This window comes from Yeosuana aromativorans (assembly GCF_014646655.1).
In the GTDB taxonomy this organism is placed as follows: domain Bacteria; phylum Bacteroidota; class Bacteroidia; order Flavobacteriales; family Flavobacteriaceae; genus Yeosuana; species Yeosuana aromativorans.
The window spans coordinates 1-57,671 of sequence record NZ_BMNR01000005.1 but is presented as its reverse complement, the minus strand read 5'-3'; the positions used below and the strand labels follow the sequence as shown (position 1 = coordinate 57,671).

Genomic DNA, 57,671 nt, shown 5'->3' with positions numbered 1-57,671 from the left:
TTTGAAGAACTCAATGGCAGTGCCGCTAAAATGTATTTGCACAAATTTGCCCAACATGTTAAAAACCTTATGGCCAGACAAAAAGGAATAGACACCAAGGCTATTGATTCCTTTTCAAGTAAAATAAATTCTGGAAACATTCCAATTGTATACCGCATCAACGTTCAGGATATTATTGGAAGACAACGAACATCTTAACACCAAGTTTATAATCATTACAATTTGTTTTTATTCTAAAATTATATTTACATTTATTATTAATATGATTTCTATGAATAAAATCACTTTTTCTATTTTACTTGTCATTTTAATTCCATCTATATTTTTTGCACAAAATAACAAGGCTTTCATGCCGGACAATGATAAACCAAAAAAAATCAAAGGTTATGAGTTAGTTTGGCATGATGAATTTAATTATAACGGCAAACCTGATTCCTTAAAATGGAATCATGAAATAGGTTTTGTTAGAAATGAAGAATTACAATGGTATCAATCTGATAATGCTGTTTGCAAAAATGGTGTCTTGCTTATTGAGGGAAAAAGAGAGACCAAATTAAATACAGCATATGATTCCCTAAGTGAAAACTGGCGACTAAACAGGAAATATGCTAATTATACATCGGCTTCCATAAACACAGATAAAAAAGCAAGTTGGAAATTTGGAAGATTTGAAATTAGAGCCCGGATAGACTCCACAAAAGGCTCTTGGCCTGCCATTTGGACTTTAGGCGTTGATAAGCCTTGGCCAGCCAATGGAGAAATTGATATTTTAGAGTTTTACATTAAAAACAATAAACAAAGTATTTTAGCCAATGCTGCTTATTTGAATGATAAAAACGGACCGTTATGGGACAGCACGGTTATTCCTTTAAAATACTTCTTAGACCAAGACCCTAAATGGGTTGAGAAATTCCATGTTTGGCGCATGGATTGGGATAAGGAATCCATTAAGCTATATCTAGATGATTATTTGGTAAACATAATCGCACTAGAAGACACAATAAATCCGGATGGCTTTAACCCCTTTTTACAAAAACATTTTTTATTGCTTAATCTGGCCATCGGCTCTAATGGTGGCAATCCAGAAAACTCAAAATTTCCTATTCAATATGAAGTTGATTATGTTAGGGTTTATCAGAAGAAAGAATAAAAGAAGTGGTTCTCATGAAGTAATTAAAACAAAAAAGCCTCACTAATTAGTAAGGCCTTTTGTGATCGCGACAGGATTCGAACCTGTGACCGTCTGCTTAGAAGGCAGATGCTCTATCCAGCTGAGCTACGCGACCATATCATAAAAATAAAGCTTATTTAAAAACTAAATTCTATTATGATGCTCCAATTACAAATGGATTTTTGTATTTGGAGGTGCAAATATATAAATGTATTGTTAAGTAAAAAACATAAATCACAACATATTTAAGTCTTCTATGATAAAAATCATGTTTTGAAACAAATACATCATTTACTTTTAATATAGTTGATGAAATATGGTCATAAAAATTGTTTGAATTTTAATAATATAGACATTTTTATACAACCATATTTAATCCATACATAAGATATATAAAGCATAAAGAATGATTGCAACATTTCCTTTTTTTGCTGGATTAATAGCATCAATATTACATGTGATAACGGGACCGGATCACTTAGCTGCGGTCATGCCTTTTGCTGTTGAATCTAAAAAAAGAGCTTGGAAGATTGGACTTTCTTGGGGCATTGGCCATATAGTAGGTATGCTAGCTATTGGCATATTATTTACCGTTTTTAAGGGATTTATACCCGTTGAAAAAATATCTAATCACAGTGAGCAGTTGGTCGGCTTGGTACTGATTGGCATTGCGTTTTGGGCATTTTATAGGCTTTTTAAAAAACACAAAGAACATAAGCATCTTCATGTTCATGTGGAAAACAACCCTATAATCCACAAACATGAACACGTTCATACAACACATCAAACCCATAGTCACACGCATAGCAAAGACCTTAAACAAAATAGCTTCTCGTCATTTTCTATTGGATTTTTACACGGCTTAGCCGGAATTGCCCATTTTTTGCTTTTTCTTCCAGTTTTAGGATTCAAAAACCAATGGGATGCTATACTGTATGTGGTCGCCTTTGGCATTGGAATTATTTTGGCTATGACAACATTTGCAGTAATAATTGGAAAGATTTCATCTTTGGCAAAAAGTGGCCATAATGACTTATTTTTTAACGGAATTAGGTTAACCGGAGGCGTATTTGCTTTTGCAATAGGTGTGTTCTGGATTTTTAAACACTAACAAATCCTTGGAAGCTGTTCCCCCATAAGTGGACTCACAATACGTTTGCCACCTATATGGCTGTTCATGACTACTTTTCCTGAATGGTCTTTAGTAATCTCGCCAATACAAACCGCATTTTTCCCTTTATCATCCTTGCGCATCAAGTCAACAACCTCATCTGCAATGGAGGCTTCAACAATCGTTAAAAAAACACCTTCATTGGCTACATATAACGGATCTAATCCTAAGATTTCACAAGCAGCAGCCACTTGTTTTTCAATAGGCAATTTGTTTTCAAAAATTAATATGCCATTGTTTATATCGGTTGCTATTTCAGATAACACACTGGATAACCCACCACGCGTAGGATCTCTAAAAAAATGAATGTCTTTACCAAACCTATCCAACAAATCCTTTATCAAGAAATTTAAATTGGTTGTATCACTGATGATATCTGATTCAAACTCCAAACCTTGCCGTTGTGACATGATGGCCATACCATGTTGGGCTATCTGTCCGTTAAGAATGATTTTATCGCCTACCTTAATATTGTCAGTTGAAATATTGGCTTTTGGATGTACTTCCCCAAATCCCGTGGTATTTATAAAAATCTTATCGCCTTTTCCGCGTTCAACAACTTTGGTATCACCAGTAATAATTTGAACTTGACTTGTATCAGCCGCCTTTTTTATTGAATTTAAAATATCCCTAAACTCATTGATTTTCAATCCTTCCTCGATAATAAAGGCAAGTGATAAATATTTTGGTATGGCTCCGCACATAGCCACATCATTCACCGTACCGTTAACTGCCAATTCACCAATGTTTCCGCCTTTAAAAAAAATGGGGGACACTACAAAACTATCAGTGGAAATAGCTATGGGATTATTAAATTTCACAATGGAACCATCGTGTTTTTGATTCAAAAAAGGATTACTAAAAGTGTTAAATATCATGTTGTCCAATAAATCCCTGGTCATAAGTCCACCACTACCGTGACCTAGATTAATACTATCATACCCTAATTTTTGAATATCCATTATTTTAATGAGATTAAATTATTTGAAAAATGATAGTAAGCTGCACAAGCCCCTTCTGAAGAAACCATGGGTGCTCCTAAAGGATTTCCTGGATGGCATGCTTTTCCAAATTGACTGCATTCATAAGGTTTTTTAATACCTTTTAAAACTAATCCAGCAATACAATCTGAGTTTTCTGGTGCTTGAATTTCTGATACACCAAATTTTGATTCGGCATCAAATGCCTTAAACTCGCTTTTTAATACATAACCACTATTGGGTATCTCACCTATGCCTCGCCAACTTCTGTTTCCTATTTCAAACACCTTAGTTATGACATCAATAGCTGCTGTATTTCCTTCTTTTTTAACAACTCTTGCATATTGGTTTTCCACTTCATATTTACCTTGTTCCAATTGGCATACAGCCATATAAATACCTTGAACCAAATCAAGCGGTTCAAAACCTGTTATAACTATAGGGATTTTATATTTTTTTGAAAGCGGAATATACTCGTTATAGCCCATAATGGCACATACATGACCAGCTCCTAAAAACGCATTGATATTGCAGAATTCATCATCTAAAATGGCTTCCATAGCTGGTGGAACCAAAACGTGGGACACCAAAATGGAATAATTTTTTACCCCTTCTTTTTGGGCTTGTATAACGGACAACGCATTGGCAGGCGCTGTTGTTTCAAAGCCTACTGCAAAAAAAACAACTTCTTTGTCAGGATTGTTTTTAGAAATTGTGACGGCTTCTAAAGGTGAATATAGAATGCGCAGGTCTCCTCCATTGGCTTTGGCTTCCAAAAGGCTTTTTTTACTTCCTGGAACCCGAATCATATCACCAAACGAACATACAATCACTCCCTGTTCCAACAATTCAATGGCTTTATCTATCAAACTGAGTGGCGTCACACAGACTGGGCAGCCCGGACCATGAATCATCTGCACCTTTTCTGGAAGCAAATCCAATATCCCGTTTTTTACCAAGCCATGCGTTTGACCGCCACAAATTTCCATGATTTTCCAGGTTTTGGTAACGGTTTTCTCAATGAGTTTTAAATAGCTTTTGGTAGCTTCAAAATTTCTATATTCACTCAGATATTTCATTTAAGACTGTTTAATATTTAAATAATACATCATTTGCCCATGGGAAATATTCTCGTCATTTGGAGATAAGTTACAATTAAAATACAAGGTATAATCATTTTTAGCTATATTTTTCAACATATCAATAAGCATGGTGTTTTGAAAAACACCTCCACTTAACGCTATATGGTTTAGATTTTGTAAATCAGCTACTTGAAATACCAAATTCGCCAATGTGTATATAAAATTAACTATAACATCGCTTTTTGAGGCACCCCGTTTAAAATCTTCATACAGGTTCATTAATAATGTTTTTGTTGGAATCTGGCTATGTTCCAAAGCACTACAATACAGCTTACAATTTTCTATAGAATAATCTGTTACATAATTTTCCAGCAAAATAGCAGCCTCACCTTCATAGGTATTGTTATGGCAAATGTTCAACAATGAGGCAACCGCATCAAACAAGCGCCCAACTGAAGATGTTTTTAAGGTATTTTTCTTTTTAAGGGTTTTGTAAACTTTCCATTCTTCTTTAGAAAATTGCTTAGAGCAATGGCCTTCAATTTCTTCGTCTGCTAAAGAAAAAAGGGATAATCTGGGTTCCTTTGACATTTTATCGGCTGCTAACCAATCAAAATATTCAAAATGTGCAATCCGTTCCATTTTATTTAACTGGTACCGAAAAAATTCGCCTCCCCAAATCTGGCCATCATCTCCATAACCGGTTCCGTCCCAAACCACTCCCAAAATTGGTGCATCAGATTCAAATAAATTATGCTCCCCTAAAACCGATGCAAAATGAGCTTTATGATGTTGAATGTCATATTGTTTGATCCGCTTGTTTTTTGCGAATTCCTTGCCATATTGAGAACTATGGTAACTTGGATGTGCGTCTGTCAAAATCACAGTTGGATTTTGCTCAAAAAGGTCAATAAACTTAGAAACCGTCTCTGTAAATCGGTTATACACCTCAAAATTATCCAAGTTTCCCAAATACTGGCTGATATATAAATAATCATTTGGCAAAAAAGCAATCGTGCTTTTTAAATGACTGCCCATGGCCAAAATAGTTTCATCACTAATAACACTACCAAAAAAATTAGGTGCTAAGCCGCGAGAACGTCTAAAAATGACTTTATGGTCAAACTCTGGGCTAAACTTTATTACAGAGTCATCTTGGGAATGTGCTATTTCTAAATTATGATGCAAAAAATAATCGGCTATCCTGTTAAGTTCTGTTTTAGCAACTTCTGCCGAAGCGATAATGGGAGATCCATGAACATTTCCACTGGTAGCAACAATAGGTCGTTCCAGCTCATTGGCCAACAATTGTAAAATTCCCGAATAGGGCAACATAACTCCTATTTGGTTTAAATTTGGCGCCAAATCATCTACCATTAAATAGCCTTTATAATTTCCTTTTGGAATGATAACTATCGGGCTTTCACTTGATGTTAAAGCTCGTTCTTGATAGCCTGTGATTTCAAAATGATCCTTTAAAAGATTTAAAGATGGATACAGAATTGCCAATGGTTTATTGGGTCGGTTTTTTTTTAACCTCAAGGTTTTAATGGCTTCTTTGTTACTAGCATCACAACACAACAAATAACCGCCAGTATTTTTAATGGCGATACTATGTCCTTTTTTTATCAATGCAGCAACTTCCTTAAAAATGCTTGCTTTTGGAATGTTAAGCGAAACGCCTTCTGCATCTGTTAGATGGATTTGAATTCCACAGTTTGGACAGGAATTGGTCTGTGAATGAAAGCGTCTGTTACTGATATTTGAATATTCTTCTTGACAGGTCCCACACATGTTAAAATCCAGCATGTTAGTGTGCGCCCGTTCAAAAGGGAAGGTTTTTGTAATGGCCCATCGCGGACCGCAATTTACACAGGTTGTAAATGGATATTGAAAGCGTCTGTTATCTGAATCTGAAATCTCTTGCTTACAATCATCACAAATAGCAAAATCTGGAGTCAATTGAAGGTTTAATTTGCCTTCTTTTTGAGATGGAATAATTTGAAAGTCCAGAAATTCCTTAATTTCTGTTTCTGAAATAGTATGCGTCTGTATTTTTGAAACTTTTGGTGGATTTTCAATTAGATCGTTATAAAAGGAAAATATGTTACTTGTATTTCCTGTAGCATAAACAATAACGCCTTCTTCGTTATTGGAAACCGTTCCGGTTAGGTTGTATGAATTGGCCAACCCGAACACATAAGGACGAAAACCTACGCCTTGAACTTGGCCCGATATTAAAATCTTATAGGTTTTTAACATGCCAATACTGCTTGGTTAATGAATAAATTTAGGGCTTTTCTGGTTTAGTGTATTTGCCAATTGCAATATATTTTCAATAACCTTTGGAATAGCATTTTTAATAACTGTATTAATCTCAATTGTCATTGGATTGATTTCTTTGATAGAAATAGTAAACAAATAAATATCTGGTATGGTATCCATTAAATAGACAGCTTCAATCATATCTTTCAAACCCACATCATGAACACTCAAAGCCGAAGGAAAATCGGATGCAAATTTTGGTCTGATTAGTGAAACGGTACCTTCTGGTTTGCCGTCCATGGTTGCATCTACAAAAATGATGCTAGGATACGACTCAAAGCAATTCAGCAATAAAAACCCACCTGTGCCACCATCTAAAATATCTATGTTTTCTGGCAACGCCATTTTTGACATCTCCTGAATGACATGGACACCAATTCCTTCGTCACCCATTAAATAATTACCAACTCCCAATATCAATACCGAATTTGATTTATCTTTTTCATAAAAAAAGGAATCACTGCTTATGGCAATGGGTGTTCTTTCTAATGTCTTCATTTGCATTTATTTAAAAAGTAAATCCATTCAAATATCAAATAAAAATCTATTTGCTAAATGAATGAACTTACCTTGATTTTTATAAAACTACTTGGCCGCTACTATTTCCTTATCGTCTTTAATTTCTACCTCATCCTCATCATGGGCATGTTTAATACGCTCTTCTGAAACAAATTTATAGCCACCAAACATAGATGATACTTCTCCTCTGCCTTCCAACCAATCATGGTAAAATACCAAATAAATATGAACCATAGCAAAGAATATAAACAACCACATAGCTGTATGATGAATATTCCTGACCATAAAATCACCACCTAATAGAGGCGTAACCCAACTAAATAGTTTTGGCAACCACCAAGATGACATATCAGCATATAAGGCAAAACCCGTACAAACTTGAACCAATGCCAATACAAACATGACAATATATGATAAGGTTGCCACACTATTATGACCAATGCTTATTTTAGTAACATCCTCTTCTTTATCGTTCATGAGCATGATATCAATTTTCATGACGTGCCAGAAATTGTTCCAATTCTTTTTTGTGAAGGGCCAAAAGGCTCTCCAACTGGCAAATCGGTTTCCAACAAAAGCCCAATAAACTCTTAAAATCATGATAAAAAAGAATATATAAGCTGCCGTGAAATGTAAAAATCTAACAATGCCAAAAGAGTGTAAATTTGTTGCTTCTGAACTGGATAATATGGCCGGCGGATTTGCTATTAAAAATCCACTAAGCACCAATATTATAAGCGCAAGAACATTAATCCAATGAAAGATCCTAACGGGAATTTCCCATACGTAAACACGTTTAAAATTTCTAGTTTTTTCCATGATCTTTTAGTGTTCTAAATTTCGCAACTTCCTACATTTTGTACTTTAGAAATATGGTTGCCATGTTCATCATATAGATGTACGGCACATGCTAAACAAGGATCAAAAGAATGTATGGTCCTAATAATTTCCAATGGCAATTCAGGATCGGCAACCGGAGTTCCTAATAACGCAGATTCATAAGCAGAACGTTGTCCTTTAGGATCACGAGGTGACGCATTCCAAGTTGTTGGTACCACTTGTTGGTAATTTTCGGTTTTACCATCTTTAATTTTAATCCAATGTGCCAATGAGCCCCTTGGAGCCTCCATACAACCTACACCTTTAGCTTCAGATGGCCATGTTTTTGGTTCCCAAGATTCTGTATTGGCCATACGTTCATCTCCATTCTTAATGTTATTCATCAAGGTGTTATAGAATTCCATGGTCCAGTTGGCCACCAATTGTGTTTCAATGCCTCTAGCTGCTGTTCTTCCTAAGGTAGAAAACAATGCGTCAACAGGAACATCCAAATGAGCCAAGGCACCGTTTACAGCATCTTGGACTTCTTTATTACCTCTAGCATAAGCTACCAGTAAACGCGCCAATGGTCCAACTTCTACAGGCTGTCCCTGCCATCTAGGCGTTTTAACAAAACTGTATTTTTCTTCTACGTTTAAATGCTCATACGGTGGTTTTGGTCCTGTATAATTGATATTGGTCTCGCCTTCCCATGGATGTTTACCTTTATCATCGCCATCTGAGTAGTTATACCACGAATTATTTACAAATTCTTCTATGTCCCCGTTTCTATGGTCAACATCATAAACTTTGGATAAATCATTGTTTAAAATAACACCTTGTGGGAATTTAAAATTAGAAACATCTCCATAACCATTGACTGGAAAATCTCCATACGACATGTAATTTCCAATGCCTTTACCAATTGCTCCCCAATCCTTATAGAAGGATGCAACAGCTAATAAATCTGGTATATAAACCTGCTCGATAAACTCTTTGCCTTCTTGCAACAGTTGACCAACCATTGCTAATCGTTCAGCAGTTAATCCACCTGGGTTTTCAGTGTTAATTGCGCAAGCCATACCGCCAACTAAATAGTTAGGATGTGGATTTTTTCCGCCAAATATAGTATGGACTCTCACAATTTTCTTTTGCCATTCCAAAGCTTCCAAATAATGCGCAACACCCAATAAATTAACTTCTGCAGGCAATTTCATTTGAGGATGTCCCCAATAGCCATTGGCAAAAATTCCCAATTGGCCACTTTCAACGAATTTTTTAATACGTTTTTGTACATCTGAAAAATAACCTGGTGAACTTTTAGGCCAGCTTGATATACTTTGTGCTATTTCGGATGTTTTTATAGGATCTGCTTTTAGGGCATTTACCACATCCACCCAATCCAATGCGTGTAAATGATAAAAATGTATCGTATGGTCATGCATATATAACGCCCCTGCCATAATATTTCTTACCATTTCTGCATTTGGTGGAATGGTTATTCCTAATGCATCTTCAACAGCTCTTACAGATGCCAATGCGTGCACTGTGGTACATACGCCACAAGTACGCTGTACAAAAGCCCAAACATCTCTAGGATCCCTACCTTTTACAATTTGCTCAATACCTCTTACCATAGTACTAGAGCTGTAGGCATCAACTATTTTGCCGTCTTTTATTTCTGCTTCTATTCTTAAATGACCCTCTATTCTGGTAACAGGATCAACAACTATTCTATCTGCCATGTTTTTAAATTTTAAGAGTCAATATTATGTTCATTAGCTTTACCTCTATCTATTCTACTTTTCAGCTCCTTGCGTTTAGACACGTTTGCAGCTATGGCATGAACAGCAAGACCTCCGGCAATAACACCGGCTGCTACTTTACCAATATCGTCAGCTAGACCTTCTTCGTTAAAGCCGGGAACTTTGGCTATTCTTTTGTAGAACGGACCATTATCCCAGAAATTAGCTTCACTACAGCCAATACAACCATGACCAGACTGAATTGGATAACTTACGCCATTGTTCCATTTAATGGTTCCACAGGCATTATAAGTCATAGGTCCTTTACAGCCTAATTTATAGAGGCAATAACCGTTTTTGGCATTTTGGTCATCAAATGTCTCTGCAAATAAACCAGCATCGTAATAAGGCCGTCTGTAACAACTGTCATGGACACGTTTGGCATAAAAGGCTTTTGGCCTACCTATTCTATCAAGCTCTGGTAACCTTCCAAAGGTTACCATGTGGACAACAACACCTGCCATAACCTCACCAATAGGAGGACAACCAGGGACTTTTATAATGGGCTTGTTTTTAATTATTTTATGAATGGGTGTGGCATTGGTTGGATTTGGGCTAGCGGCTTGCACACATCCGTTGCATGCACAACTTCCCCAAGCTATGATGGCTTTTGCGCCTTCAGCAGCTTCCAATAATATCTCTTTTGCTGATCGTCCTGCTATACAGCAATAATTACCATCATCTCCTAGCGGCACGGATCCTTCAACACAGAGTATATATTCACCTTTGTATTTATCCATAGTAGCCTTTTTGGCAGCTTCAGCTTGATGACCAGATGCAGCCATTAAGGTCATGGTATAATCTAAAGAAACTTTATCCAAAATAATATCTGCGACAATTGGATGGTCTGAACGGATAAATGATTCGCTACAGCAAGTACATTCTTGAAAATGTTCCCAAATTATTGGAACTCTGTGTGTGGTTTCAAGTGCTTTGGCAACTTGACCAACCATGGTGGACTCTAAACCCATATAGGCCGTAATATACGTCGCAAACTTCATGAAATCCCTTCGGCTATACCCTTGCTTAATTATACTGTCATAATAGGTTTCTTTTTTTTCTTCTTTTTTTGTTGTCATGACTGAGTTTTGAATTAAAAAGAACTTAAGTGATTATAATCTAATATGTTGAACCTTTAAATTTATGTAATTAGGCACTTATAAAGCATGACAAAAGTCATGTTTATATCCAGTGTTTATTTTTAACTTTATTAGCTATAGTTATCCGTTTTAGAAACAGAAAACACCATGCATGAATTATCAGTCGCCTTAGGAATTGTCAAGATTGCTGAAAATGAAACCAAAAAAGCAAAAGCTAAATCTGTTGAAGTTATTGAACTTGAAATAGGTTTGCTGGCAGGAATTGAAATGAGTTCACTTGATTATGTATGGCCATCGGCTGTAAAGGACACTGTTTTAGAGCATGCAGAAAAAAAAATAACCTTTATACAAGGAAAGGCAAAATGTATCGATTGTGATACAGTTTTCAATATAAAACACCTTTACGATAATTGTCCAACCTGCCAAGGTAATTTTAAAGGCATTTTGCAAGGAAAAGAATTACGGGTCAAGGCCCTAGAAGTTGTATAACCAATAAATATAAATAGTATGTGCGGAACATGTGGCTGTAGTGATGGTGAAAATAAAGTTACCATTAAAAATCCAAAAGAAATTATAAGTCATAAACATGATCATCACCATCATGATAATGGACATTCACATAACCATGATCACCATCATGATAATGGACATTCACATAACCATGCACATTCCCATAATCATCACCATGAAAGAACAGTCTCTGTTGAACAAGATATTTTGCAGCACAATGATTTGATGGCAGCTAGAAATAAAGGCTATTTTGAAGCAAAGCATATTTTTGCCTTAAACTTGGTAAGCTCGCCAGGTTCTGGAAAAACATCCATACTTGAACGAACCCTAAAAGATCTAAAAGGCGAACTTGATTTCTATGTGATAGAAGGCGACCAACAAACCATGAACGATGCAGATAGAATAGCTGCTCTTAATATTCCTGTCATGCAAATAAATACTGGTAAGGGTTGTCATTTAGAAAGTGACATGGTTTATGATGCCGTAAAAAAATTAGATATAAAAGACCATGCCGTTTTAATGATTGAAAATGTTGGTAATTTGGTTTGTCCATCTATGTTCAATCTTGGCGAAAGCAAACGCGTTGTCATAATCAGTACTACAGAAGGTGTTGACAAACCCATAAAATATCCTGATATGTTTCACACATCAGATATCTGTATCATTAATAAAATTGATTTGTTACCCTATTTGAACATTGACCTATCTAAATTAAAAGAGTATGCCTTAAAAGTGAATCCTAGTTTACAGTTTTTTGAAGTATCTGCCACAACAGGAGAAGGTATGAAAGCATGGTACACTTGGCTTAAAACAAACAGAAAAAAATAAAATAAAAATTATGTGCTTATCCATACCTGGAAAATTGATTAAAATAACAGCCCAATTAGATGAAACTTTTAGAATTGGTAAAGTCTCCTTTGATGGCGTTATAAAAGACGTTAACCTTACCTTAGTGCCAGAAGCCAAAATCAATGACTATGTTATGGTGCATGTTGGAGCTGCCATTAGTATTGTAGATGAAATTGAAGCCAAAAAAACATTTGATATTTTAAAGCAACTGGGAGAATTGGAAGATCTTAATACCTTAGATATCAATTAAGGGCATTTTTAAATATAAAAAAACCTCTATAATTTAAAATTATAGAGGTTTTTTTGTCGGGGTGGCAGAATGAAATTAAATTTCACAAACCACTGTTTTTTAACGATTTAAACACTATTTCTCAAGAATAGCTCACCGAATTGCACACAAAAGTCTATATGAGCTCTTTAAAAACAAAATTTGTTTGTTTTTGGTTATATAAAGATACAAAATTTAACATTAAATATTATTTTGCATTAACCTTTTGTAATATACAATTTTTTAGTCGGAATTCAACTTTTGAAGTTAATCAAAAAAAATATTAATTTCAAAATCCTTTTTGATTTGAAATTATATTTTGCAATTCATTATAGCCCTCCATTTCTTTAGCGCTTTTTTCTTGTCTTTAAGTTTATAAAATGCATTGACTGAATTTAACCGTTATGGAAATGGCAGAGGGAAATGAAAGGAAATGACAATACAGAAGTTGATATTAGGATTAGAATACAGTAGAGCGAAGCATTTAATCTTATGGCATCTGAGTTTAGTTTTCCTGTATGGCATTCCTAAATTCCATTAAAAAATATCATTTTTACCAAATTAAGTTTTTGGTAAATGTAAATCAAAAAAAATTTAAACAGAAACTCATCAACTACTTAAATTGTGCTTTTTGAAATTCCCAGCTCCAACCCTCTAAGTTCGGCCAGACCACGGAGCCTGCCAATCCCTGAATATCCAGGATTTGTCCTTTTACGCAAATCGTCCAGCATCTGGTGGCCATGGTCCGGGCGCATGGGTATTAATTTATCCTCCATCCCTATAGCCTTTCTTCTTCGTTCTTCAACAACAATTTCTTTAACCACACTGTACATATCAACATCGCCTTCCAAATGGTTAGCCTCGTAAAAATTGCCCTTTTCATCGCGCTTGGTACTTCTTAAATGTAAAAAGTGAACCCTGTCCGCAAAGCGCTTGAAAATCTGCACCAGATCATTATCAGCCCTGACCCCCAATGATCCCGTGCAAAACGTAATACCGTTGGCCCTGTCGGGCACTTGCTCAAACAAATGGGCGTAATCGGCTTCTGTACTGACAACCCTTGGCAGGCCCAATATAGGATATGGTGGATCATCCGGATGGATGCACATCAACACCCCATTTTGTGAGGCCACTGGAACAATTTCCTTTAAAAAAGCTACCAGGTTTTCTCTTAGCCTTTTTGCATCTATGTCCTTGTAAGTATCCAAAATGGTCTGGAACTGTTCCAAGGTGTAACCTTCCTCTGCACCTGGCAGGCCGGCGACAATATTGTTTATTAATGTTTGTTTGCCGTCTTCTGAAAGTGGTTCCATATAAGCTTTAGCCTCTGCCTTTTGTACTTCTGAATAGGATGCTTCTGCACCCGGCCTTTTAAGAAGGTACAGTTCAAAGGCGGCAAAAGCGGTCATATCAAACCTTAATGCTCTAGAGCCATCTTCAACTTCAAAGGCCAGATCGGTGCGTGTCCAATCCAATACGGGCATAAAATTGTAGCACACTATTTTGATACCGCAACTGGCCAGATTTTCAATGCTCTTTTTGTAATTCTCTATATACTTCTGAAAGTTCCCCGAACGCGTTTTGATGTTCTCGTGCACCGGGATGCTCTCCACAACGCTCCAGGTGAGCCCTTGGCTTTCTATGGCCTTCTTTCTTTTATTGATCTCGTCAACGCTCCAAACCGTTCCGTTGGGAACATGGTGCAAGGCCGATACGATGCCCGTTGCGCCTGCTTGTTTGATATCCGATAAGTTTACGGGGTCATTGGGACCGTACCATCTCCATGTTTGTTCCATGATCGTAATTTAATTATAGTTAAACGCCACTGTATGCCGAAAAGCCTCCATCAATGGGTATGACCACGCCCGTTACAAAAGAAGAGGCATCGTCACACAGATACAGTGTTGTGCTTATGAGGTCTTCTGGTTTGCCATAACGTCCCATAGGGGTCTGGTCTATGATTTGTTGGCCTCTTTTTGTTAAACTCCCGTCCGGATTGGTCAACAAGGCCCTGTTCTGTTCCGTAAGGAAAAAACCTGGCGCCAGGGCATTGACCCTAATGCCCACTTTTGAAAAATGTACAGCCAGCCATTGCGTGAAATTGGACACGGCCGCCTTGGCTCCACTGTAGGCCGGAATCTTAGTAAGAGGCGTGAAGGCGTTCATGGACGAGATATTGAGTATGCTGCAACCTTTTCTGCCAACCATATCCTTAGCGAATATTTGGGTTGGCAACAGGGTACCCAGAAAATTAAGATTGAACGTGAACTCGATGCCCTTAGGATCGAGGTCAAAGAACGTCTTAAAGCCCTCTGCGGAAGTCTTTAAATCTTCCATTTGAAAAAATGGGTTGGAGGTCGTTCCCAAGGGATGGTTACCGCCAGCACCGTTGACCAAAATATCACATGGTCCTAATTTAGTGTTCACTTCCTCTTTTGCTGATTCCAGTGACGCTTTTTCCAAAACATTGGCCATGACACCTATGGCTTTGCCTCCTTCTCCTTTAATTTCATCGGCCACTTTTTGGGCTGCTTCTTTTTTCAAATCCAGAACAGCTATTTTGTGACCTTCTTTTGCCAACGCTTTTGCCAACGTGCTACATAAAACACCGCCGGCCCCAGTTAATACGATTGTTTTGCTCATGTATTTAATTTTTTTAAGTTTTATCACCAATTATCATCATGGCCTTAGCTCTGTAATTTAAAAATTTACCTTGAAATTTTGGTTGGCTTAGAGTTACTCTTGTTTTCTTTAACATGTAAATCTTTAGCAATGTAATGGTGAGCAAAATTGGGAATATCATTACAATATAGTATTAAACCATCATGCATAATCCAATACTGTTTTACTGTATACCCATTCATATCACCAGCACTTGCTCCTTTTTTGATTTGTTCATTATCAGGATTTACTATTAATTTTAAACCAACGGATTCGTTCATCATCTCCAAATCACCTCTACTATTGCCACAAACCATTAGAGGGCGAGCTTTTATAAAAGTTTGAATGGCTTCGGCTTTGCCTTGGCCTTGAGGAATGGGGTATATTATTTGATTGGTGACCTTTCCATGGCTAATTACTGATTTCACTCCTAAAATTCTGTTTTTTGGAATACCTAAATTTTTATGTACAAATTCCTGGTAAAGCAGTTCTGGAGAAGCACTTAATACCCAAACTTCAAAGCCGTAAGCTTGCAAGTTTGCTAACAATTGCCGCAATTCTGGATATATTTTATTTTGATACTTTTCATGGAAACACTGATTTCCAATATGTTCAATTACTTCTGGAGTTAAACCAGCCAAAAAATCAATTCTTAATTGTAAATAAGCTTCTGACACATTATCGGTGCGCAGCATTTTGTTAATTATCTTCATTTTAGCCCTGGACAAGCTATCCTTTTTATGAGCATATTCAATTTCAGCAAATTGGTATATAGCTTCATCTGCCAGATAATATGGGGTCTGTCCCAGTAAAGTTCCATCACAATCAAAAACAGCCACTTTCCTTTCATTAATGATTATTGTTGAATTGAGAAAGCTTTCTATTCGTTGGTTGCTATTTGCGTCCCAACCATAAATATTTTTATAGGTTTGGGCCAAACAAGATGGGAAGACGATTAACCCCATCAAGAAAACACATAATTTTTTATTATTAAAAATAGGCATCGGGCACTGTTTTTTAAAACTCATATTTATTTTTATGACAAAACCAACATTAACAAGGCTGCTAAAACAGCACCAAATATTGGCCCAATTACAGGAATCCAAGAGTAGTTCCAATCACTAGATGCCTTGTTTTTAATAGGTAACAAAGCGTGCATAATTCTTGGTCCCAAATCACGGGCAGGATTTATAGCATACCCTGTCAACCCACCTAAAGACAGCCCAATGGACCAAACCAAAAAGGCAACTGGCAAAGCCCCCAACGACCCAAGACCAACCACTGTTTCAGATCTGGAAATAGTGGCGTCTGTAAAATATAGAATGGTGAATATGAGAACAAACGTCCCAATACTTTCACTAAGTACATTATAAAACGTGTTTCTTATGGCTGGTGCAGTACAAAAAACGGCTTTTTTGCTATCACTGTCTTCGGTTGCATCAAAATGATTTTTGTACAGTATCCAAACAGTAAAAGCGCCAATCATGGCGCCAATCATTTGGGCTAAAATATACAGAGGCACATCAACCCAAGGAAACTTTCCTGCCACAGCCAGACCAATGGTGACTGCCGGATTGATATGGGCTCCGCTGTAAGGGCCTGCAATAACTACCGCAACATAAACAGCCAAAGCCCAACCTGTGGTTATCACTATCCAACCACTGTTGTTTCCGTAAGTTTTATTTAGAACCACATTGGCAACAACGCCGCCACCTAACAAAATAAGTATGGCTGTTCCTATAATTTCTGAGATAAATGGTGTCATTATTTTTTGTTTGATTAAGATTTATTTTTTGGACCAATATTCCAATGCATCTATAGCTTTGTACCAGCCTTTGATTCTTTTGTCAATTTCTTTTCTGTCTGTGGTTGGATTGAAATAGGTGTCGGTTTGCCATATCTGCTGGATTTCTTCCGGACTTTCCCAATACCCTACTGCCAAGCCTGCTAAAAAAGCAGCTCCCATTGCAGTTGTTTCTACAATTTTGGGACGAACAGTGACCGTATTTAAAACATCTGTTTGGAATTGCATAAGCATATTATTGACCGTAGCGCCCCCATCCACACGTAATTCTTTGATTGATATTCCAGAATCAGCTTCCATGGCTTTTAAAATATCCATAGTTTGGTAGGCAATGGATTCCAATGCGGCACGTGCTATATGGGCATCGGTAATGCCGCGTGTTAAACCAAAAATAGTGCCCTGTGCTTGTTGGTTCCAATGAGGAGCTCCCAAACCAGCAAAAGCTGGGACAAAATATACCCCTTCAGAACTTTTTACAGAACTTGCCAGTGTTTCAACCTCAGATGAATTTCGAATAATTTTTAAGCCGTCTCGCAACCATTGCACCACAGCTCCCGCAATAAAAACACTTCCTTCTAAAGCATAATTGGTTTTACCGTTTATCTTCCAAGCAACCGTGGTCAATAAGTTGTTTTTTGAAACTGTAGCTTTCTCACCAATGTTCATCAACATAAAACAACCCGTTCCGTAAGTGTTTTTTACCATGCCCGGTTTTGTACACATTTGTCCAAATAAGGCCGCTTGCTGGTCTCCTGCAATTCCTGAAATTGGGATATTTACATCATAAAACGTTGATTTTGTATGGCCGTAAACTTCGCTAGACTGCTTCACTTCTGGCAGCATCTTTTTTGGTATGGTCAACAACTCTAATAATTCATCATCCCAATCCATGGTATTTATGTTGAACAACAAGGTTCGGGATGCATTGGTTACATCTGTAATATGTTGTCCCCCTTTTGTAAAGTTCCATATCAACCACGTATCAATAGTTCCCATAATAAGACTTCCAGATTCTGCTTTTTTTCTTGCACCATCTACATGATCTAAAATCCACTTTACTTTAGTACCTGAAAAATAGGAATCAATAACCAATCCTGTTTTCTCTCTAACACTCTTTTCGTGTCCTTGTTTTTTAAGTTCATCACAATAGCTTGAAGTTCTTTTGTCTTGCCAAACAATGGCATTATAAACTGGTTGGCCCGTATTTTTATCCCAAACCACCACTGTTTCCCTTTGATTGGTGATACCAATTGCTGCTATATTCTCAACATTCAAACCCTTTTTTGCAATAGCCTCTGCTGCTACCCCTGCTTGAGATGACCAAATTTCAAGTGGGTCATGCTCTACCCACCCGGGTTTGGGAAAATACTGTGCAAATTCTTTTTGAGCTAAAGAAATAATACTGCCCTTTTTGTCAAAAACAATGGCTCTTGAACTAGTGGTTCCTTGATCTAACGCTAATATGTATTTTTCCATGATTTTGGTTTGGTTATTATTAGCTACAAGTAGCTATTTATTTAGTTTTTAATAACATACTGACTTGCAACTCCTATAAAATTAGAAATTTGTTCATGTTTCCAATCATCATCCTTATTTAATTCATTTGCCAAAATAGTTGCAACCATTGGGGTAATTTCTATAGCAGCCTTTGCGTCTAAAAAAAGGACCCTAACACGTCTTGCCAAAATATCTTCAACAGTTCTAGCCATTTCATTTCGGATGGCCCAAACCACTTCTGCTTTTATGAACTCCAATCGTGGGTGTAATTTTTCCATCAATTCTGGAGATTCTTTAAAAAGTTGCTGAATTCCTTTTTGATCGCTTCCGTATACATTTAAATGATTTGATTCATCGATATTACCATCGGCTCCATGAATTAATAAATCTTTGGTTCTGCATTTAGCGTTTGGGAGTTTACCTAACTGAATGGCCTTATTAATGGTATCTTGTGCCATGCGCCTGTAAGTAGTCCATTTGCCACCCGTAATGGTAATTAATCCTGAATCTGACACTAAAATTTTATGGCTTCTTGATATCTCTTTCGTTTTTTCTGATTTATCTTTAGGTGCTGCCAAAGGGCGTAATCCTGCAAATATGCTCAAAATATCTTCTTTGCCCACTTTTTTTGTTAAATACCTATTGACTGTTTCTATAATAAAATCCAGTTCTTTATCAAGAGGTTTTGGTTCTAAACTATGGCCATCCAATAACGTGTCGGTTGTACCAACCAACACTCTATTATGCCAAGGCACTAAAAATAAAACCCTTCCATCATCTGTTTTTGGAATCATGATGGCATCGTTTCCGGGCAAAAAAGATTTCTCCAAAACCAAATGAACCCCTTGGCTTGGGCGAATTATATTTTTAGCAGAGGGATCATCCATTTTTAAAACCTCATCTGTAAAAACACCGGTGGCATTGATTACCACTTTGGCATTTAATCTATATGTTTGGTTAGTTTCAACATCCTTTGCCAAAACACCATTAACAAGGCCAGTAATACCTTTGAACAGTTTTTTAACCTTGTAATGATTTAAAACAGTAGCTCCATGTTCTATGGCACTTTGTGCAATATTTACAGCTAATCTAGCATCATCAAATTGACCATCGTGATACACAACCCCACCCCTTAGATACTCTGACTTAATAGTTGAAAGCCGTGTTAGGGTAATTTTTTTTGAAATTCCAAGAGATTTTCCGAAGCTCATTTTTCCTGCTAAAAAATCATATACTTTCAATCCCGCAGTGTAAAAAAAATTGTCCCACCAAGAATAACTTGGAATAATAAACGATTGGTTTCTTACTAAATGTGATGCATTTTTAAACATTAAACCTCTTTCGTGCAATGCCTCTTTAACCAAATCAATATTACCTTGTGCCAAGTATCTCACACCGCCGTGAACCAATTTGGTGCTTCGGCTAGAAGTTCCCTTTGCAAAATCCACCTGTTCTAAAAGCAGTGTTTTATAACCCCGGGTTGTAGCATCAAGTGCAATACCTAGACCTGTTGCGCCACCTCCAATGATGATTACATCCCATTCTGGGGTGGTCTTGAGCTTTGCAATTAATGTATTTCTATCAAACAAATTGATTCTATTTAGTTTTTGATAAGTTTTGTCAATTCTTTAGCATATCGTTTACCAAGTAGTCTTTGACTATTACTATCAAAATGGGTATTGTCAATGGTTTTTGTGCCCTCACTACTTATAACTGCTGTATTTTTTAATTTGCTTGGCAATTGTAAAATCATTGTATTAAAAGAATTTCTAATAGGATTGTCAGATGATAATTGTCCAACAATAAATGGTAAGTTTTTATTTTTGAAATCTTTTCTAAACGATTTAATTAAGGTTATTAGTTTTGGCATGTAACTTTTGTAGGTTGAAGCGTTTGACTCTCCTTGATGCCAAACAATGCCCTTTAATACTCCATATTTTAATGCTTTTTTTGTTTGATGTAAAGCTGCGCTATATAGCTTCCCGCCGGGCGCCCATTCCTCAATGGAAGTTCCTCCCCTAGCATTTACAACCAATCCAATATTTTTATCTGGATATTGTGCACTAAGTTCTTTGGCAAACCCATAGCCTAAACCCAATTTTTGCATGGTTATAGCTTTACGCACAGTAGAGTATTTATTTACTGGATTTGCTGTCTTTTCCCAAGGTCTTTCGTTTTTACCGGTAAATAGGTATACATTGTTAATGCTATCTTGATCTATTGACTCGATAGGAGCTCTTCCTGCCATGTTTGATTGTCCAATTAGTAAATAAATATCCATGAGGCCTGAAGCATACTTGTTTTCAGATTTCTCTTTGACTAATTGTGCCAACACCAAATTAGCAATAACATTTTGGCCCTCTTTTTCTAAATGAACACCATCTTTTGTATATTGATTAAAGACATTTTTCAAGGCTTCATAAACATTTACAAAATCGCAATTACAGGTCCTTGCTATTTTTTTAAAATTTCCAGTAATACGTTTTACTCTTTTTAAGCCTCCTTGATATTTTTTAGCCAATGTGTTATCACTGCCATAAGGAGGTGGAGACATAATAATGATATGAGGTTTGGTTTTAAAGCTGAAATTATAATTATTTATTTGTGTAATTAATAGTTTCATATTTGAGACCACTTCATTTTGTCTGTCTTTAAAGACATACTTAGCATCATTGGTTCCAAGCATCATTATCACATAATCTATGCGCCCTAAACTATCTTGAGCTGTTTTTAAATAGTGATCAAGATTTTTAAGTGTATTAAGTTCAACCCGACCATTGTTATCAAACCCAATGGTATTTCCTGGTCTAGATGTATTAAAAAGGTGATCGTTTGGTAGTTTATTTTTTAGTTGGTTAACCCAGCCGTAATCTAGTGCACCATTAGAATCACCTAAAACAAGGATGTTTTTTGGGTTTTGAGAAAATGAAATAGTTCCCGATAAAAATAGCCCTACGCAGAATATCTTAAGAAAATGACTTTTGATATTGGGTAAATTGATGATTTTTTTCAATGCTTTTTAGTTTTTTTGTTACAGTTAAAAATGGCGGATAAACTTCCAGCTATAAAATCGGCCTGTTTTTCTCGGATTTCCTTTTTATAGTGAATATGGTCTAAGTAAGCACCAGGAATATATTTCTTTGTAAACGTAAATAAATCAATTATTGGAACATGTGCATGATGCATTATGCTATCTGCTGCTTTATTGTAGGCTATCAAATCCCTTTCAAATCTAAAAAAAGGCACTCTTTTGTTGTGTATGCTATCTACAACTGGGGTACTACTCACCCACACTAATGTCACTCTCATCTTCTTACTTAAATTTACAATTTCAGCAAGATTGGATTTATAGTTTTTAAGCGATACCTGTGAACTATCATTTGGTGATTTTCGCTTAATATCGTGTAAGCCACAATTAACAAGTAAATAATCAGTCTTAAAACCTTTATCCTTCACTAAGGTTTTTAAATAGTCTAATACCATTTGAGAATCACCCCCATTTGCCCCAACGGGATTATCCAAATCTTTTAAGGCTTCTCCTTTATCCCTTTTTCGGTCATATTCAAAAAAACCTTTTAAAGAATTTTTTAGATACGGTCCATAATGAATAGAAACACTGTCTCCTATAACAAACACCTTTGGAAGCACTATACTAGTAAAGCTTTGTGATAGACCGATTGTTAAAGCAAATAACAAAACTTTTATAAAATTTTTGAAAAACCGCATTATAGTATGTTTTTAATTTAGAATTATTGAAATATAAATTCAAGCGTTTCATGAATATTTCCTGAGAATATTTCTGATTTCATTAAACCATTCTCTTGAATTAAAAGCTGTGCTTTAGATTTCATTCTTAATTGATTATATATGGTTTTAGAATGAATAAATATTTGCCATTTGCGTGATTCATTCATGCCATTATAATAGCCTTTTACTGGGTTAATTGTTAATTTAAATGAAGTATCATTTAGCTGTTCCATGTCTAAATCAGTTACTGCAAAAATTCCATTCAAGTAATCATTAGAAATACCATCATCTTCAATAAGTTGAAAATGGCCGTTTTTCCCCGGATATAAATGCAATTCTATAAAATCATTTGACCCTTTACTTATACTTCTTGAATAGCTTCTCATTGGTATAATAGCACCCTTTTTAACAAACAAGGGCATAACATTAATGTTGGCTTGAATGGTTTCATTTGTTCCTCCATCATACTCTTCTCCTGTCCAATAATTTATCCATGTATCCCCTTTAGGAAAATTTACAATGCGTGCTCTTGATCCTTCTTCATATATTGGAGCTACCAAAAAATTATCTCCAAAATGATAGGTGTATAAATCATCTTTTATAGGTCTGATTGTATTGATTCCATCTATTCTAGATTTATGAGCATAAGTATATATATATGGGAAAAGCTTCATTTTAAGATGTGAAAAGGTTTTGAATATGGTATCGGCCCTTTCAGAAATATTAAAAGCTATATTTCCAGACTTATTTTCAGGCTGGGAAAACGGTGTTGTTAATGGCACAAAAGTGGCAAATTGTAACCATCTAATATATAATTCTTCATCAACAAAACCATCTTCACTAACAGCAAAACCTCCCATATCATTGGCCAAGAAAGGTATTTTATGGTAATGTTTATTCAAATCAGTATACATGGCAATGTTTTCCTTTAACCCTACTTTTGGTATCCATGGCTGAAAAGGTCTCTTATGTTTGAAAGCAGACCAGTCTGACCTTGTATCATCAGTCCATTTGCCAGGGTATTTTTTATATTCTCCAGTTTCAACGCCATTACTATGTGAAAATATAAATCCTCTGCCTTTTGTTTCTTTTCCTTTTTCTTGTGTTAATTCAAACATTGCTTTTACAACAGGAACGGCATCTGTCCTGTCCAATTTTAAAAAATCTAGGCCATCTTCAAAAAAAGGCCCCATTTGTTTTTTAAAATAATCAACAGCCTCTGGGTTTTCAAAATCAATGTTTCCACACCAGGTACCATCTACTTTCACCGCATTACCATCCATTATGGTTGTTTTGCTGCCGTTATGCCATGAATTGTTGTTTACGTATTCATTTTTAAAATACCCTTTGGTTTTAAAATCATTGTATATTTCTTCATTCCCAGTTTTTAAAATACAGTCCCAAATCCACATGCCAGATTTTATATTTTTGTCTTCCATAAAAGACCAAAGATTTTTAAAACTTGGATATGAAATAGTATCTGCTACAAAATCTAAATATTTATCTGGTCCCTCTCCTTGATTTTTCCAATCCCAAATCCAAGAATCTATCCAAAAAGCATCAATAGGGTAGTCATGTTCAATAATATTATTTATTAATTGAATACTTTCTTTTTGATTAGTGTAAGCTCCATAAATATAGCCAAAAGCCCATGAAGGAGGGAGAACTACAGTTGAGTCTGCAATTTTTATATTGATTTTACCACCTTCATATGTTTTGATTTCATTTTTGCATGAAGACATCAATACAATAACTGAAACTGCCAATAAACATCTAAGTACTTTCATTGTTGAATTAATTAATTACTTCAAAAGATTCTTTTAGAGTATTTACAGAATTACCTCCAATAAAAACATCAAAATCACCAGGTTCTACCTCCCATTTTTTATTAGCAGTATAAAATTGTAATATTTTGTTGTTGATAGTGAAATTAATTGTTTTGGTTTCACCTACTTTAAACATTTCTTTTTTAAAAGCTTTTAGTTCTTTTACAGGTCTGGTTATACTACCAACACGGTCATGTATATACATTTGGATCACCTCCTCGCCGTCAAGATTACCAGTATTCGTTACATCTACAGATAAGTTGATGGTTCCTTCTTTAGAAATTTTAGATTTATCCAATTTGAGATTATCATACCGAAAAGATGTATAGCTCAACCCGAAACCAAAAGGATATAATGCATTGTTAGGAGCATCTCTGTAACCAGAATAAGTTACTAACTTCCCGCCATTGTATGGCCTACCCGTGTTTTTATGATTATAGTATAGAGGTTCTTGACCTACATTGTATGGAAATGATACAGGAAGTTTTCCAGAAGGATTATAATCACCAAATAAAACATCTGCTATAGCATTACCTGCTTGTGAACCAAGATGCCAACACTCTAAAATTGAAGGTACATGTTCTGAAGCCCATGTGATGTCCATTGGACGACCATTCATTAAAATAATAACAACATTTTTATTCACCTGCAGAACAGCTTTTAACAATTGTGATTGAACTCCGGCAAAACCTATATTGGTTTGGCTTCTACCTTCTCCAGTTTGATATGCATTTTCTCCAATAGCTAACAAAACAACATCTGCTTTTTTTGCGGCTGCAACTGCTGCCGGTATTTTAGATATATCTGTTTTATTTATATTTAAGGGATGAGAAAATAGACTTTGACCTGGTTTTAAATCATTCAAAATGAAATCGCAACCTTTTTGGTAGACAACTTCAGTTGTTGGGCTTACCATATTTTTAACACCTTCTAATAATGAAACAGCAGAATATGACTTGCCTTGGGCTCGCCAGTTCCCCAAAGGAGTGTCTTTATCATAAGCCAAAGGTCCAATGACAGCTATCGACTTTATAGATTTTTTTAAAGGAAGTAGTTGGTCTTCATTTTTCAATAGCACTATGGATTTTTTCGCAACTTCTCTAGCAAATTTTTGATTTTCAGCACTATAAACCTCTCTAACTTCTCTTTCTTCATTGCAATATTTATATGGGTCATCAAATAGTCCCAACTCAAATTTTAACTTTAAAATTCTTTTTACAGCATCATTTATTAATGCGACATCAATTTTGCCATCATTTACAAGTTTTTCAAGATTAGCTTCATAGGCATGTGATTCCATATCCATATCACTGCCAGCCTTAATGGCAATTTCAGATGCTTGATATTTGTCTTTGGCAATACCATGCGGCACTAACTCACCAATTGAACCCCAGTCGGAAACAATAAAACCATTCCAGTTCCATTTTCCTTTTAGTAAATCCCTCTGAATCCCTTTATGAGCTGTTGCAGGTATGCCATCTAATTCATTAAAAGAGTTCATGAATGTGGCAACTCCTGCTTCAGCCGCCGCTTTAAATGGAGGTAACACTTCATTATTAAGTTCGAATTCACCAATATTAACAGTGTTATATTCTCTTCCAGCTTCGGCCAATCCATAACCTGCAAAGTGTTTTGCGCAAGCAGCAATAGTGTTTTCTTTTGAAAGGTCATCCCCTTGAAAACCTTGAACTCTTGCCACAGCTATCATTGAATTTAAATATGGGTCTTCTCCAGCACCTTCCATAATGCGCCCCCAACGTGCATCTCTTGATATATCCATCATAGGAGCAAACGTCCATTGGATTCCTGATGCTGAAGCTTCTTTAGCTGCCATGGCAGCAGATTTTTTAATCAGTGCCAAATCCCAACTAGCAGATTCTCCAAGAGGAATAGGGAAAATGGTTTTATAACCATGAATAACATCATACCCAAAGATTAAGGGTATTTTAAGACGTGAGTTATCCATTACTAATTTTTGAGCTTCACGTGTGGCCTTAACAGAAACCACATTAAGCATAGAACCTACCAATCCATTTTTAAGTTTTTCTACTTTTTCTTTGTCACTCATTTTTGAAGGGGGGCCCGTTAGGTCCCAACCACCATTATATTGTACCATCTGACCTATCTTTTCTTTAAGGGTCATAAGGGATAAAACTGAATCAACTTTTTTTTCTATAATTTGGTCACCTAGTTTTAAATTTTGTACTTTACTTTTATTGTTTGAACAACCCATAGTAATTGTAAAAATTAAGATTGCTAAGCTTTGAAGAAATATTTTTTTTATCATAATAATTGATTATTCAAATTGTAATTTAACATATACAGGAAAATGATCTGAAGGATATCTCATATCCTTTGAATCCGTTAAAACACCGTATTTTAGGACCTTTAATTTTTGTGGTTCTGATATAAAAATGTAGTCTATTTGATTAATTATAGGCTCACAAAATTTAAACCCATTGAATGTTCCGTATGAACCAAAAGGTTCAGTTTTACTAACTTCTTTTGTGAATATCATGTTCTTTTTTAAATTAACAATAAGTCTACTCTCTGGAGTGTCATTAAAGTCTCCTGTAAGTATTACTGGATATTTTTTTGTGTTCAATTCGTTAATCCTATTTAAGATAAGTGTCATTCCCATATTTCTAGCTTTTTCTCCCTGATTATCAAGATGGGTATTAAACATCCAAAATTTCTTTCTGCTTTTCTTATCTTTAAAAAGACCATAGGTACATATTCTTATATATGCAGCATCCCATCCTTTAGATACACTATCAGGTGTTTCAGATAGCCAAAATGTATGGTGAGCTAATAATTCAAATTTATCAGTGTTATAAAATATTGCTGAGTATTCGCCTTTATTATTGCCTTCCCTTCCTTGTCCAATAAAACTGTAGTTTTTAAGCGTATCTTCCATATAACTTATTTGATGAGGCAAACCTTCCTGAGTCCCAAAAATATCTGGCTCATAAAATTTTATTTGTGATACTAAAAAATCCTTTCTGTTATTCCAAGCATTTTCACCATCTGATGCTACATCCAGCCTAAGGTTATAAGTCATTACAGAAAAGGTCTGACCTTTGACTATGGTTAAAAAAAAGCATGACATTATTAGCAATATTTTTTTCATAACGATTTATTTTTTTGATAAACTCTAACATAATCAACTATCATGGATTGTGGCCAGATAGTTTGATCAACACCTTTTTTTCCTCCCCATGTTCCTCCAACAGCAAAATTCATAATCATAAAGAAAGGTTGGTTGAATGGCCAATTATCTTCTGTTTTTATTGTTGGTGAATATGTGTTTGTAATATTTGAAGGGCTATCTATATAAAATTCTAATTTATCTGCTGACCATGTTATGCCATATATATGAAAATCTTCTTCAGCGGTTTTAAGGGGAATGATTTTATGAAAATCAGTTGAGCCATGCTGATATTCTGTGTGTACATTGGAATGTGTTGTGTCTGGTTGAAAGCCTACATATTCCATAACATCTATTTCTCCACATTTCGCCCAACCAACTTGATCCTTGTTTGAACCCAACATCCATAAAGCTGGCCATGTGCCTCTGCCTTTAGGCATTTTGGCTCTAAACTCTATACGACCATATTTAAATTCCTTTTTGCCTTGACTAGAAAGCCTTGTAGAGGTGTATCCTCCTTTTACATTTTCACCGGTTTTTGTGGCTGTCAAATAAAGTTTTCCATCCGCAACTTTATAATTATTTGTGCTTTCAGTATATTTTTGCCATTCATTATTAACCCTCCCTGCTTTCCAAATTTCAAATGACCAATTATTTAAATCAACCGAGGAGCCATTAAATTCGTCAGACCATACCAATTCGTACCCTTTGTAAACGTGTCTTGGTGTATTACACGACAATAAAAACAGCACAAATAACAATAGAATAATAGAGTTCATTTTCATTATTGCCCTGATCCTTTTAATTGATATACTCTTACATAGTCTACCACCATACTTTGGGGAAATATGGTTGCATCAACCCCTTCTCTTCCTCCCCAATTTCCACCAACAGCAAAATTCATTATTAAATAAAATGGTTGATTGAATGGCCAATTATCCTGGGTTTTCTCTTTTGGGGCATAAGTGTTCTTTATATTATCGGGGGAATCTATATAAAATTTTATAGCATCCTTGTTCCAAATAATACCATAGGTATGAAAATCTTCTTCGGCAGACTTAAGATTAATTGTAACCTTGTTGTTGGTGTAACCATAATCACTTTTTGTATGAATGTTTGAATGTGTCATATTGGGTTCATACCCTACATATTCCATGATATCTATCTCGCCACATAAGGGCCAATGGGCCTCGTCGTGGTCTGACCCCAACATCCATAATGCTGGCCAGGTACCTTTACCTGTTGGCATTTTAGCCCTAAACTCTATTCGCCCATATTTAAATTCCTTCTTTTTTTGGCTGGAAAGCCTAACGGATGTATATCCTCCTTTAACATTATCTCCTGTTTTTTTTGCCTTAATATAAAGTTTTCCATCTTCAACTTTATAATAGGCTGTGTCTTCAACATATTTTTGCCATTCGTTGTTTACTTTTCCAGCATCCCACAAAACGAAACTCCAATTATCCATATTTACGCTATTACCATCAAATTCATCTGACCAAACTAATTGATATTTTTTAGTAGGCTCGGCTGTTTTCTCTTTACATGAAAACAGCAGGCCCAAGCTAAAAACAAAAAAAACTAACTTTTGAAAACAAACTAATTTACTCATGCTCTTTATTTTTATAATATTTTTGAAGTATATAAAAGGCTTTCTTTTTTATACCATTATTTGATATAAGACCTTTTCTATTCCAACCGTCTTGAATATTAGGAAGCAATCTTTTAGGTGATTTAAAATCGACCAAGATCCATGGGCTAATTCCACTAATGTTTGGAATTTTATCAATCATTCTTAGGTTCTGTTGATATAAATATTCTTGATATTCCTCTGTCCAGCGTTCTTTTATTGTACCATGCAACCCTTGCAAAGCACCTCCACCAAATTCTGAAATGACCACAGGTTTGTCATATGAAATATCCCATTTGGCATTTGGTGCATTTTCTAATGATCCACCATACCAACCTGTATATTGGTTAAACGCAACGATATCCAAATACTCCCCCATTTTATCATCTACAATATTGACACCATTTTTATTATGTGTTTCAAGTGCAGCACTTATTAATCTAGTATTATCAAATGACTTGGTATGATTAACCAAATCAATCAAAAACTTATTTCTGGCATCAGAAGGAGGTGTTTCATTGGCCATGGACCAAATAACGATGCAAGCTCTATTCTTGTCTCTTGTGATGGCCTCTGTTAATTGGTTCTTGGCATTATTTAAGGCGCTTTCATTTTTGAAATCTATTGTCCAATAGACAGGAATTTCTTCCCAAACCATCATTCCTAATTGATCTGCCATCCTCACAATATGTTCATTGTGAGGATAGTGGGCTAACCTAACATAATTACACCCTAGCTCTTTTGCCCAATTCAATAACACCAAAGCATCAGCATCATTAAATGCACGAGCTGCCCGCATAGGGTTTTCCTCATGAATAGAGATGCCTTTTAAAAAGACAGATTTTCCATTTAATAGAATTTTGGGACCCTTAACCTCAATGGTTCTAAAACCAATATGATCTTCCAAAGTTTGATAATCTGTTTTTATATTCACAGCATATAATTTTGGTGATTCTGGCGACCAATAATGGATACCTTTAGTGTTTATTTCAAATCCTATTTTATTGTCATTTTTTACTAAAACTGTTGTTTGAACTTTTAATTCTGGAATTGAAATCGTTACTTTTTCTTCTTTTAAAACATTATTAAGCTTTATAAAACCAGAAATGCTGGTATTGCTGCCTTTTTTTAACTGTATGCTATAATCTTGTACAAAACTTTGTGGTTCTTCAATAAGTTTTACATCTCGTGTAATGCCACCGTAATTCCACCAATCTGTATTTATAGTTGGTATTGCTTCTTTAGTTCTTTTGTTATCAACTTTTACTACTAAGTAATTATTTTTTGGTTTTACTATGGAAGATATTTCGTAATTAAAAGGTGTAAACCCTCCAATATGGGTTCCTAATTTTTGACCGTTTAGATAAACTTCTGCTTTGTAATTAATGGCGCCAAAATAAAGAAACAGCCTGTTTAAAGGATTTGATTTTTTATAGTCAAAGGATTTTTTATACCAAATGGTCCCTTCATAATATAAAAGTTTTTCATTTTGAGAGTTCCAATCGCCAGGAACTAATAGCGTTTGAGATTTATCAAAGTCATATTCAACTAATTCTAACTTATCATCAGTATGATAATTTTTATAAAATGCTCTATTGTCGCTCTTTGTTTGTTTATCATAAGGCTCATGTCTATAATTATAGTAACCTGTTTCGTAAGGATCAATTATGTAATGCCACGTACCATTTAATGTTGTTGTATTTCGGTTAATAGTATTGGTAATTAAATCTTGAGAAAAAGACATTATTGGTAGTAGTAAGACAATTAAAACAGTAGTTCTTTTCATGGTTTTATTAAATTGATTTTAAAAAGGTCTAATCTTTAATTGAGCCTACTTTTTTTAATAAAAGCTCTGGCTCATTAGTTGTAATGAAATCAAAATTATTTTCTAGTAACCAATCTATATCATCAGGCTTATTTACTGTCCAAGCATTTAATGAAACGCCTATTTCTTTAGCCCTTTTGATCCACTCTGGGTGATCTTTAAAAATCTTTAAATAATAATCGATTCCCGATATTCCATCTGCTTTAACTTCATCTGGAGATTTATTTCCTTTTAAGTATTGTGTTTTGGTTTGACTAATTTTAGTTATCTCCTTCAAAATATCATAATCAAAACTGATATAGAGAGCCATGTATGGTGTTGCTTTCAAATTTTTAACCAAATCCACTACTTTTGTAGCAATAAATTTGCCCCTTTCCTTATTTTTTGATGGTTTTATTTCACAAACTAACCCTGTGGTTGTATTGTTTGACATTCCTGCAATTAAATATTCTTTTAAAGTTGGCAGTTTCTCTCCATTTGAAAGCTTGAATTTTAGCAAGTCAGCATATTTTGTTTCTTCAATAGGGAGTCCATTATACTCTTTGTCATGATTTATAATAAGCACACTATCAGAAGTCATTCGCACATCAAATTCAGAACCAGCGCATTTTAATTCAATGGCTTGTTTTAAAGACGCAATGGAGTTTTGTGGTAATTGTTTTTGTTTCCAAGCACCACGATGCGCAATTACTTTATTTTTATTGTTGGGTACCTCACAATTCATACTAGAGAATGAACATAAAGCTGCAAATACAATTGTTATTATAAATCTCAAAGTCATATTCATCTTTTGGTCCTGTAAAAAAGATTGGAAAAAAGCCCTTATGGGTCTTCAGTTAGTTTAAAAATAACACCTAGAGAGTTTTTAAGCTCTTTAGGTGTTATACAAAAATTAACAAAAAACTAACTACTCAAATAATTTAAAGTCTCATTATTGTAAATACCAAGGCAAACCCATTGTATTATCAACACCATTATATTGCGAATCAATGGCTTTTTGATAGTTTTCAGGATTGGTAGTTAACTCACTCGTTGGGTATTTCCAACGTTTAGGAAATACTGTTGAATTATCTTCGTTTAAATTGGTTGCCGGATTTAAGATATATTGTGGATATCCAGTACGCAAGAATTGAGGATAATAACTGCTATTGGGTTGAAAGAAATCTATCAACCAACGTTGTGTTAAAATTTGTTTTAATCTATCTTGCTTGGTACCGCTTGTTTTATAGGCAGCTTCTCCTGTAAAATAATTGTCAATATAGCTTTGCGTAATTTCCATACCGTGCACTAAACCAGCCGTATGAGGCAGATTCATGTAATAAGACAATTGTGCCTTAACACCGTTTTCATAATACTCTTGTGCATTGCCTGTAACCCAACCTTCTTCTATAGCTTCAGCTATGATAAAACATTGTTCGGCATAGGTAAAATATAACAAAGGATCGTTATCTCTAAATTGCGTATACCGGATATTAACTAAAGAATACATGCCATTATCACCATTGATAGATAATGTGTTAGGATCCAATTCATAAGGAGCCCCAACATACGCATCAAAATCAGATTCAGTTAAACCGCCATCAATTTCAGCTTGCGCTGGATCAGCAAAATAAAATAATCTATAATCATTATTATTTTTCAAAGTTTCTACAGCCAATGTTGAAGGGGCTTGATCCAGTCTCTGATTATTAGCATTAAAAAACGGAAAAGTTGCATTGACGTTTTCTGTATAAACCAATTTAAAATCATCGTCATAACTGCTCATTAAATGACCTCCATTAACAATAGCCGCAAATCTAGCTTTTTGGTCCGGAGTTACTTTTTTACTCATGGTTTGAATCACTTTTAACTGCATGGCATTACAAAGTTTACGCCATTTATCAGCATTGCCACCATACATAATGTCGCCACCTAAAGTAGCACCTTCTGCAAAATAAGCTTCTGCTTGTTTTAAATCATCAAGAATGTATTGAAATACATCAGCCTGTTTATCATAAATGGGTTTTGTAATGCCGTCTTCTGCCATCCCTGCTTCAGAATAAGGAATGTCTCCCATATCCAAAGTAGCTGAAAAGCCATACCATGCTTTTAAAAATAAGGCCAAACCTTGATAAGATGATTGCGACACACTTCCATCGGAAAACTTAATCATATCCTTTAGGTCTGTTAAATATTTATAATTTCCAAAACTTCCATATGGATAATAGGACCAATAATATTGACCAGGTTCTGGTGAAGAACCCAATTTGGTTACATGGTGATTAAACACCGTAATTTGCACATAAACATCTGGACTACTATTAGATAGTTTAAATGTTTTTACCAATGTATTAGAAGCTAGCATATCCGGCTTTGCGGTAGTTGATTTATCCGGATTGGTATTTATCTCCTCAAAATTACTACAAGATGCAGCAAGGAAAAGGGTTGCTATAAAAATATATTTTAATTTTTTCATAGTTGTATTTATTAAAATGAAAGTTTAATGTTAGTTCCAATATACCTTGAAGAAGGATCTGCAAAATTATCACTACCTCCATCAGGATCAGTATATGTAAAATCTTTTGACCATAAAAACACATTTTGTCCTATAAAACTTATAGAAGCATTTTTTACTGGTCCCCACTTAGATAAAATGTTTTTAGGAACGGTGTAGGTTATTGATAGTTCACGTAGTTTAAAAAATGTTCTATCAAAAATGTCTTCTTGGGTTCCCGTGCCACCCCATGCAGTACCTCCATGCAATGTTCTTATGTAGTCTTTATAAGTTACATATACATCATTAGGAGCGAAAACACGCGTGTCTTCAATGACTTCTCCAGTATTACTATCAGTTACGTAATTACCCGAAACAACCTGCACACCATTTCCAAGATAATTTTTAGACCCAGGTGTAGCTACGTCCAATGCCCTTTCAGGAGTTACAGTACCTGGGTGAACACCTTGTAACCACATGTAAGCTTCAGTAGTAGATGAGCTCATACCGCCAACAACACCATCAAAGGATGCAAATAAACTCCAGTTTTTGTATCGCAAGGTTGTATTAAGACCCCAAATCCAATCAGGGTTTTTATATCCTATAACAGAAGAATAGTTTTCTTTTTGCAAAAGCCCTGATCTATATATACGCTGACCAGCAAATTCACCGCTTGGAACTGTTTGGAATGTTCTAATGGTATAAGGGTCTGTTCGTTCTCCTACTTTTACCCATGGTTTGTTAGCTGAGTATTCCTCATCCAATTTAGAATAAACCTCTTTATAGGTTGACCAGTTAATACCTAAATCCCATTGTAGGTTTTCATTTTTAATAGGAGTCCCTGTTAAGGCAACAATCCAACTTTTTCTGGTTCTTTCCTCATCAGTATTTAAATAATTAGAGTTATATCCAGATGCTGAACTTAATGGACCAGCTACTAATGGATCATAAGCTCGTCTGCTAGCATAAGATATATCACCCGTTAGTCGTTTTTTAAAAAATATACCTTGCAACCCAACTTCATAAGTATCAGATGCAGATGGACGAACATTATCTAAATCATACAGAGAACTAGGAGAAGCAGTACCACTAACATCATTCCAAATACTTGATGAAGAAGTATATACACTATTAATAGCATAAATACCTGCAGGATCTTTTGCTTGTGTCCAAGAACCTCTCACTTTTAATAAATCTATCCAATCTTTTGTTGCCTCAGGTAAGAGTTCTGACACTACAAAACTTGTTGAAACAGATGGATAAAAATAATGACGCTTAGATTTTGCAACACCTGGTCCAGCTAACGTAGAACTCCAGTCATTACGGCCTGTTATATCTAAATATATTAATTTATCCCATGAAAAAGCCAAGCGTCCAAAAGCTGAATTAACTTGTTGTGATCGTCTTTCTTCAGCCACTGTTGCTGGATTAACCGATGCCGCTAATGAGAAAAATCCAGGGACAGAGATACCTCCAACAGTTGTAGCATTAATATTTTCGTCTTTTTGGTAGAAAATGGTTCCACCAACCAGATAATCCATCTCAAGTTTATCATTAACAAATTTCTTATTACCTGTAAATAGTAAATCACTGTTAGAACTAAATCCTGTTGTTTTACCTACCAAATATGCTCCTGTTCTAGCGCCATTAAAAGTTAATCCAGACCTGTATGAAAAATATGGCAACCCAGTATCACCAAGTGATGTGTAAGACCCTTGTGACAGTCTCAATCTACCTGTATCTCCATAAAAATCTAAACCTGAGCGTACTGTTGCTTTTAACCAGTCTGTTATCTCGTAGCTTGCGGTTAAATCGGCATTAAAAATATCACGAATTACTTCATTGGTTCTTTCATATCTGTCATAATAAGGATTGTTTTGATTTTTTCCACTGTAGGAGTCATTTGCTAAATCATAACCAAAATGGTTATTTTGTAACACACCTGGAATTAACCAATAATCTTTATAATCTTGTAAATTAAAATCTGAGGAACTATTTACCAATAAAGTGTACATAGGATCGTAAGATGTATAACCATTGGAGCCCATGTTTGGTGTATATCTTCTAGAATATGATAAATTAGAGGTTAATTTAAATTTATCTAAATTGATGTCGCCTCCAAAGGTATAAGTATATTTATCTAATTTAGAATTTGGATAACGGCCTTTATTTTCTGTCCAGTTTAATGAACTTCTAAGAGCGACTTTATTTTCTCTAAATGTAACATTAACATTATTGTTTGTTATATATCCTTGTTCCAAAAAATTCTTGAAATTATCTTTCCCTACAGGTAAATATGCATAATCCCTATATTCTTTTGCAATAGGGTCCCATTGTGTTTGAATGGAGCCATCCATCAATCCTCCCCAAGATTGGTCCTTAAACTGTTGGTATGTGTTATTTTCACCACGCCCGTAAACACTTTGTTTTTCAGGAATTGCTAAATACCCGGCAGTAAACATCGTGTTGGTGGATAAATCAACCGATACGCCCATGTCAGCACCACTACCATTTTTTGTAGTAATTAAAATAGCCCCAAATCTTCCACGGAAACCATATAATGCAGAAGCATTAGGTCCTTTAAGTGTTGTAATTGACTCGATATCTTCGGCAGAAATATCATTTAAAGATTTATTGGCGTAGGCAATACCATCAATGACAAGCAGTGGTTCATCTCCTAGTATCCTAATTGTAGGAGCGACATTAAAATCTGTCGGGTTTGTAACCAATACCCCGGCTACTTTACCAGAAAGCGATGTAGCGGCATCTATACCCTGAACTCTTTGAAGGGTTTCTCCTTTAATTTCCTGCACCGCATAACCAAGGGCTTTTTGCTCTCTTTTAATACCTAAAGCTGTTACAACAATTTCATCTAAGTTTTGAGCTTCAGACTCTAATGACACATTTAAATAATCAGAATTTTTAATTGTAAGCACTATTGTTTTATATCCAATGTATGAGAAAACAAGATTTTCTCCTTTTTGAATATTACTTATGGAAAATTTACCATCAAAATCAGTTGTGGTTCCTCTGCTTGTATTTTGAACCACTACAGTTACTCCAGGAAGCGGCATACCATTTTCATCTGATACAGTTCCTCCAATTTCTAAAGTTTGTGCTTGCATTGCAAAAACTCCAAACAATAAAAAAATCGAAAAAAAGATTTTCTTTTTGTTAGAACATAATTTTAATTTCATAAATCGTTTAGTTTTAGTTAAACATTAGTTTTTATATAGTTTTCATACTACACCAGATAAAATTAATTTTAAATTTTAAAGAATATTCATTTCATACCTCCACAAAAAACAGACAACATAAAAAAAGGATTGATTTTTTAAACTATTCGCAACAAAGCCTTATGAAATATGGAATAGCAAAGAAACATGTAAATGATGTTTTTATTAAAATCACATTGCCTGTAGGGGATTTGTAGTGGTGATTTCTATAAGTGTAGTGTTTATAAATCTAAGATGTAATCGATTAAATTTACTTCGTGAGGTAAATTCATGCGTTTTCTTAGCCTGTATCTTTTAGTCTCAACACTTTTCACTGTTATATTCAAAAGATCCGAAATTTCTTTTGAGGAAAGATTTAAACGGAGGTATACACAAAACCTAATGTCATTTGAAGTTAAATTTGGATGCAGTTTCTTTACTTTATCCAAAAATCCTTTATCAGTATTATTAAAAGCCTTAACAAAGAACTCCCAGTCTTTTGTATTGTTTAAATTGTCATCAATTAATTTATTTACTTTTCTAATATTTTTAGGGCTTTCATAAGTTTTTAACTCTTTTTTTATATTGTTTAAAAGCTCGTTCTTTTTAATAATACTCATTTTAGAAATGGTAAGCTCCCTGTTCTTGTTCTCAATATCATCATTAAGTTGTTGGTTTTTAATTTTGATGATGATTTTCTCGTTTTCAGACTGTTCTCTTTTTAACTTTTTTGAATAGTGACGTTTATAGGCTTTATGCGTTATAAATGCAATCATTATTAAAACAATTGAATATAAGATTAATGCCACATTAGATAAATAGTAAGGCCTATCTACTTTAAAACTATATGAAATGGAGTTTTTACAAAGTTTATTACCTACTTTAGATTTAACTTTCAAAACATAATTCCCAAAACCCAAATTTTCAAAACTGGCCCTTGAAGAACTTGACCAATCACTCCAATGATTACTAAATCCTTCTAATTTGTATTGATATTTAACCTCTGAATATTTGTCATAATTGGGTGTAGAATAGTTAAAAGTTATAATTCCTTTTTTATATTTAAATTCAATAAATTGATCTTTTTTATATGTTTTTTCAATATTGTCAAGATCTTTAAAAGTAATACTGTTAAGGTAAATACTAAACTCTTTATTATCATTAATTTTAGCTAGATCAATAGTTAAATAACCATTGGCTGTTCCCAATAAATAAAGATCATCATTAATTTGTGATATATTCTCAAAACTTAATGTCACCTTTCTTAAATTAAGAGGGATGGCCAAAGAATGTATTTCAGGGTTATTGGTTAAATTATCATTTAAAACATAGTTGATATTATATTTCGGAAATGCCCATAAAACACCCTTTTTATCCACAATTAACTTCCCTGAAACGTAAGCATCTTTGTTGATAATTGGACTTAATAGACTGTCATATTCAAAGGTTTTACTTGTTTGGTCATATTTAAAAATCCCTTTGTTGTATGAATATAAAATATTTTCTTTGTATTTTACTAAACTTGAGTTTTTTCCAATTTCAACTGATGATTCTATTTCAATTTTAGTTACTTGTTTAAAGTCGTCATCAATAGTCAATTTTATAACTCCTTTATTTTCATGGCTTACCCAAATATGATTGCTTTTATCTAATTCAAAAAATCTGGAAGAACTATTAAATCCCTCAATTTTGTTCCTAACACGCCACTTTCCCAATTTTTTTTCTAAGACATATATTCCATTATAATTTCCTTTCAACAATAAATTTTTATTGCTAGGTATTGGTTTAAAGCACCAAGAGCCCAATGTGATATTGTCAATTGGCAGCGCTTTATCATATTCTATTTTAAAAGTTCCTAGATGGTGTCCACATAATAAGTCTTCATCATTGTAATTAAAAAGACTCCATACTTGCCCCTTAGTACCTTCAATAAATTTAAATCTGTTCTTTGTATCTGCCTTTTTAAAAAACAGCCCTTGATTAGTACCAATGTATAAGTTATTCTTAAATTTTATTGAGGTATAGACAGTGCCTAAAACACCATCAAAATCATTATATACTTGAATTGGAGAAGATATATTAACACAGTTGATGCCATTATCTGAACCAATCCATAAATTATTGTCCTTATCTTCAAGTAATGAAAGTGCTGTATTATTGCTTAGACCATTTTTTTGGTTGATAATGTAATTAAATGATCCATCTGGGTTTAAATTAATTACTCCATTAGATATAGTCCCAATAATGAATTGATCATTTTGTAATCGCAATGAACAATAAACTTCCGATTGTTCAAAGATGTCATTTGCTGGAATATTCCATTTTATTACTTTATTTTTTTCTAATTTATAAAAACCTGATTTTTGAGTTAAAAAAAGCAAATCACCATTTATAGAGAACATCTCTATGATTCTGTTATTTTTTATAACCAATTCATTTGTAACCAATTCAGGCTCTCCTCTTTTTATTTTATATACACCCTCATTTCTGACATAGTAATAAATAATATTTTTAATGTTAAAAATATTGAATATTGTATTTTCAGATTTAATGATCTTAAACTTGTGTTTTAAAGTATTATAAAAATATATTTTATGAGATGATTGGAACACCACCCATTCATCAAGACGAAGAATATGCCATATTTGCTCATCTTCTTCGATTTTATTATCAAGTTGGGGTAAAAGTGAGGTATATATTAATTTCCCAAAAGAGTCTTTACTCCAATAACCAAAATCCATATAACACCCAGTATATATTCTATCTCCAATTACTTTAACGGATCTTATAATTGAGTTATTTGAAGATTCATATAAATGCCATTTAGAACCATCGAATTCTAAAAGTCCCTTATTATTAGCTACATATATATATTTGTTATCAGATTGAGAAACCTGCCAATTTTGATTATCTGCATTATAATCTTCTGGTTTATAAACTTGAACAGGGGGTAAATTTTGGGCATTTATGTAAAACAAACAAACAAAAAAGTATAAAATTAATATTGTTGTTTTTTTCATTTTGAATGTATTAAACTTAATAAAAAATAAATTTTTAGTGTTACTTATACTTAAATCTCTATACAAAATATTTATAAAAAACTTTAAATTAACTATCTATAACAAAGATACGATAGAAATGAAAAATGTGGCATATAAACCATTGCTTAAACTAGGAATCTCTTAAATTGAACAGCATATACAACGCGTGGGATCTCTTATTTAATGTTCAAGAGTCCAATTGATTTTTATAAATTGGTGAACCGACACTTCCCTTTTCCAACAGGGATACTGCTAAAAACAGGTGTATGGCTTTTAATCAGAAACGTTTTTATCATATATATGACTCAATAAATGCCCCCAACATCTACCGAGCTAATACTATGCAATGTTTTTGGGAAATTTAACCAAAAATCTCATTTTTTAATAAAAAATTCATTGGTTTTACTGGGCTGAGCGGATTTTTTAATAAAAAATCTGGTTTAGGAAAAAGGGATTTGACGTCCATATCCACAAACCACAATAAATAAGGACAAACACCATCAAGAACTGGATTTTTCCGTGAAAGATCCGTTGGTTTTATTGGACTGGGAGGTTTTTTTCGTGAAAAATGATAACAAACGGCATCAATCAAAGCCTCAAAACCATTGAAAACAAGGACGATTTTGAAAAGTAACATCGCGCAGCGTGTTACCCTCTTGCTTTACAAAACTCGATAGGCAAAGCCTATCAAATTTTATAATCAACCTGAAAAATCAGTTGCTTGTTTTAAAATAAAAAGCGTTTCAATTTGCAAAACTTCTTAAAGTGAAATTTTATTATTAGTAACAGTCCTATAACAATTATGCTTAACAGACATTTTATAACCATGAGTTTGAAAATATTAAATTTCCTATTAATTATTTGTAAGAAAGTGATTATATTAGCTTGTGACAATTACCTAACTCTAATTTAATAACAATAGTAAGATTGAGTAAAAATTATTCATATTGCTCCATTTTGGAGTATCATATGTCATTAAATAACTCATATAATTAAGTTGTCATACATATAAACTGAATGAAGAAAACAATACAAAATTTAGTGACAATCATTACAATAGTTGCGGGAATTGTTGCTGTTTTAAGCTTTATTTATCAAATTAAATCTAATGACCCAAAATTGGAGGTACTAGAAATTAGTAATGATAATCTAACCAACCTACCAAAAGTTGAATACCTAAAATCAAATTTCTACTACAAAGACAGCCTAATAACAAATCTCTGGAAATTAAATGCAATCGTAAGAAACATTGGTTCTAAAACCATAATTGGAAAAGGAGACAACAAAAATATAATTGACAACAATTTAACTTTTAGGTTAAATAATGGATTCAAATTAATAGACTTCAATATTACCCAAAATGATTTTCCATATAATATTAGAAAGGACGAAAACATAGTATCTTTTGACTTTGTTCAATGGAGAGAAAATGAAAAAGTAGATATAACAATTTATGCGGAGCAAGTTTCTAAAGAATCTAATGAATTAAAAATAATTTTAAACGAAAGAGAAATTATTGATGGTCACGTTAATTATAGAAAATTAAGTCAAGAAGAAGATAAAAATAAAATTATTGCGGATTTTTTACCAAAGCCTATTCGTAATGTTCTTTATTGGGTTGGTATAGTATTCTATGGACTAATTATATTAATTCTTCCTTTTGGTTTGTATACTGAATTAAACAAATATTTTGCGTATAAAAAATGGAAAAAGAATTGGCAAACCTCATTTAATGAAAAAATGTCCGAATTTCTAGCTAATGGAACAATTGACAAACATATGACAACTTCAGAAGTACCTTATCGAATATGGGAAAAGATGGAAATACCAATTCCTGATATTCCATCGAATCCAATCTGGAGTATGATTTTAGGAATCCTTTTTGCCTTTGTTCTTTTATCTATTCCAATTATTTGGATGATACAAATATAAAATACATATGCTACACCGTATAGAATTAATTGCTAATGCAAACTTACTTACGAAAGTCCTCACGGACTTTCTATATGTTATTTATTTGCTAACTTTAGTACTTAAACCACGCGACTAATCTTATACAAAACCTTAGCAATAATTATGAAGAAACATCACGTTCAACGATAAAATGACAGCAGAAGATATACTAATAGAAATAGATAAAAAAAAATCCGAATTCTTTAATCAGGATTACAATACTAGAGATTTACTAAAAATCATCACAAATTTGAGACTTGATTGGGGCTATAGTAAGGATGAAATTAATCCTGATTTTGACTTTGGGATTACTAAACCAATTTTATTAAAAGGTTTATCAAAAAAAGGCAGTAAACTGAATCAAAACTCGAAAGTATTTGAATACAGTAAAAGTGCACAACAATTAATTACATCTTTTCTTATTGAAAAAATAATTACCAAAGAGTTACTGACTGAATTACATTCACAAATTGTTATTGATGGTGGTAAGTATAGGGAAAATAAGGTGTTCGTTGACGACCAAACTTCAATAATTAAGACTGAATTTTCAAATATATCGGAAATAGATTCTAATATAGACTCCTTAATTCTTTGGATTAATGAAGAATTGAAGACGCAAGAAATGCATCCAGCTTTAATAGCTGTAATTTTTCATTATAAATTAGTTTTAATTCATCCATTTAGTGATGGAAACGGTAGATTAGCAAGAATTATAGCCAGTTTAATACTTTTGAGTTTTAACTTTCCGCCACCAATTATTACAGAAAGTGACAGATTTGAATATATTGTTTCTCTTCGAAATGCTGATAGTGGAGATATCAAACCCCTTCTCAAATTTGTTGGAAAACGAATTCTAAAATCATTCGAAATCATTTCATCTAAAAAGTTAAGTTAAAGATGGGAAGTTCGGATAAAGAAATAAAAGATAAGTTTAAGGAAATCAACAAAAGATTAGGCTTGCTACAAGTTGAAAGGACATCAGAAATTTCAGAAGATGGACTTTACGAATTTTGTAGAGGATTTGAATTATTTATAATAGGCTCATTAGAATACCTTAAAAGTAACACCCAAAGTCATAGAACAATTGAAGTAACAGTTGTTGGAGACCAAATACAGGCGATAAAGGCTTTAAGCAATGAAAACTATGGAGAATTTACTAACGACACTATTTTAATAGTTCCACCTGGACAGCTTAATTTTAGATTTCATTTGAAAAACAGTATTTATCCAATTGGAGATATAACAGATGAATTAACAGTCTATTTTTTTAAAGACAGGTATGAAATCAGATACATCTATGGACCTGAAATAACAAAGTCTATAGAAAAGCAATATATGACCTATATTGAACCTGATGAAATTAGAGAAATGCGAGACTTAATTTCAACAAATATTTTACAGAAAGTTTCGGTTAAAATTGACAAACTACAGGAATAATAACTATTGCTAACAATGTATATAAAAAATAGACGAATCCATATTAAATCCAGTATTTGAATTTCGTATTAAACTTTTTGCTTAACCAAAAGTTATGTGGTTTGCATTCGCCTACTTTTCATATACTAACCATTTTGTATGCCATACTGAAAAAAGAGCCAACGCACAAACAGCACATTTGGTTTTTGCCGACACAAAAGCCAACGCTTGAAAAACCAAAAGAGCTGTTTTTGCCAACGCTCGAAAAGAAATTAAAGTGAATGAATAAAAAGGACTTATCAGAATCGGACATAAAAGCAAAGTTTATCACTCCTGCGATACTGAATGCAGGTTGGGACGAACTAACTCAGCTTGGACGTGAGATATTTTTCACGGATGGACGTATTTACGTGAAAGGAAAACTGACCGCTAGAGGAAAAAGAAAATTTGCTGACTACATTCTGTTCTACAAACCGAACGTGCCAATTGCTATCATAGAAGCGAAGGACAACAAACACTCTGTGAAAGGCGGAATCCAACAGGCACTTGGATACGCAAATACGCTTGACATTCCTTGTGTTTTCAGTAGTAATGGAGACGGTTTCTACTTCCATGACAAGACCGCAACTAACGGACAAATAGAAAAAGAACTTTCACTTGATGAATTCCCAAGTCCCGAAACACTTTGGGAGAAATACAAACAATACAAAGGAATAGAGAGCAATGACGTTGAAGAAATTGCTTCACAAGAATACTTTCAAGATGAATCTGGAAGATCACCAAGATATTATCAGCAGATTGCCATTAACAGAACTGTTGAAGCAGTTGCAAAGAAGCAAGACCGAATTCTTTTGGTCATGGCGACTGGAACAGGAAAAACATATACAGCTTTTCAAATCATTTACCGCCTTTGGAAAAGTGGAGTCAAGAAAAGAATCCTTTTTCTTGCTGACCGTACCGCATTAATTGACCAAACGGCAAGAGGTGATTTCAGGCATTTCAAAGATGCCATGACTATCATCAAACACAAGCAAATAGACACTGCATACAATATTTATTTGGCTTTATACCAAGGTTTATCCGACAGCAAATCAACAGACGCTTACAAACAATTTAGCCCTGATTTTTTCGACCTTGTAATCATTGACGAGTGCCACAGAGGAAGTGCAAAAGAAGACAGCAAATGGCGTGAAATACTAGCCTACTTCAACAAGGCAACCCATATTGGTTTAACCGCCACACCAAAGGAAACTACAGAAGTTTCAAATATTGAGTATTTCGGAGACCCGATTTACACCTATTCTTTGAAACAAGGAATTGATGATGGTTTCCTTGCTCCTTACAAAGTGGTTAAAATCACCTTAGATATTGATGCAGAAGGCTGGCGACCACCAAAAGGATATTTGGACAAAGACGAAAATCCAGTAGAAGACAGAATTTACAACCGAACAGACTTTGACCGAAACATCATTGTTGAAGAAAGAAGAAAACTGGTTGCAGATAAAATCACGGAGTTTCTAAAAGGAAATGACCGATTTGCAAAGACGATAGTTTTCTGTATTGACATTGAGCATGCCGAAGGCATGCGAACTGCATTGGCTAACGCCAATGCGGATGAAGTTGTCAAAAACAGTAAGTACGTTATGCAAATCACGGGCGACAATGAAGAAGGAAAACGTGAGTTAGACAGCTTCATTAATCCTTCTGAAAAATACCCAGTAATTGCCACCACTTCAAAGTTGATGACCACTGGTGTTGATGCTCAAACTTGCAAATTGATTGTATTGGACAGCAACATTGGTTCTTCAACTGAATTCAAACAGATTATTGGTAGAGGAACAAGAATCAATGAAGAATATGGCAAGACTTATTTCACCATCATTGATTTTAGAAACGTTACCAACCATTTTGCCGACCCTGACTTTGACGGTGATCCTGTAATGATTAAGCAAGTGGGCGAAAATGAGGACCTCACAGGAACAGAAGACGAAACCACCGAAGAAGTAATCACCGATATTGTGGATGGAGAAGAAATTGAATTTCCTGAATATCCAGAAATTGAAGGCGGTGGCGATATTGTTGAAGAACCAAGAGTGAAAATTCGAGTTGATGGCGTTCAAGTGAAAGTGGTCAATGAACGAGTTCAGTATTTAGGTGCAGACGGTAAAATTATAACCGAAAGCATACGGGATTATACCAAGAAAAGCGTTGGCGAGAAATTCACAGGTCTTGATGACTTCCTGAATCGGTGGAATGCTTCTGAACAGAAGAAAGCCATCATTGAAGAATTGGAAGACCAAGGCATTTTCTTCGAGCCTTTAAAAGAAGAGGTTGGAAAAGATTTTGACCCTTTCGATTTGATTTGTCATGTGGCTTTTGAGGCAAAACCATTGACCAGAAAAGAACGGGCAGAAAATGTGAAGAAACGCAATTACTTCACAAAATACGGAGACAAAGCTCAAGCAGTAATCAATGCTCTATTGGACAAATACTCAGATGATGGATTGGTAACGATTGAAAGCACGGAAGTTTTAAAGCTCGACCCGCTCAACAAATTGGGAACACCTTTAGAACTCATCAAAGCCTTTGGAAGCAAGGCGAAATACATTAAAGCACTAAAAGAATTAGAAAACGAATTATACAAAACGGCATAAATGGCAAACGTAGGAGCTATAGTAAGTAGCATTCGCAACATCATGCGTCAAGACAGAGGAATCTCTGGTGATGCACAACGATTGGAGCAATTGGGTTGGATGCTATTCCTAAAAATAATTGACGACAAAGACCAGGAATTAGAAATCATCAAAGACAATTACATTTCTGTTATTCCTGAAAGATTTCAATGGAGAAATTGGGCATCAGACCCAGAGGGAATGACTGGTGATGAATTGCTTGAATTTATTGACAGCAACGCACAAAGCAACAAAGGTCTTTTTGCTTCGCTAAGAGAATTAAATATTCCTAATCATCCGAAACGTGCTGCGATTGTGCGTGAAGTATTCGAAGGATCAAACAACTACATGAAGTCGGGCTATGAAATGCGGAAAGTCATTAACAAGCTCAATGAGATTGACTTCAACAACTCGGAAGACAAACACATTTTCGGGAACATCTACGAAAGCATTTTACAGGAATTGCGTGATGCAGGAAACAAAGGCGAATACTACACGCCTAGAGCCGTAACGCAATTGATGACCCAAATGACCAATCCAAAATTGGGTGAAAAAGTGCTTGACCCTGCTGCTGGAACAGGTGGATTCTTAACGGCAGCCATTGACCATGTTCGAGAAAATTTTGTAAAAACTGTAGATGACGAACACATTTTGCAAAACAGCATTACGGGTTGGGAATTAAAACCCGTGGCTTATGTCTTGGGCTTGACCAACTTGATTTTGCACGAAATGGACGTGCCCGACTACCACTACATTGACAGTTTAAAAAAGGAGTACAATAGCATTGGTAAAAAAGACCAAGTGGATGTAATTCTTGCTAATCCACCTTTTGGAGCTAGTATAGCAGACGGTGTGGAAACCAACTTTCCTGCGACCTATCGTTGTAAGGAATCTGCCGATTTGTTTGTGATTCTTATGCTTCAATTACTCAAACCAAACGGACGTTGTGCTATTGTTTTACCTGACGGCTCGATTACAGGTGATGGAGTAAAAGCCCGAATACGTGAAAAGCTTCTGACCGACACCAACCTTCACACAATAATTCGTTTACCCCAAAGCACCTTCCATCCTGCCACAGTGAGCACCAACTTATTGTTTTTTGAAAAAGGAAGCCCAACCAAAGAAATTTGGTTTTACGAACATCGCTTGCCGGAAGGACAAAAAAGTTATTCCAAAACAAAACCCATTCAATTTGAAGAGTTCCAACCCATTATTGAATGGTGGAATAATCGAAAAGAAAACGACCAAGTTTGGAAAGTGAAGGTTGAGGACCTAAAGGATTGGGATTTGGATATAAAAAATCCGAATCAGAGTTCAGTTGAAATTGAGTTTTCCACAGCAGAAACCATTGAGTCATTGAAAGCATCTTTTGCCAGATCAAGCAAGATTATTAGCGAACTTGAAAATCTACTAAACTAAATGTCAGAGGAATATTTAATAGGAGATTTTCTAAAGCGGATTAAAAGACCTGTCAATTTGGTTGATGATCAAGATTATAAATTGGTTACAATCAAAATGAATCATAATGGCGTAGTACTTCGTGAACTTAAAAAGGGTGCATTGATAAAATCCAATATGTATGAGGTCAAAAAAGGTGATTTTATATTATCAGGAATTGATGCAAGAAACGGAGCATTTGGAATTGTACCACCTGAATTAGATGGAGCTATTGTGACTAATGACTTTTGGTATTTCGAAATTGATGAATCAATTATCTCGAAACGCCTTTTTTTGGAACTCACAGCAACTACTTGGTTTGATGAAATATGCAAAAGAGGTAGTGATGGAACAACACAACGAATAAGACTTCAAAAAGACAAGTTTTTCAACCAAGGTGTTTTATTGCCAGAAGGCAACGAACAAGAGGAACTTCTCGAAAAAATATTATCATTTAAAAAAGGTCAATCTTCTTTAGATTCAGAAATCAACAATCAAAAAGAACTTACAACCCAACTCAAACAATCCATTCTACAAGAAGCCATACAAGGCAAACTAACCGCAGAATGGCGAAAGCAAAATCCTGATGTAGAGCCTGCAAGCGCGTTACTCAAACGTATCAAAGCAGAAAAAGCACAACTCATAAAAGACAAGAAAATCAGAAAGGAAAAACCGCTTCCATCAATTACGGAAGATGAGATTCCTTTTGAATTGCCTGAAGGTTGGGTTTGGTGTAGGTTGGGTGAAATTTTCCAAACAACATCGGGTGGAACACCGAACAGAAGTAATTCTAAATACTGGAATGGTTCAATTACTTGGTATAAATCAGGAGAATTAAATGATGGATTACTTTCAGCAAATTCACAAGAGAAAATCACTGAACTTGGTTTAAAGGAATCTTCTGCAACTTTATTTCCTGAAGGAACTCTTTTAATTGCAATGTATGGGGCAACTGCTGGTAAACTTGCAATCCTTGGTCGAGATGGCACAACGAATCAGGCTGTTTGTGGATTCTACAAAAACCAATTAATTGAATCTGAATACTTGTTTAATTTTTTAATGGCAAATAGGTCAATAATGATTTCAGAATCTTGGGGAATGTCCCAACCGAACATTAGTCAGACCTATTTGAAAAATTTTGTTTTTGCTCTTCCACCACTAGACGAACAGAAAAGAATTGTTGAGAAGGTAAAAGATTTAATGAAAACAGTTGAGCAATTAAAATCAGAAATCACTCAAAGCGAACAACACTCCCAATTATTGATGCACGCGGTTTTGAAAGAGGCGTTTGAGAGTAAAAAGGAAATGGTTAATGCATGAAAACAAAAATAAATCGAGTATGTGGCCTGTAATTCTTGGTGCTGGTGCAGTTGCTCTGCTTCTGAAAGCTCTTTTTGAGGATGAAGAAGACACAGGCAAGGAAATAAAGAAACGCATCTTTATCAGTTTTGCCATTGAAGACGAGCAATACAGAGACTTTTTAGTTTCTCAGGCAAAAAATGAAAGGTCGCCATTCACTTTTGTTGATATGTCAGTTAAACAACCTTGGAATGAAAAGGTGTGGAAACAAAAGTGCAGAACCAAAATAAAATCCTGTGATGGGATGATTGTACTGCTTAGTAAAAACACTTGGTATTCTAGCGGTGCACGTTGGGAAATCAAATGTGCCAGAGAAGAAAATATTCCTGTTATCGGAATGCATATAAAGAAGAATGATCAAGGTGCAATACCACCTGAACTCAAAGGAAAGAAAGTAATCACTTGGTCTTGGGACAATTTAGCCAAGGTTATAAAAGGAATATAATGAAACTGTTTATCTGCAATAGAACTATTGAAAATCAAGAGGTAGAATCGTTAATTGACGATTTGCTAAAAGTTTCTGAGAATGCATTTGCTATCCAACGTGAAACCGAACATTCAGAAAAATGGAAGAATATCGTTGAGCAAAAAATGCAGGAATCTGATTTTATTGTATTTGCTATTGGAAAAGAGACTTTTCAAAGTGACCAATTAAAATGGGAGTATGCCAAAGCAAAGCAGTTAAATAAACAAATAATAGGCATCAAACTAAAGGAAATTACGGAGGATTCGATTTTATTCTGTCAAGGCTTTCAGGTCTTTGATAATGCAGAACAGAGCAATAAATTCTTGGCTAAAACATACGAAGATGACCGTAAATTAAGATTTGAGCAATACAAAATGATGGTCAGCTCAACGGAAAAGGTTACTGAAAGCCGAATGAAAGTAAATAACCTTTTCTTCACTATTACTTCTTCCATACTATCTGTAGGTTTTGTTCTAGGCAAGACTTTCGGGTTTTCAATTGCTGCAACCATCGGAATGTTTATCCTGACTTTGTTATCGTTTATTATTTCACTTTTCTGGGAACGATTGATTGATTCCTATGGTAAGCTTAATACAGGAAAATTCAAGGTTATTGACAAAATTGAAAAGCAACTAAGGACAAATATGTTTGAGGATGAATGGAAAATCTTGACAGAAGAAATCAAATATGAACCGAATTCAAAAACAGAAACCAAAGTAATAACCTATTTCAGAACGTTTATTGTAATTATTGGAATTCTTGAACTTTGTTATTTGGGTTATTTACTTTATCCGTTAATACCAGTGTGTCACCATTAAATGAATAAAACATGGCAGAAAAAAAAGTAGTATTTATTGCTTTCGCAATAGAAGACGAAAGACAGAGAGACTTTCTAAAAGGTCAATCCCTTAACACTAAATCACCATTTGAGTACATTGATATGTCTGTAAAAAAGGCATATGACTCAGAATGGAAAGAAAAAGTAAGAACAAGAATTAAACGTTCTGACGGTGTGATAGTGTTAGTAAGCAAAAACTCATTGACTTCAAGCGGACAGAAATGGGAAATTCAATGTGCTAGAGAAGCAGGCAAAAAAGTTAGAGGAATTTGGGCTTACTCTGACGACAGAACAAACTTGGAAGGAGTCTACACAAGAGTTTGGACTTGGGATAATATCAAGGAATTTATTGATTCACTTTAATTCCCTACCCTACGCATCCATACACATTGGCAAGTCGCTCAAAGCAGCCGCACAAATCAAAACTTGCCTAATAAAATGGCTGCCCCCAACACTGACAGAAAGGAAAATGAAAAAAGCACGGGAATACAACATTGTCTATGCGTAGTGCGGGGGAAGTGCTGATATGAAAGAAATTACATTAAACAAACTTTGTGGTAAGCGGACAGTAAGAGCCTTAAAATCCTGCACTACGCATAGCCGAGACCGTTGCCCACATTATTAAAAACATCACAATTTAAAAATGGATTGGAAAAGCTACGAAGAAATTACTAGATACATTTATGAAAAATTAGGTGAAAAATCAGGTGTTCAAGTAGAATGTTTTGGAAATAACTGTAAAGTATTAGGGAAATCAAATGTAGAACATCAGGTGGATGTTCTGACAAAACACTCTGATGGAATCCATACATACAAAACAGCGATAGAATGTAAGTATTGGGAGCAAAAAATAAATAAAGATATTGTTATGAAAGTATCTGAAATAATAGAGGATGCTGGTATAAACAAGGGAGTAATTGTTTCGAAAAAAGGTTTTACTCCAGATGGAATTTCTTTTGCAAAGTACAAGAATATTGGTTTAGTGGAACTTCGTGAGATGGAAGAAAAAGATTGGGATGGACGCCCACCAATTTTTGAAATTAAAAGTGAACTTAGAAGACCAGAAATTCTTGGAATTATGGTTCATAACACCTTTAGAACAAATTTAGAAAGAGAAAAAATAGAAGTTGATTTCGTTTACATTCAAACAGCTGACAGACAAAAAATACCTTACTCAGATTTCCTCAAGAACTTCAAAAAAGATTTGCATAAGGAACAACCTAATTTAAAAATTGAGAAATACTATCCCTTCATCGGAGCTGACCTTATAAATAGTAAGACGAAAACAAAAATAGCTATAAATGGCATTTTATGTACTGGGGTTTTAAAAACCTCTAATTCTGGAATAAAATTTTACCCTGTTGATGGAGTTTGGTTAATTATGAAATCTTTATTCGAAGAAAAAACATTTACAATCTCAAAGCAAGGCTTAATAAATGAAAAAAGAAAACCGTGATAAAAATACTGTGGGCAACAAAGAACTTAGTTATTTTAATAAGGATTAATAATGACTTTTTTTGATGAAATTACTATCTTAGTAACAAAATAAAACAAAAGACCTTATCAAATAAGTTTCCTATTCGGTTACCGAACGTTATTAATAAATCGTAACTTTTTGATTTTTAATAAAATAATGGGATAGTAGTATTACCTGCCACCAACTCAACTTGCATGATAGAACAAAAAACACCTACCTCAAAAAGAAATATATAAATATTACCCATTTTGATATAAAATAATCTCCTTTCAATATACCCAAATTACCTCATAAACAGCATATTGAAAGGAAATTATTATTTATTTCATAGTTAGGGAATGTTGCTTCTTAGTTTTAAACCTGATCAACAGGTTTTGTATATCCTCGCTTATTTTGCTCTCCACTACCCTTGCGTAAATCTGTGTCGTTGAAAGTTTGGTGTGCCCCAATAGTTTTGATACGGTTTCAATAGGCACACCATTTGATAGCATGACGGTTGTTGCAAAGGTGTGCCGAGCCACGTGGAAGGTGATGTTTTTATGGATTCCAATTTCCATTGCTATCTCCTTTAAATAACTGTTTGTTTTTTGGTTTGAACTTAATGGCAATAACGGCTTGCCTGATCTGTTCTGTGAATCTCCCTTATACTTATTGATAATGTCCATGGCTTGGGGCAAGATGGGTACTTTTACTGTTTCATTGGTTTTCTCCCGTTTGGTGAATATCCAATGATTATTGTCTATCCCTTTTGCTATTTGGTTGCTTGTAAGTTCCCTGACATCTATATAGGACAGTCCTGTATAGCATGAAAACAAAAAACAATCCTTTACCCTTTCCAAACGGTCATTGTTGAAACTGGTGTCCTCTATGAGTTGCAGCTCTCTTTCTGTTAGGTATTGTCTATCGTACTTTTCAAACTTTAACTGGAATTGGTTAAATGGGTTCTTTGTTATCCATTCCAGTTTAATGCCAAGGTTTATGATTTTCTTAAAGCGTTCCAAATGTTTCATAACGCCATTGTTACTCAACATCAATTGCTTTTTGCTGTTCTTATAGTTTCTCAGGTACTGTTCAAAATCAATGATAAAGCGATAGTTCAATTGCTTTAGGTAAACATCCTTTGTCTTTAATTTTTGCTTTAGGAATTTATGCAGATACCTTTCCGTAGTATAATAGTTTTTCATGGTACCTGATTTTAAGACATTGACCATATTGGTATTATGATAGACCAATAATTCATTGAGTGTTTTTTGGGTGTTATCCTCTCCCAAGTAACGGGATTTTATCGCTTGTGATGAAACGACCTTGTCCTCTTCCAACAACTGTTTATGGCAATCCAATAACCTGCAGTATTCTTGGTCAAGATATCTGTTCAAAGTCTGTATGGGATAAGAGCTGCCCCGTCCCCTGTTTTTGGAAGTGTCCCACTCTTTTTGTTGGACATGGCGCTTTAAGCTGATCTCGGAACGTTTGCCATTGACGGTAATACGGGCATAAATGGATAGTTCCTGTTGTTTGCTTCGGGATTTCCTTGTGAAGAGAACCACCGAAAAAGTGTTGCTTGTTTGCATTTTAAGAATCTTTCGTTAAACAAATTATTTGCAAAAACAAAAGTCAAATCGTTCTTAAATGTTCCTTAAAACTACAACAATTCTGGTAAATAAGTGTTCACCGATTTGCACACCTTTTATTTGATTTTAATTGGTTTCAAATGAAACCATTAAAAACAAAAAACACTGATAATCATACAATTAACAGTGTTTTTTTTTAACCTATTACTAGGTTCGTCGGGGTGGCAGGAAGCCTCTTACCTACTCCAATTCGCTATATATCAATCATTTATAAATCTAAAAAACAAGCTGCTAGCCGATTTGTTGACGGGGTTATAAATGACCTCAAAATAAATTGCTTTACCTACTGGTTTTGTAAAGATAAATATTATTAAAAGCCAAAGCAAAATAAATTGCAACGCAATTCATGAAAGCTCACTTGAAAATGCATTTCTCAACTTTCAAATCACTTATTAGGGCGGATTCGATTTAGTAATAAGACTTATGCTTGATCTAAATGTTCTTGATTCATTTTATGTCAGAAATGAACTGTGATCTAGCTTTCCCATCTATTTTTAAACCTCTACTGGAACAGTACTTTTTTAATTTATCTAAATCGACAATAAAGTCATTTACGGTAAAGCCATTTGAAATCAAACTTTGCTTAGTATTTAAGTATGATTTGTGCCAGTCTTCCCATGAGTCATGCATGGCATCTCTATCGTCAATGATCTTTAAGAATTTTTTCCAATCTTTTTTGCGATAATATCCTAAATTAATCTCCATAAAAAATTTAAATATGATTTTTCAGTTTAAAAGGTTCTGAATACCGTCTGATTACTTTGTCATTTATGTACATAATGTTTAAAATTATGTAGCCTTTATTCAGGACGGGTCAAAATGCGCTACAACGTGTTTGTGTAAGGATAGTTGCGTGTGCAAGCAACTAACTTACTAAAAAGGAACGAACCTTAGGAAAATCCGCAGGATTTTCCGAGTAGGTTAGAACAAAGCAATTATTTTTACACGGTGTTAGCCTACGTTATTTTATTTCCAAATTTTATTTCTACTATTATCATCATTGTTATAAAATAAATTAATGGAATTAGTCCAACAATTATCCAAATCAGATATTTTCTCCATTCAGGTCTTTTATATGACCAAACAATTAATGGATGAAAAAAAGACCAACAAAAAGAACTAAAAACCATAATTAAATTCAGATAACTACCATATTGATAAATCCAGTGATATTCTGAAATCCGAAATCTTTGAACGTAATTACCAATTAACATTCCGCCTATGCAAATTCCAATAATCAGAATCGCAGTCCATTTTGGATTGTATGTTAGTTTTGAAACATTCATTTTTTAAATTAGACCAGCACTTTTCATTATTCCGAGTGCTTTTTCTGTTTCGTTGGTTCCGTCATTAAGTGAACCTGGAAGCATAATAAGTCGGCTTTTTGTTTTTCCACCATTTTGCTCAAAGTCCACTTTGAAATAACTTCTTGTCAAGAATTTTTTAGCGGGTTTAAATTCCACGTTTTTTATTTTATTCCGTTCAATAACTGGTGTTGCAGAATAATTTGAACTTTTTATTATGCTATAAATCAAATATATTCCAATTCCGCCAAACATTATTGTCCAAAACCATTCTTGGTTTTCCATACTTTGATATGCTTTATAAAGAAAAAATATAGCCAAAACGCCATAAATGGTCAAAATTCGATAAATGTTTTTCCCAGTTGTTAATTCCGCAACATTTCCGATTACTCCGTCACGAGTAAGAACAATTTTGTCCGAAAGAATATGACAAAATCCAGTTTTCGTTTTAAATTTTTGTTCGGTTTCCATAATGTAGGCTAACGGTCTTGTATATGAAAAGTAGCGGATTTTAAGCACAAATTTTTCAGGTAAACTCTGACCTTAAATTTATGTAATTCATTTCGATTTAGCACTTAAACCGCTATTTTTTATATACGTTGTTACCCACTGGCTTTATTCCGTTCAGCTTGGTTTTCAGCGTTGGATAAGACATACTCTTTTGCAATTTTTGGCTTGTGTGTTGGTTGGTGCGAATTGCAAATGTGTATGGCTTTTAGCGTTGGCTTTTTAACAACAACTTTTATTTTCTTGAATTGGTGGACAAGCAACTGTTCCGTATGAGCAATAAACACAGCAATCTCCTTCTTTTGGTTTCAAAACCGTTTTACAATTCTCGCATTCGTAGAAAAATTGACAAGCGTTTGTTGGCATATCTTCTACTTTTTTATGTCCGCAATTAGGACAAGTGATTTCTGATTTTAATTGGACTTCCATTAGTTTTCTTTTTTGTCGGTTACTTTATAACCTGTTGAGTTAATTGCATTCTCGATTTCTGTTTCGTTGGTTTTGGTTTTGTCAAATTCAACGATTGCATTTCCATTTTCGTAAGACGCTTTTGAGTTCACAATTCCGTTGAGCTTATTTACTTCGTGATTTACGTGTTCTTCGCAACTCGCACAAGTCATTCCGCTTATTTTAAATTCAGTCGTTTTAATGTCCGATTTGTCAACTACGATTATTTGCTTTTCTGTATTTGGGTAAAATATTCCTGAATAGTATGGAAAAGCCAACATTACAATTGCAAATACAGTTACGATTCCTAAAAATTTTTTTGATTGAATAAATTTTGGTTTTTCGTCCGTCTCGCATTCGCAGTCAATTTCTTTTTGAGGTTTTAGTTTTTGATACCAAGCAAAACCAAGAACTAAAATTGTCAGTCCGATTAAATAAGGTCTAAAAGGTTCAATCCAAGAAAATGCAGAAGCAATTCCGCTTGTTCCTGCGATTAGAGCCAAAACTGGTGTAATACAACACAAGGAAGCTGTAATTGCAGTTAACAAAACTGCACCAATTAATTTATTTTCACTTTTCATATCGTTTCTAAAATTTTGTTTTTATCAAGTATCTCAAAAAACGGATTTAGTAATTTTTCGTATTCAGCCGTAAGTGAGTAAAAAATTGTTTGAGCATCTCTTTCTGTTTCTAATAGATTTCGGTCTTTCATTTTCCTTAAATGTTGAGAAATAGCGGATATGTTCATTCCAAGAATATCGCTTAAATCACAAACACAAAGTCTTTTTTCTATAAAGAGTAGGTAAAGTATTTTCAATCGAACGCTATTTCCGACCAATGAAAGTCCATTTGCCAAATAGTCGAACGATTCGTCTAATTCCGAAACGGATTCTTTGCAACGATCTATTTGTTCAATATCGGCTTGTTGTCTTATGCAAGAATTATTTTCCATATAACAAAGTTACGTTTATTTCTTATTTAAGCAAATACTTAAATACATAATTCTCAAGCGTTGGGAAAATTTTAGCTCTTTTGGTTTTTACAGCGTTGGATTTGTGGGTCGGAAAAAACCGAAAGTGCTAAAATATGCGGTGGGTTTTCAGCTTGTGGGTAACGGTTTGGCTATGATTCCGTTGCGAGTAAAATCCGCAGGATTTTCCGAGTAGGAATCATAGGTTGTTAAAAGTAAGAATTATTATTTTACCTACAAACAAGCAATGGATTATAGCCGTTGTTGTGTACAGTACTTTTTTATGTCATCCACATTCCATATTCAACTATTACTGTCCAAACTCCGTAGACTTTTTTCAGAAAATATTTATGTCCATAAGCACTTCCAGTAAATTTCCAATAACTCACAGAAACAACACAATTTTCGTAATTATTGTCAAATAATGGTTCGCTTATTGAAACTATATTTTGTCTTTTTTTTGTTTTAATAAATAATTGTTCAACGTCTTTTTTGGTCAAACATTTTTTTGTTTTAATAAAGTCAGAACCATAATTCAATTCTCTCATCAAATCCGAATTCCAAATTCCATCACTACTTTTTGTTCCGTTTATTTCAATTTCTTTTAATATGTTTTCAGGCACTTCAAGTCCAGTTTGTTCTTTAAAATCCTTTTGGTCAAAAAAAGTTTTAGGTTTTTCACATTGGATATAAATCCCTAATATTCCTTTTCCAATTTCGTGGTCAATAATTTTTTTAAAAACTTCAGATTCCGAGCTGTTTTGAGAAAAACTCAAAGTTGAAATTAGTATCAGAAGTATGTTTAGAGTTCGTTTCATCGTATTGTACACAACGTGTTTGGCTATGGTTTCGTTGCGTGAAAATCCGCGAGGATTTTCCGCCGTAAACCGAAGATAGCAAATTTGCGAGGACTTTCCGATAGGAAAGTCAGAAGCAATGAACTATAGCCGGTGTTGTAGCCAGTTTTTATTCTAAAATTTTTACAAGTCTAATTTTATATTCCAATTCGTTAATTTTTCTATTCAAATACTGTTCTTGGGTTAAATTACTATCAATCAGTTCAAAATCAGGATTTTTAAAGTCAGAAGGAAGAGCTTTTTCTTTAGCTTTTTTTAAAATTCTAGATGTTGTATAAATTCCATTTATTATTTGCTCTTTATTTAGTTTATTTTCAAATCGACTCAAATTTTCAATCAATGAGAAAATGGTTTCTGCAAATCTCAGTAAATTATATTTATTAGTATTTCGGTCAATTTCTCTTTCTATTTTTTCAATAAATCGGTTGAAATAATCTATTTTATTATGATGCTGAATTAAGTAGCCTAATGATGTCACTGAATGTAAATCTTCTGAACTAACCTTTAAAAAGCCATTTTCAAACATTTCATTTATCCATTGTTGTTCTTGGTCTTTTGAAACAGAGAATTTTTTATAGGTCGAAATTATTCCATCTCTTGTCATATGGAAATTACTCCCAATATATTTAAAAAAAATGTCCTTAGCTTGTTTCATTCAAATTGGCTACAACGGTTAGGCTATGATTCCGTTGCGATGAAAATCCGTAGGATTTTCGGAGTAGGAATCAAGCCAAGTTAAATATACAGTTTTTTGGTTTAGCATTTAGCGAGTAATGGATTATAGCCGTTGTTGTGTGTAGGCTTTTTTATTTCCTATGAGTTTTATTGTCAGTCCAAATAAAATTCCGACAACAACCGCAGGAATAATACC

At 34.4% G+C, this 57,671-nt stretch carries 50 protein-coding genes and 1 tRNA gene (1 of these 51 running past the window's edge); 16 read left to right on the top strand and 35 right to left on the bottom strand.

Going from position 1 to position 57,671, the window contains the following annotated elements; translation table 11 throughout:
* Nucleotides 1-198 carry the 3' portion of a pyridoxamine 5'-phosphate oxidase family protein gene (locus IEW94_RS11605; RefSeq protein WP_188653184.1) on the top strand. The gene continues 258 nt to the left of window position 1, outside the view, so only the last 198 of its 456 coding nucleotides appear in the window; the start codon falls outside the window, past its left edge; the stop codon is at nt 196-198.
* Nucleotides 199-271: 73 nt separating this feature from the next.
* Nucleotides 272-1,150: a glycoside hydrolase family 16 protein gene (locus IEW94_RS11600; protein ID WP_188653182.1), complete on the top strand. Its 879-nt coding sequence runs from the start codon at nt 272-274 to the stop codon at nt 1,148-1,150.
* Nucleotides 1,151-1,212: 62 nt separating this feature from the next.
* Here IEW94_RS11600 and IEW94_RS11595 read toward each other — a convergent pair.
* Nucleotides 1,213-1,286, bottom strand: a tRNA-Arg gene (locus IEW94_RS11595).
* Nucleotides 1,287-1,577: 291 nt separating this feature from the next.
* Here IEW94_RS11595 and IEW94_RS11590 point away from each other — a divergent pair.
* Nucleotides 1,578-2,282 carry an urease accessory protein UreH domain-containing protein gene (locus IEW94_RS11590; protein WP_188653180.1) on the top strand — a complete coding sequence of 235 codons (705 nt, stop codon included), beginning with the start codon at nt 1,578-1,580 and terminating at the stop codon, nt 2,280-2,282.
* Here the strand turns inward: IEW94_RS11590 and hypE are convergent.
* The 7 genes from hypE to IEW94_RS11555 form a co-directional block, all read right to left on the bottom strand.
* Entirely contained in the window at nt 2,279-3,304 is a 1,026-nt protein-coding gene (hypE, locus tag IEW94_RS11585) for a hydrogenase expression/formation protein HypE (RefSeq protein WP_188653178.1), read from the bottom strand. The genes IEW94_RS11590 and hypE overlap by 4 nt on opposite strands.
* Nucleotides 3,304-4,401: a hydrogenase formation protein HypD gene (hypD, locus tag IEW94_RS11580; protein ID WP_188653176.1), complete on the bottom strand. Its 1,098-nt coding sequence runs from the start codon at nt 4,399-4,401 to the stop codon at nt 3,304-3,306. Before hypD ends, hypE begins: the two co-directional genes overlap by 1 nt.
* Nucleotides 4,402-6,666, bottom strand: a complete 2,265-nt coding sequence (gene hypF, locus IEW94_RS11575) for a carbamoyltransferase HypF (protein ID WP_188653175.1) — start codon at nt 6,664-6,666, stop codon at nt 4,402-4,404.
* Nucleotides 6,667-6,681: 15 nt separating this feature from the next.
* Nucleotides 6,682-7,227, bottom strand: coding sequence for a hydrogenase maturation protease (locus tag IEW94_RS11570; protein WP_188653173.1), 546 nt, complete (start codon nt 7,225-7,227; stop codon nt 6,682-6,684).
* 87 nt (nt 7,228-7,314) lie between these two features.
* Nucleotides 7,315-8,067: a Ni/Fe-hydrogenase, b-type cytochrome subunit gene (gene cybH, locus IEW94_RS11565; protein WP_188653171.1), complete on the bottom strand. Its 753-nt coding sequence runs from the start codon at nt 8,065-8,067 to the stop codon at nt 7,315-7,317.
* Nucleotides 8,068-8,081: 14 nt separating this feature from the next.
* A complete protein-coding gene (locus tag IEW94_RS11560) occupies nt 8,082-9,812 on the bottom strand; it encodes a nickel-dependent hydrogenase large subunit (protein WP_188653169.1) in 1,731 nt (576 codons plus the stop codon).
* An 11-nt stretch (nt 9,813-9,823) separates the two neighbouring features.
* Nucleotides 9,824-10,951, bottom strand: coding sequence for a hydrogenase small subunit (locus IEW94_RS11555; protein ID WP_188653167.1), 1,128 nt, complete (start codon nt 10,949-10,951; stop codon nt 9,824-9,826).
* A 168-nt stretch (nt 10,952-11,119) separates the two neighbouring features.
* Here IEW94_RS11555 and IEW94_RS11550 point away from each other — a divergent pair, with 168 nt between their 5' ends.
* From IEW94_RS11550 to IEW94_RS11540, 3 genes are read left to right on the top strand one after another with little or no spacing between them, the layout of a single operon-like run.
* A complete protein-coding gene (locus IEW94_RS11550) occupies nt 11,120-11,461 on the top strand; it encodes a hydrogenase maturation nickel metallochaperone HypA/HybF (RefSeq protein ID WP_188653165.1) in 342 nt (113 codons plus the stop codon).
* Between the two features lie 18 nt (nt 11,462-11,479).
* The gene (gene hypB / locus IEW94_RS11545; protein WP_188653163.1) at nt 11,480-12,310 is read left to right on the top strand and encodes a hydrogenase nickel incorporation protein HypB; all 831 of its coding nucleotides are present in this window, start codon (nt 11,480-11,482) and stop codon (nt 12,308-12,310) included.
* A gap of 10 nt (nt 12,311-12,320) precedes the next feature.
* Nucleotides 12,321-12,581 (top strand): HypC/HybG/HupF family hydrogenase formation chaperone, encoded by a 261-nt coding sequence (locus IEW94_RS11540; RefSeq protein ID WP_188653161.1) that lies wholly within the window; start codon nt 12,321-12,323, stop codon nt 12,579-12,581.
* Between the two features lie 635 nt (nt 12,582-13,216).
* Here IEW94_RS11540 and uxuA read toward each other — a convergent pair.
* The 19 genes from uxuA to IEW94_RS11445 all read right to left on the bottom strand — a co-directional run bounded on the left by uxuA (nt 13,217) and on the right by IEW94_RS11445 (nt 40,103).
* The gene (gene uxuA / locus IEW94_RS11535) at nt 13,217-14,395 is read right to left on the bottom strand and encodes a mannonate dehydratase (protein ID WP_188653159.1); all 1,179 of its coding nucleotides are present in this window, start codon (nt 14,393-14,395) and stop codon (nt 13,217-13,219) included.
* A gap of 19 nt (nt 14,396-14,414) precedes the next feature.
* On the bottom strand, nt 14,415-15,242 hold the full coding sequence (locus IEW94_RS11530) for an SDR family oxidoreductase (protein ID WP_188653157.1): 828 nt from the start codon (nt 15,240-15,242) through the stop codon (nt 14,415-14,417).
* 65 nt (nt 15,243-15,307) lie between these two features.
* The gene (locus tag IEW94_RS11525; RefSeq protein WP_229669512.1) at nt 15,308-16,225 is read right to left on the bottom strand and encodes an HAD family hydrolase; all 918 of its coding nucleotides are present in this window, start codon (nt 16,223-16,225) and stop codon (nt 15,308-15,310) included.
* Between the two features lie 71 nt (nt 16,226-16,296).
* Nucleotides 16,297-17,025 carry an MIP/aquaporin family protein gene (locus IEW94_RS11520; RefSeq protein WP_188653155.1) on the bottom strand — a complete coding sequence of 243 codons (729 nt, stop codon included), beginning with the start codon at nt 17,023-17,025 and terminating at the stop codon, nt 16,297-16,299.
* A 21-nt stretch (nt 17,026-17,046) separates the two neighbouring features.
* Nucleotides 17,047-18,540 carry a glycerol kinase GlpK gene (gene glpK, locus IEW94_RS11515; protein ID WP_188653153.1) on the bottom strand — a complete coding sequence of 498 codons (1,494 nt, stop codon included), beginning with the start codon at nt 18,538-18,540 and terminating at the stop codon, nt 17,047-17,049.
* Nucleotides 18,541-18,581: 41 nt separating this feature from the next.
* Nucleotides 18,582-20,150, bottom strand: a complete 1,569-nt coding sequence (locus tag IEW94_RS11510) for a glycerol-3-phosphate dehydrogenase/oxidase (protein ID WP_229669511.1) — start codon at nt 20,148-20,150, stop codon at nt 18,582-18,584.
* Between the two features lie 11 nt (nt 20,151-20,161).
* Nucleotides 20,162-21,574 (bottom strand): sialate O-acetylesterase, encoded by a 1,413-nt coding sequence (locus IEW94_RS11505; protein ID WP_188653151.1) that lies wholly within the window; start codon nt 21,572-21,574, stop codon nt 20,162-20,164.
* Nucleotides 21,571-22,287, bottom strand: a complete 717-nt coding sequence (locus tag IEW94_RS11500; RefSeq protein ID WP_188653149.1) for an SGNH/GDSL hydrolase family protein — start codon at nt 22,285-22,287, stop codon at nt 21,571-21,573. Before IEW94_RS11500 ends, IEW94_RS11505 begins: the two co-directional genes overlap by 4 nt.
* 23 nt (nt 22,288-22,310) lie before the next feature.
* Complete coding sequence (locus tag IEW94_RS11495; protein ID WP_188653147.1) at nt 22,311-24,095, bottom strand: glycoside hydrolase family 31 protein; 1,785 nt, start codon at nt 24,093-24,095, stop codon at nt 22,311-22,313.
* A gap of 7 nt (nt 24,096-24,102) precedes the next feature.
* Nucleotides 24,103-26,367 carry a beta-glucosidase BglX gene (gene bglX, locus IEW94_RS11490; protein WP_229669524.1) on the bottom strand — a complete coding sequence of 755 codons (2,265 nt, stop codon included), beginning with the start codon at nt 26,365-26,367 and terminating at the stop codon, nt 24,103-24,105.
* A 63-nt stretch (nt 26,368-26,430) separates the two neighbouring features.
* Nucleotides 26,431-27,264: an endonuclease/exonuclease/phosphatase family protein gene (locus tag IEW94_RS11485; RefSeq protein ID WP_188653143.1), complete on the bottom strand. Its 834-nt coding sequence runs from the start codon at nt 27,262-27,264 to the stop codon at nt 26,431-26,433.
* A complete protein-coding gene (locus tag IEW94_RS11480) occupies nt 27,261-28,067 on the bottom strand; it encodes a glycoside hydrolase family 16 protein (RefSeq protein WP_188653141.1) in 807 nt (268 codons plus the stop codon). Before IEW94_RS11480 ends, IEW94_RS11485 begins: the two co-directional genes overlap by 4 nt.
* Nucleotides 28,067-28,894 (bottom strand): glycoside hydrolase family 16 protein, encoded by an 828-nt coding sequence (locus IEW94_RS11475; RefSeq protein ID WP_188653140.1) that lies wholly within the window; start codon nt 28,892-28,894, stop codon nt 28,067-28,069. The genes IEW94_RS11480 and IEW94_RS11475 overlap by 1 nt, the downstream gene beginning before the upstream one ends.
* Nucleotides 28,887-30,698 carry a glycoside hydrolase family 2 protein gene (locus tag IEW94_RS11470; protein WP_188653138.1) on the bottom strand — a complete coding sequence of 604 codons (1,812 nt, stop codon included), beginning with the start codon at nt 30,696-30,698 and terminating at the stop codon, nt 28,887-28,889. The genes IEW94_RS11475 and IEW94_RS11470 overlap by 8 nt, the downstream gene beginning before the upstream one ends.
* A 28-nt stretch (nt 30,699-30,726) precedes the next feature.
* Nucleotides 30,727-31,518: a glycerophosphodiester phosphodiesterase family protein gene (locus tag IEW94_RS11465; RefSeq protein WP_188653136.1), complete on the bottom strand. Its 792-nt coding sequence runs from the start codon at nt 31,516-31,518 to the stop codon at nt 30,727-30,729.
* Between the two features lie 150 nt (nt 31,519-31,668).
* Entirely contained in the window at nt 31,669-33,192 is a 1,524-nt protein-coding gene (locus tag IEW94_RS11460) for a SusD/RagB family nutrient-binding outer membrane lipoprotein (RefSeq protein ID WP_188653135.1), read from the bottom strand.
* 11 nt (nt 33,193-33,203) lie between these two features.
* Nucleotides 33,204-36,335, bottom strand: a complete 3,132-nt coding sequence (locus IEW94_RS11455) for a SusC/RagA family TonB-linked outer membrane protein (RefSeq protein ID WP_188653133.1) — start codon at nt 36,333-36,335, stop codon at nt 33,204-33,206.
* A gap of 332 nt (nt 36,336-36,667) precedes the next feature.
* On the bottom strand, nt 36,668-39,445 hold the full coding sequence (locus IEW94_RS11450; protein WP_188653131.1) for a triple tyrosine motif-containing protein: 2,778 nt from the start codon (nt 39,443-39,445) through the stop codon (nt 36,668-36,670).
* Between the two features lie 382 nt (nt 39,446-39,827).
* On the bottom strand, nt 39,828-40,103 hold the full coding sequence (locus tag IEW94_RS11445; protein ID WP_188653129.1) for a hypothetical protein: 276 nt from the start codon (nt 40,101-40,103) through the stop codon (nt 39,828-39,830).
* A 380-nt stretch (nt 40,104-40,483) separates the two neighbouring features.
* Between IEW94_RS11445 and IEW94_RS11440 the strand changes: the two genes are divergently transcribed.
* From IEW94_RS11440 to IEW94_RS11395, 10 genes are all read left to right on the top strand, one after another.
* A complete protein-coding gene (locus tag IEW94_RS11440) occupies nt 40,484-41,398 on the top strand; it encodes a hypothetical protein (protein WP_188653127.1) in 915 nt (304 codons plus the stop codon).
* 172 nt (nt 41,399-41,570) lie between these two features.
* Complete coding sequence (locus tag IEW94_RS11435) at nt 41,571-42,314, top strand: Fic family protein (RefSeq protein ID WP_188653125.1); 744 nt, start codon at nt 41,571-41,573, stop codon at nt 42,312-42,314.
* Between the two features lie 2 nt (nt 42,315-42,316).
* On the top strand, nt 42,317-42,856 hold the full coding sequence (locus tag IEW94_RS11430) for a hypothetical protein (protein ID WP_188653123.1): 540 nt from the start codon (nt 42,317-42,319) through the stop codon (nt 42,854-42,856).
* A gap of 260 nt (nt 42,857-43,116) precedes the next feature.
* A complete protein-coding gene (gene hsdR, locus IEW94_RS11425; protein ID WP_188653121.1) occupies nt 43,117-45,489 on the top strand; it encodes an EcoAI/FtnUII family type I restriction enzme subunit R in 2,373 nt (790 codons plus the stop codon).
* The gene (locus IEW94_RS11420) at nt 45,490-46,926 is read left to right on the top strand and encodes a class I SAM-dependent DNA methyltransferase (protein WP_188653119.1); all 1,437 of its coding nucleotides are present in this window, start codon (nt 45,490-45,492) and stop codon (nt 46,924-46,926) included.
* A complete protein-coding gene (locus IEW94_RS11415) occupies nt 46,927-48,264 on the top strand; it encodes a restriction endonuclease subunit S (RefSeq protein WP_188653117.1) in 1,338 nt (445 codons plus the stop codon).
* Between the two features lie 19 nt (nt 48,265-48,283).
* Nucleotides 48,284-48,748 (top strand): TIR domain-containing protein, encoded by a 465-nt coding sequence (locus IEW94_RS11410; RefSeq protein ID WP_188653115.1) that lies wholly within the window; start codon nt 48,284-48,286, stop codon nt 48,746-48,748.
* Complete coding sequence (locus tag IEW94_RS11405) at nt 48,748-49,587, top strand: RipA family octameric membrane protein (RefSeq protein WP_188653113.1); 840 nt, start codon at nt 48,748-48,750, stop codon at nt 49,585-49,587. Before IEW94_RS11410 ends, IEW94_RS11405 begins: the two co-directional genes overlap by 1 nt.
* 11 nt (nt 49,588-49,598) lie before the next feature.
* The gene (locus IEW94_RS11400; RefSeq protein WP_188653111.1) at nt 49,599-49,970 is read left to right on the top strand and encodes a TIR domain-containing protein; all 372 of its coding nucleotides are present in this window, start codon (nt 49,599-49,601) and stop codon (nt 49,968-49,970) included.
* Between the two features lie 280 nt (nt 49,971-50,250).
* Complete coding sequence (locus IEW94_RS11395; RefSeq protein ID WP_188653109.1) at nt 50,251-51,063, top strand: restriction endonuclease; 813 nt, start codon at nt 50,251-50,253, stop codon at nt 51,061-51,063.
* A 341-nt stretch (nt 51,064-51,404) separates the two neighbouring features.
* On the opposite strand, the gene IEW94_RS11390 is transcribed toward IEW94_RS11395, so the two are convergent.
* From IEW94_RS11390 to IEW94_RS11360, 8 genes are all read right to left on the bottom strand, one after another.
* Nucleotides 51,405-52,655, bottom strand: a complete 1,251-nt coding sequence (locus tag IEW94_RS11390; RefSeq protein WP_188653106.1) for a site-specific integrase — start codon at nt 52,653-52,655, stop codon at nt 51,405-51,407.
* A 507-nt stretch (nt 52,656-53,162) separates the two neighbouring features.
* Entirely contained in the window at nt 53,163-53,420 is a 258-nt protein-coding gene (locus IEW94_RS11385; RefSeq protein WP_188653104.1) for a hypothetical protein, read from the bottom strand.
* 584 nt (nt 53,421-54,004) lie between these two features.
* Nucleotides 54,005-54,490 carry a phosphoribosylaminoimidazolesuccinocarboxamide synthase gene (locus IEW94_RS11380; RefSeq protein ID WP_188653101.1) on the bottom strand — a complete coding sequence of 162 codons (486 nt, stop codon included), beginning with the start codon at nt 54,488-54,490 and terminating at the stop codon, nt 54,005-54,007.
* Between the two features lie 258 nt (nt 54,491-54,748).
* Complete coding sequence (locus IEW94_RS16930; RefSeq protein ID WP_229669510.1) at nt 54,749-54,955, bottom strand: GDCCVxC domain-containing (seleno)protein; 207 nt, start codon at nt 54,953-54,955, stop codon at nt 54,749-54,751.
* Nucleotides 54,955-55,554 carry a mercuric transport protein MerTP gene (merTP, locus tag IEW94_RS11375; RefSeq protein WP_188653099.1) on the bottom strand — a complete coding sequence of 200 codons (600 nt, stop codon included), beginning with the start codon at nt 55,552-55,554 and terminating at the stop codon, nt 54,955-54,957. Before merTP ends, IEW94_RS16930 begins: the two co-directional genes overlap by 1 nt.
* On the bottom strand, nt 55,551-55,925 hold the full coding sequence (locus tag IEW94_RS11370; RefSeq protein ID WP_188653097.1) for an ArsR/SmtB family transcription factor: 375 nt from the start codon (nt 55,923-55,925) through the stop codon (nt 55,551-55,553). The genes merTP and IEW94_RS11370 overlap by 4 nt, the downstream gene beginning before the upstream one ends.
* Nucleotides 55,926-56,224: 299 nt before the next feature.
* Nucleotides 56,225-56,719: a hypothetical protein gene (locus IEW94_RS11365; protein WP_188653095.1), complete on the bottom strand. Its 495-nt coding sequence runs from the start codon at nt 56,717-56,719 to the stop codon at nt 56,225-56,227.
* Between the two features lie 190 nt (nt 56,720-56,909).
* The gene (locus tag IEW94_RS11360) at nt 56,910-57,455 is read right to left on the bottom strand and encodes a hypothetical protein (protein ID WP_188653093.1); all 546 of its coding nucleotides are present in this window, start codon (nt 57,453-57,455) and stop codon (nt 56,910-56,912) included.
* Nucleotides 57,456-57,671: the final 216 nt, after the last annotated feature.

Bases quoted from the DNA above. Each gene is read 5' to 3' on its own strand.
- IEW94_RS11600 (WP_188653182.1), top strand. From the start codon at position 272: ATGAATAAAATCACTTTTTCTATTTTACTTGTCATTTTAATTCCATCT.
- IEW94_RS11590 (WP_188653180.1), top strand. From the start codon at position 1,578: ATGATTGCAACATTTCCTTTTTTTGCTGGATTAATAGCATCAATATTA.
- hypE (WP_188653178.1), bottom strand. From the start codon at position 3,304: ATGGATATTCAAAAATTAGGGTATGATAGTATTAATCTAGGTCACGGT.
- hypD (WP_188653176.1), bottom strand. From the start codon at position 4,401: ATGAAATATCTGAGTGAATATAGAAATTTTGAAGCTACCAAAAGCTAT.
- hypF (WP_188653175.1), bottom strand. From the start codon at position 6,666: ATGTTAAAAACCTATAAGATTTTAATATCGGGCCAAGTTCAAGGCGTA.
- IEW94_RS11570 (WP_188653173.1), bottom strand. From the start codon at position 7,227: ATGAAGACATTAGAAAGAACACCCATTGCCATAAGCAGTGATTCCTTT.
- cybH (WP_188653171.1), bottom strand. From the start codon at position 8,067: ATGGAAAAAACTAGAAATTTTAAACGTGTTTACGTATGGGAAATTCCC.
- IEW94_RS11560 (WP_188653169.1), bottom strand. From the start codon at position 9,812: ATGGCAGATAGAATAGTTGTTGATCCTGTTACCAGAATAGAGGGTCAT.
- IEW94_RS11555 (WP_188653167.1), bottom strand. From the start codon at position 10,951: ATGACAACAAAAAAAGAAGAAAAAAAAGAAACCTATTATGACAGTATA.
- IEW94_RS11550 (WP_188653165.1), top strand. From the start codon at position 11,120: ATGCATGAATTATCAGTCGCCTTAGGAATTGTCAAGATTGCTGAAAAT.
- hypB (WP_188653163.1), top strand. From the start codon at position 11,480: ATGTGCGGAACATGTGGCTGTAGTGATGGTGAAAATAAAGTTACCATT.
- IEW94_RS11540 (WP_188653161.1), top strand. From the start codon at position 12,321: ATGTGCTTATCCATACCTGGAAAATTGATTAAAATAACAGCCCAATTA.
- uxuA (WP_188653159.1), bottom strand. From the start codon at position 14,395: ATGGAACAAACATGGAGATGGTACGGTCCCAATGACCCCGTAAACTTA.
- IEW94_RS11530 (WP_188653157.1), bottom strand. From the start codon at position 15,242: ATGAGCAAAACAATCGTATTAACTGGGGCCGGCGGTGTTTTATGTAGC.
- IEW94_RS11525 (WP_229669512.1), bottom strand. From the start codon at position 16,225: ATGGGGTTAATCGTCTTCCCATCTTGTTTGGCCCAAACCTATAAAAAT.
- IEW94_RS11520 (WP_188653155.1), bottom strand. From the start codon at position 17,025: ATGACACCATTTATCTCAGAAATTATAGGAACAGCCATACTTATTTTG.
- glpK (WP_188653153.1), bottom strand. From the start codon at position 18,540: ATGGAAAAATACATATTAGCGTTAGATCAAGGAACCACTAGTTCAAGA.
- IEW94_RS11500 (WP_188653149.1), bottom strand. From the start codon at position 22,287: ATGCGGTTTTTCAAAAATTTTATAAAAGTTTTGTTATTTGCTTTAACA.
- IEW94_RS11495 (WP_188653147.1), bottom strand. From the start codon at position 24,095: ATGAAAGTACTTAGATGTTTATTGGCAGTTTCAGTTATTGTATTGATG.
- bglX (WP_229669524.1), bottom strand. From the start codon at position 26,367: ATGGGTTGTTCAAACAATAAAAGTAAAGTACAAAATTTAAAACTAGGT.
- IEW94_RS11485 (WP_188653143.1), bottom strand. From the start codon at position 27,264: ATGAAAAAAATATTGCTAATAATGTCATGCTTTTTTTTAACCATAGTC.
- IEW94_RS11480 (WP_188653141.1), bottom strand. From the start codon at position 28,067: ATGAAAATGAACTCTATTATTCTATTGTTATTTGTGCTGTTTTTATTG.
- IEW94_RS11475 (WP_188653140.1), bottom strand. From the start codon at position 28,894: ATGAGTAAATTAGTTTGTTTTCAAAAGTTAGTTTTTTTTGTTTTTAGC.
- IEW94_RS11470 (WP_188653138.1), bottom strand. From the start codon at position 30,698: ATGAAAAGAACTACTGTTTTAATTGTCTTACTACTACCAATAATGTCT.
- IEW94_RS11465 (WP_188653136.1), bottom strand. From the start codon at position 31,518: ATGACTTTGAGATTTATAATAACAATTGTATTTGCAGCTTTATGTTCA.
- IEW94_RS11460 (WP_188653135.1), bottom strand. From the start codon at position 33,192: ATGAAAAAATTAAAATATATTTTTATAGCAACCCTTTTCCTTGCTGCA.
- IEW94_RS11455 (WP_188653133.1), bottom strand. From the start codon at position 36,335: ATGCAAGCACAAACTTTAGAAATTGGAGGAACTGTATCAGATGAAAAT.
- IEW94_RS11450 (WP_188653131.1), bottom strand. From the start codon at position 39,445: ATGAAAAAAACAACAATATTAATTTTATACTTTTTTGTTTGTTTGTTT.
- IEW94_RS11445 (WP_188653129.1), bottom strand. From the start codon at position 40,103: ATGTTACTTTTCAAAATCGTCCTTGTTTTCAATGGTTTTGAGGCTTTG.
- IEW94_RS11440 (WP_188653127.1), top strand. From the start codon at position 40,484: ATGAAGAAAACAATACAAAATTTAGTGACAATCATTACAATAGTTGCG.
- IEW94_RS11435 (WP_188653125.1), top strand. From the start codon at position 41,571: ATGACAGCAGAAGATATACTAATAGAAATAGATAAAAAAAAATCCGAA.
- IEW94_RS11430 (WP_188653123.1), top strand. From the start codon at position 42,317: ATGGGAAGTTCGGATAAAGAAATAAAAGATAAGTTTAAGGAAATCAAC.
- hsdR (WP_188653121.1), top strand. From the start codon at position 43,117: ATGAATAAAAAGGACTTATCAGAATCGGACATAAAAGCAAAGTTTATC.
- IEW94_RS11420 (WP_188653119.1), top strand. From the start codon at position 45,490: ATGGCAAACGTAGGAGCTATAGTAAGTAGCATTCGCAACATCATGCGT.
- IEW94_RS11415 (WP_188653117.1), top strand. From the start codon at position 46,927: ATGTCAGAGGAATATTTAATAGGAGATTTTCTAAAGCGGATTAAAAGA.
- IEW94_RS11410 (WP_188653115.1), top strand. From the start codon at position 48,284: ATGTGGCCTGTAATTCTTGGTGCTGGTGCAGTTGCTCTGCTTCTGAAA.
- IEW94_RS11405 (WP_188653113.1), top strand. From the start codon at position 48,748: ATGAAACTGTTTATCTGCAATAGAACTATTGAAAATCAAGAGGTAGAA.
- IEW94_RS11400 (WP_188653111.1), top strand. From the start codon at position 49,599: ATGGCAGAAAAAAAAGTAGTATTTATTGCTTTCGCAATAGAAGACGAA.
- IEW94_RS11395 (WP_188653109.1), top strand. From the start codon at position 50,251: ATGGATTGGAAAAGCTACGAAGAAATTACTAGATACATTTATGAAAAA.
- IEW94_RS11390 (WP_188653106.1), bottom strand. From the start codon at position 52,655: ATGCAAACAAGCAACACTTTTTCGGTGGTTCTCTTCACAAGGAAATCC.
- IEW94_RS11385 (WP_188653104.1), bottom strand. From the start codon at position 53,420: ATGGAGATTAATTTAGGATATTATCGCAAAAAAGATTGGAAAAAATTC.
- IEW94_RS11380 (WP_188653101.1), bottom strand. From the start codon at position 54,490: ATGGAAACCGAACAAAAATTTAAAACGAAAACTGGATTTTGTCATATT.
- IEW94_RS16930 (WP_229669510.1), bottom strand. From the start codon at position 54,955: ATGGAAGTCCAATTAAAATCAGAAATCACTTGTCCTAATTGCGGACAT.
- merTP (WP_188653099.1), bottom strand. From the start codon at position 55,554: ATGAAAAGTGAAAATAAATTAATTGGTGCAGTTTTGTTAACTGCAATT.
- IEW94_RS11370 (WP_188653097.1), bottom strand. From the start codon at position 55,925: ATGGAAAATAATTCTTGCATAAGACAACAAGCCGATATTGAACAAATA.
- IEW94_RS11360 (WP_188653093.1), bottom strand. From the start codon at position 57,455: ATGAAACAAGCTAAGGACATTTTTTTTAAATATATTGGGAGTAATTTC.